This is a genomic window from Micromonospora vinacea, assembly GCF_015751785.1.
GTDB classification, from domain to species: domain Bacteria; phylum Actinomycetota; class Actinomycetes; order Mycobacteriales; family Micromonosporaceae; genus Micromonospora; species Micromonospora vinacea.
Genome location: NZ_JADOTY010000001.1, coordinates 5,299,949 through 5,355,758, shown reverse-complemented (window position 1 = coordinate 5,355,758; position 55,810 = coordinate 5,299,949). Strand labels below are relative to the sequence as shown.

Annotated in this window: 55 protein-coding genes, 1 pseudogene and 1 riboswitch (2 of these 57 cut by a window edge); of the genes and pseudogenes, 23 read left to right on the top strand and 33 right to left on the bottom strand. The window is 72.4% G+C overall.

Features of this window, described 5'->3' with window-relative positions:
• The 7 genes from IW249_RS25200 to IW249_RS25170 all read right to left on the bottom strand — a co-directional run.
• Window positions 1–1,465 carry the 5' portion of an asparagine synthetase B family protein gene (locus IW249_RS25200; RefSeq protein ID WP_196923022.1) on the bottom strand. Its footprint begins 125 nt before the window's first position, so only the first 1,465 of its 1,590 coding nucleotides appear in the window; it begins with the start codon at window positions 1,463–1,465; its stop codon lies beyond the left edge, outside the window.
• A gap of 4 nt (window positions 1,466–1,469) precedes the next feature.
• The gene (locus IW249_RS25195; RefSeq protein ID WP_196923021.1) at window positions 1,470–2,438 is read right to left on the bottom strand and encodes a DUF5715 family protein; all 969 of its coding nucleotides are present in this window, start codon (window positions 2,436–2,438) and stop codon (window positions 1,470–1,472) included.
• A 124-nt stretch (window positions 2,439–2,562) separates the two neighbouring features.
• Window positions 2,563–3,360 carry an isocitrate lyase/PEP mutase family protein gene (locus tag IW249_RS25190; protein WP_196923020.1) on the bottom strand — a complete coding sequence of 266 codons (798 nt, stop codon included), beginning with the start codon at window positions 3,358–3,360 and terminating at the stop codon, window positions 2,563–2,565.
• Window positions 3,357–4,391 carry a cytochrome P450 gene (locus IW249_RS25185; RefSeq protein ID WP_307788700.1) on the bottom strand — a complete coding sequence of 345 codons (1,035 nt, stop codon included), beginning with the start codon at window positions 4,389–4,391 and terminating at the stop codon, window positions 3,357–3,359. Before IW249_RS25185 ends, IW249_RS25190 begins: the two co-directional genes overlap by 4 nt.
• A 340-nt stretch (window positions 4,392–4,731) precedes the next feature.
• Window positions 4,732–5,475, bottom strand: coding sequence for an ArsR/SmtB family transcription factor (locus tag IW249_RS25180; protein WP_196923018.1), 744 nt, complete (start codon window positions 5,473–5,475; stop codon window positions 4,732–4,734).
• Between the two features lie 71 nt (window positions 5,476–5,546).
• Complete coding sequence (locus IW249_RS25175) at window positions 5,547–5,849, bottom strand: hypothetical protein (protein ID WP_196923017.1); 303 nt, start codon at window positions 5,847–5,849, stop codon at window positions 5,547–5,549.
• Window positions 5,850–5,870: 21 nt separating this feature from the next.
• Entirely contained in the window at window positions 5,871–6,605 is a 735-nt protein-coding gene (locus IW249_RS25170; RefSeq protein ID WP_196923016.1) for an SDR family oxidoreductase, read from the bottom strand.
• 262 nt (window positions 6,606–6,867) lie between these two features.
• Between IW249_RS25170 and IW249_RS25165 the strand changes: the two genes are divergently transcribed.
• Window positions 6,868–7,692 (top strand): helix-turn-helix domain-containing protein, encoded by an 825-nt coding sequence (locus tag IW249_RS25165; RefSeq protein WP_196923015.1) that lies wholly within the window; start codon window positions 6,868–6,870, stop codon window positions 7,690–7,692.
• 109 nt (window positions 7,693–7,801) lie between these two features.
• Window positions 7,802–8,497 (top strand): UCP032817 domain-containing protein, encoded by a 696-nt coding sequence (locus IW249_RS25160; RefSeq protein WP_504871056.1) that lies wholly within the window; start codon window positions 7,802–7,804, stop codon window positions 8,495–8,497.
• Window positions 8,498–8,521: 24 nt separating this feature from the next.
• Here IW249_RS25160 and IW249_RS25155 read toward each other — a convergent pair whose 3' ends face one another.
• The 3 genes from IW249_RS25155 to IW249_RS25145 are packed head-to-tail and all read right to left on the bottom strand — an operon-like array spanning window position 8,522 to window position 10,833.
• The gene (locus IW249_RS25155) at window positions 8,522–9,040 is read right to left on the bottom strand and encodes a 2'-5' RNA ligase family protein (protein WP_196923013.1); all 519 of its coding nucleotides are present in this window, start codon (window positions 9,038–9,040) and stop codon (window positions 8,522–8,524) included.
• 36 nt (window positions 9,041–9,076) lie between these two features.
• Window positions 9,077–9,682, bottom strand: a complete 606-nt coding sequence (locus IW249_RS25150; RefSeq protein WP_196923012.1) for a response regulator transcription factor — start codon at window positions 9,680–9,682, stop codon at window positions 9,077–9,079.
• Window positions 9,679–10,833 carry a sensor histidine kinase gene (locus IW249_RS25145; RefSeq protein ID WP_196923011.1) on the bottom strand — a complete coding sequence of 385 codons (1,155 nt, stop codon included), beginning with the start codon at window positions 10,831–10,833 and terminating at the stop codon, window positions 9,679–9,681. Before IW249_RS25145 ends, IW249_RS25150 begins: the two co-directional genes overlap by 4 nt.
• A gap of 132 nt (window positions 10,834–10,965) precedes the next feature.
• Here IW249_RS25145 and IW249_RS25140 point away from each other — a divergent pair, with 132 nt between their 5' ends.
• Together IW249_RS25140 and IW249_RS25135 are read left to right on the top strand one after the other, a co-directional pair.
• The gene (locus IW249_RS25140) at window positions 10,966–11,892 is read left to right on the top strand and encodes a hypothetical protein (protein ID WP_196923010.1); all 927 of its coding nucleotides are present in this window, start codon (window positions 10,966–10,968) and stop codon (window positions 11,890–11,892) included.
• A 105-nt stretch (window positions 11,893–11,997) separates the two neighbouring features.
• Window positions 11,998–13,731, top strand: coding sequence for a DEAD/DEAH box helicase (locus IW249_RS25135; protein WP_196923009.1), 1,734 nt, complete (start codon window positions 11,998–12,000; stop codon window positions 13,729–13,731).
• A gap of 45 nt (window positions 13,732–13,776) precedes the next feature.
• Here the strand turns inward: IW249_RS25135 and IW249_RS25130 are convergent, their stop codons facing one another.
• The 4 genes from IW249_RS25130 to IW249_RS25115 form a co-directional block, all read right to left on the bottom strand.
• Entirely contained in the window at window positions 13,777–14,181 is a 405-nt protein-coding gene (locus IW249_RS25130; RefSeq protein WP_196923008.1) for a DoxX family protein, read from the bottom strand.
• 130 nt (window positions 14,182–14,311) lie between these two features.
• On the bottom strand, window positions 14,312–16,642 hold the full coding sequence (gene lon, locus IW249_RS25125; RefSeq protein WP_196923007.1) for an endopeptidase La: 2,331 nt from the start codon (window positions 16,640–16,642) through the stop codon (window positions 14,312–14,314).
• Between the two features lie 76 nt (window positions 16,643–16,718).
• Window positions 16,719–17,549: a manganese catalase gene (locus IW249_RS25120; RefSeq protein ID WP_196923006.1), complete on the bottom strand. Its 831-nt coding sequence runs from the start codon at window positions 17,547–17,549 to the stop codon at window positions 16,719–16,721.
• A gap of 83 nt (window positions 17,550–17,632) precedes the next feature.
• Window positions 17,633–18,364 (bottom strand): sensor histidine kinase, encoded by a 732-nt coding sequence (locus IW249_RS25115; RefSeq protein ID WP_196923005.1) that lies wholly within the window; start codon window positions 18,362–18,364, stop codon window positions 17,633–17,635.
• A 98-nt stretch (window positions 18,365–18,462) separates the two neighbouring features.
• Here IW249_RS25115 and IW249_RS25110 point away from each other — a divergent pair, with 98 nt between their 5' ends.
• Window positions 18,463–19,068, top strand: a complete 606-nt coding sequence (locus IW249_RS25110; RefSeq protein WP_307788699.1) for a response regulator — start codon at window positions 18,463–18,465, stop codon at window positions 19,066–19,068.
• Between the two features lie 147 nt (window positions 19,069–19,215).
• The gene (locus IW249_RS25105; protein WP_088989485.1) at window positions 19,216–19,563 is read left to right on the top strand and encodes a histone-like nucleoid-structuring protein Lsr2; all 348 of its coding nucleotides are present in this window, start codon (window positions 19,216–19,218) and stop codon (window positions 19,561–19,563) included.
• Between the two features lie 128 nt (window positions 19,564–19,691).
• On the opposite strand, the gene IW249_RS25100 is transcribed toward IW249_RS25105, so the two are convergent.
• Window positions 19,692–20,966: a hypothetical protein gene (locus IW249_RS25100; RefSeq protein WP_196923003.1), complete on the bottom strand. Its 1,275-nt coding sequence runs from the start codon at window positions 20,964–20,966 to the stop codon at window positions 19,692–19,694.
• Window positions 20,967–21,262: 296 nt separating this feature from the next.
• Window positions 21,263–22,138 carry a PDDEXK family nuclease gene (locus IW249_RS25095; RefSeq protein WP_196923002.1) on the bottom strand — a complete coding sequence of 292 codons (876 nt, stop codon included), beginning with the start codon at window positions 22,136–22,138 and terminating at the stop codon, window positions 21,263–21,265.
• 164 nt (window positions 22,139–22,302) lie between these two features.
• Between IW249_RS25095 and IW249_RS25090 the strand changes: the two genes are divergently transcribed.
• The 5 genes from IW249_RS25090 to IW249_RS25070 are packed head-to-tail and all read left to right on the top strand — an operon-like array spanning window position 22,303 to window position 24,734.
• Window positions 22,303–22,494 carry a hypothetical protein gene (locus IW249_RS25090; RefSeq protein WP_196923001.1) on the top strand — a complete coding sequence of 64 codons (192 nt, stop codon included), beginning with the start codon at window positions 22,303–22,305 and terminating at the stop codon, window positions 22,492–22,494.
• Window positions 22,491–22,871 carry an Asp23/Gls24 family envelope stress response protein gene (locus tag IW249_RS25085; RefSeq protein ID WP_196923000.1) on the top strand — a complete coding sequence of 127 codons (381 nt, stop codon included), beginning with the start codon at window positions 22,491–22,493 and terminating at the stop codon, window positions 22,869–22,871. The genes IW249_RS25090 and IW249_RS25085 overlap by 4 nt, the downstream gene beginning before the upstream one ends.
• Before the next feature lies 1 nt (window position 22,872).
• A complete protein-coding gene (locus IW249_RS25080; RefSeq protein ID WP_196922999.1) occupies window positions 22,873–23,394 on the top strand; it encodes a DUF6286 domain-containing protein in 522 nt (173 codons plus the stop codon).
• A complete protein-coding gene (locus tag IW249_RS25075; protein WP_196922998.1) occupies window positions 23,391–23,951 on the top strand; it encodes a hypothetical protein in 561 nt (186 codons plus the stop codon). Before IW249_RS25080 ends, IW249_RS25075 begins: the two co-directional genes overlap by 4 nt.
• A gap of 57 nt (window positions 23,952–24,008) precedes the next feature.
• Window positions 24,009–24,734 (top strand): helical backbone metal receptor, encoded by a 726-nt coding sequence (locus tag IW249_RS25070; RefSeq protein ID WP_196924950.1) that lies wholly within the window; start codon window positions 24,009–24,011, stop codon window positions 24,732–24,734.
• A gap of 61 nt (window positions 24,735–24,795) precedes the next feature.
• Here the strand turns inward: IW249_RS25070 and IW249_RS25065 are convergent, their stop codons facing one another.
• Both IW249_RS25065 and IW249_RS25060 read right to left on the bottom strand, forming a co-directional pair.
• Complete coding sequence (locus tag IW249_RS25065; protein WP_196922997.1) at window positions 24,796–25,752, bottom strand: TerC/Alx family metal homeostasis membrane protein; 957 nt, start codon at window positions 25,750–25,752, stop codon at window positions 24,796–24,798.
• Window positions 25,753–25,918: 166 nt separating this feature from the next.
• Window positions 25,919–26,608: a CBS domain-containing protein gene (locus tag IW249_RS25060; RefSeq protein ID WP_196922996.1), complete on the bottom strand. Its 690-nt coding sequence runs from the start codon at window positions 26,606–26,608 to the stop codon at window positions 25,919–25,921.
• A gap of 189 nt (window positions 26,609–26,797) precedes the next feature.
• Here IW249_RS25060 and IW249_RS25055 point away from each other — a divergent pair, with 189 nt between their 5' ends.
• Window positions 26,798–27,355 (top strand): DoxX family membrane protein, encoded by a 558-nt coding sequence (locus tag IW249_RS25055; protein ID WP_196922995.1) that lies wholly within the window; start codon window positions 26,798–26,800, stop codon window positions 27,353–27,355.
• A 217-nt stretch (window positions 27,356–27,572) separates the two neighbouring features.
• Window positions 27,573–27,965, top strand: coding sequence for an FKBP-type peptidyl-prolyl cis-trans isomerase (locus IW249_RS25050; RefSeq protein WP_196922994.1), 393 nt, complete (start codon window positions 27,573–27,575; stop codon window positions 27,963–27,965).
• Window positions 27,966–28,046: 81 nt separating this feature from the next.
• Here the strand turns inward: IW249_RS25050 and IW249_RS25045 are convergent, their stop codons facing one another.
• Window positions 28,047–28,433 (bottom strand): STAS domain-containing protein, encoded by a 387-nt coding sequence (locus tag IW249_RS25045; RefSeq protein WP_196922993.1) that lies wholly within the window; start codon window positions 28,431–28,433, stop codon window positions 28,047–28,049.
• 183 nt (window positions 28,434–28,616) lie between these two features.
• Between IW249_RS25045 and IW249_RS25040 the strand changes: the two genes are divergently transcribed.
• Window positions 28,617–29,633: an SMP-30/gluconolactonase/LRE family protein gene (locus IW249_RS25040; protein ID WP_196922992.1), complete on the top strand. Its 1,017-nt coding sequence runs from the start codon at window positions 28,617–28,619 to the stop codon at window positions 29,631–29,633.
• Between the two features lie 119 nt (window positions 29,634–29,752).
• On the opposite strand, the gene IW249_RS25035 is transcribed toward IW249_RS25040, so the two are convergent.
• Complete coding sequence (locus IW249_RS25035; RefSeq protein ID WP_196922991.1) at window positions 29,753–31,021, bottom strand: L,D-transpeptidase; 1,269 nt, start codon at window positions 31,019–31,021, stop codon at window positions 29,753–29,755.
• 801 nt (window positions 31,022–31,822) lie between these two features.
• Here IW249_RS25035 and IW249_RS25030 point away from each other — a divergent pair.
• Window positions 31,823–32,788 (top strand): sugar phosphate isomerase/epimerase family protein, encoded by a 966-nt coding sequence (locus IW249_RS25030; protein WP_196922990.1) that lies wholly within the window; start codon window positions 31,823–31,825, stop codon window positions 32,786–32,788.
• Between the two features lie 23 nt (window positions 32,789–32,811).
• Complete coding sequence (locus IW249_RS25025; protein WP_196922989.1) at window positions 32,812–34,911, top strand: PQQ-dependent sugar dehydrogenase; 2,100 nt, start codon at window positions 32,812–32,814, stop codon at window positions 34,909–34,911.
• Between the two features lie 102 nt (window positions 34,912–35,013).
• On the opposite strand, the gene IW249_RS25020 is transcribed toward IW249_RS25025, so the two are convergent.
• From IW249_RS25020 to pdhA, 4 genes are all read right to left on the bottom strand, one after another.
• A complete protein-coding gene (locus tag IW249_RS25020) occupies window positions 35,014–36,693 on the bottom strand; it encodes a right-handed parallel beta-helix repeat-containing protein (RefSeq protein WP_196924949.1) in 1,680 nt (559 codons plus the stop codon).
• Window positions 36,694–36,907: 214 nt separating this feature from the next.
• Window positions 36,908–38,269 (bottom strand): dihydrolipoamide acetyltransferase family protein, encoded by a 1,362-nt coding sequence (locus tag IW249_RS25015; RefSeq protein ID WP_372432998.1) that lies wholly within the window; start codon window positions 38,267–38,269, stop codon window positions 36,908–36,910.
• Entirely contained in the window at window positions 38,266–39,270 is a 1,005-nt protein-coding gene (locus IW249_RS25010; RefSeq protein ID WP_196924947.1) for an alpha-ketoacid dehydrogenase subunit beta, read from the bottom strand. The genes IW249_RS25015 and IW249_RS25010 overlap by 4 nt, the downstream gene beginning before the upstream one ends.
• Window positions 39,267–40,433 (bottom strand): pyruvate dehydrogenase (acetyl-transferring) E1 component subunit alpha, encoded by a 1,167-nt coding sequence (pdhA, locus tag IW249_RS25005; RefSeq protein WP_372432997.1) that lies wholly within the window; start codon window positions 40,431–40,433, stop codon window positions 39,267–39,269. Before pdhA ends, IW249_RS25010 begins: the two co-directional genes overlap by 4 nt.
• A gap of 105 nt (window positions 40,434–40,538) precedes the next feature.
• On the opposite strand from pdhA, the gene IW249_RS25000 reads away from it, so the two are divergent.
• Window positions 40,539–41,045, top strand: coding sequence for an Lrp/AsnC family transcriptional regulator (locus tag IW249_RS25000; protein WP_196922988.1), 507 nt, complete (start codon window positions 40,539–40,541; stop codon window positions 41,043–41,045).
• Between the two features lie 9 nt (window positions 41,046–41,054).
• Here IW249_RS25000 and IW249_RS24995 read toward each other — a convergent pair whose 3' ends face one another.
• Entirely contained in the window at window positions 41,055–42,026 is a 972-nt protein-coding gene (locus tag IW249_RS24995; RefSeq protein WP_196922987.1) for a DNA polymerase domain-containing protein, read from the bottom strand.
• Between the two features lie 99 nt (window positions 42,027–42,125).
• Entirely contained in the window at window positions 42,126–42,452 is a 327-nt protein-coding gene (locus IW249_RS24990) for a hypothetical protein (protein WP_196922986.1), read from the bottom strand.
• Window positions 42,453–42,575: 123 nt separating this feature from the next.
• On the opposite strand from IW249_RS24990, the gene IW249_RS24985 reads away from it, so the two are divergent.
• The 3 genes from IW249_RS24985 (at window position 42,576) to IW249_RS24975 (ending at window position 44,740) form a co-directional block, all read left to right on the top strand.
• Window positions 42,576–43,307, top strand: a complete 732-nt coding sequence (locus tag IW249_RS24985; protein ID WP_196922985.1) for a histidine phosphatase family protein — start codon at window positions 42,576–42,578, stop codon at window positions 43,305–43,307.
• A complete protein-coding gene (locus IW249_RS24980) occupies window positions 43,291–44,160 on the top strand; it encodes an NAD(P)H-hydrate dehydratase (protein WP_196922984.1) in 870 nt (289 codons plus the stop codon). Before IW249_RS24985 ends, IW249_RS24980 begins: the two co-directional genes overlap by 17 nt.
• 79 nt (window positions 44,161–44,239) lie before the next feature.
• Window positions 44,240–44,740, top strand: a complete 501-nt coding sequence (locus tag IW249_RS24975; protein ID WP_091397687.1) for a hemerythrin domain-containing protein — start codon at window positions 44,240–44,242, stop codon at window positions 44,738–44,740.
• A 60-nt stretch (window positions 44,741–44,800) separates the two neighbouring features.
• Here the strand turns inward: IW249_RS24975 and IW249_RS24970 are convergent, their stop codons facing one another.
• Window positions 44,801–45,607 carry an SDR family NAD(P)-dependent oxidoreductase gene (locus IW249_RS24970; protein WP_196922983.1) on the bottom strand — a complete coding sequence of 269 codons (807 nt, stop codon included), beginning with the start codon at window positions 45,605–45,607 and terminating at the stop codon, window positions 44,801–44,803.
• Between the two features lie 149 nt (window positions 45,608–45,756).
• A riboswitch (ZMP/ZTP riboswitch) is annotated at window positions 45,757–45,846 on the top strand.
• Between the two features lie 19 nt (window positions 45,847–45,865).
• Between IW249_RS24970 and IW249_RS24965 the strand changes: the two genes are divergently transcribed.
• On the top strand, window positions 45,866–47,302 hold the full coding sequence (locus IW249_RS24965) for a glycine hydroxymethyltransferase (RefSeq protein ID WP_196922982.1): 1,437 nt from the start codon (window positions 45,866–45,868) through the stop codon (window positions 47,300–47,302).
• 101 nt (window positions 47,303–47,403) lie between these two features.
• Here IW249_RS24965 and IW249_RS24960 read toward each other — a convergent pair whose 3' ends face one another.
• The 6 genes and pseudogenes from IW249_RS24960 to IW249_RS24935 all read right to left on the bottom strand — a co-directional run bounded on the left by IW249_RS24960 (window position 47,404) and on the right by IW249_RS24935 (window position 53,767).
• Window positions 47,404–47,664: a hypothetical protein gene (locus IW249_RS24960; RefSeq protein WP_091397680.1), complete on the bottom strand. Its 261-nt coding sequence runs from the start codon at window positions 47,662–47,664 to the stop codon at window positions 47,404–47,406.
• Window positions 47,665–47,731: 67 nt separating this feature from the next.
• Window positions 47,732–49,075: an aminotransferase-like domain-containing protein gene (locus tag IW249_RS24955; protein ID WP_196922981.1), complete on the bottom strand. Its 1,344-nt coding sequence runs from the start codon at window positions 49,073–49,075 to the stop codon at window positions 47,732–47,734.
• Between the two features lie 3 nt (window positions 49,076–49,078).
• Window positions 49,079–50,182 (bottom strand): alpha-hydroxy acid oxidase, encoded by a 1,104-nt coding sequence (locus IW249_RS24950; RefSeq protein ID WP_196922980.1) that lies wholly within the window; start codon window positions 50,180–50,182, stop codon window positions 49,079–49,081.
• A 106-nt stretch (window positions 50,183–50,288) separates the two neighbouring features.
• Window positions 50,289–51,203 (bottom strand): annotated as a pseudogene (gene lipP1, locus IW249_RS24945) (LipP1 family hormone-sensitive lipase); the annotation flags it as partial.
• 7 nt (window positions 51,204–51,210) lie between these two features.
• Window positions 51,211–52,422, bottom strand: a complete 1,212-nt coding sequence (locus IW249_RS24940; RefSeq protein WP_196922978.1) for a cytochrome P450 — start codon at window positions 52,420–52,422, stop codon at window positions 51,211–51,213.
• A gap of 67 nt (window positions 52,423–52,489) precedes the next feature.
• Window positions 52,490–53,767 (bottom strand): SGNH/GDSL hydrolase family protein, encoded by a 1,278-nt coding sequence (locus IW249_RS24935; RefSeq protein WP_196924945.1) that lies wholly within the window; start codon window positions 53,765–53,767, stop codon window positions 52,490–52,492.
• Between the two features lie 314 nt (window positions 53,768–54,081).
• Here IW249_RS24935 and IW249_RS24930 point away from each other — a divergent pair, with 314 nt between their 5' ends.
• Together IW249_RS24930 and IW249_RS24925 are read left to right on the top strand one after the other, a co-directional pair.
• A complete protein-coding gene (locus IW249_RS24930; protein WP_196922977.1) occupies window positions 54,082–55,641 on the top strand; it encodes an AMP-binding protein in 1,560 nt (519 codons plus the stop codon).
• On the top strand, window positions 55,638–55,810 hold the 5' end (the start) of the coding sequence (locus tag IW249_RS24925; RefSeq protein ID WP_196922976.1) for an MFS transporter. It continues 1,051 nt past the right edge of the window; 173 of the gene's 1,224 nt are visible here — the first part of the coding sequence; the start codon lies at window positions 55,638–55,640; its stop codon lies off the right edge, out of view. Before IW249_RS24930 ends, IW249_RS24925 begins: the two co-directional genes overlap by 4 nt.

Below are 55,810 nucleotides of genomic sequence, written 5' to 3'. Positions count from 1 at the left end.
CGATGGCCCGGTCCAGGTCGTTGCCGCAGCGGCTGAGGACTGTGTCGAAGTCCCGTCGGACCGGCTCCTGCAGGTCGTAGCCGAACGAGCGGTGCAGCCGGGCGAAGAGCGGCTTGTACAGCCGCACCCGCTCGTGCAACCCCGACGAGTACGACATCGGGTTCTTCGGACGGCGGAGGATGTAGTCGGGCAGCACGTCGGCGAACGCCCGCCGGACGATCCACTTCTCCTGCCCGTGGCGCAGCTTCAGGTCCACCGGCAGCCGCATCGCCAGCTCCACGACGCTGAGGTCGAGGAACGGCACCCGGGCCTCCACCCCGTGTGCCATGGCGGCCCGGTCGACGCGCTGCAACTCGGTGCGGCACAGGTTGCGGATCCGGTGCAGGAACAGCCTGCGGGCCGCCGCCGGGCCGACCTGGTGGTACATCGGGTACCCGCCGAACAGCTCGTCGGAGCCGTCGCCGGTCAACACCACCTTGACGCCCAGGTCGCGGAGCCGCCGGAAGATCGGCACCGAGACGACCGCGTTGATGATGTCGCCGTACTCGGTCAGCTCGGAGATCCGGATGGCCTCGCGGACGTCGGCGAGCCGGATGTCGCGCGGACGCAGCTCGACCACCACGTGCGGCACGTCGAGGTCGGCGGCGAGCCGCCGGGCGTACGCCACGTCGGGGCTGTCCGCGACGCCGACGGTCACCGCCACGCAGTCCGGGTGGATGTCGCGCACCTGCCGCAGGGTCAACGAGCTGTCCAGCCCACCGGAGAGCACCACCCCGACGGTCAGGTCGGTCTCCACCCGCATCCGGATCGCGTCGCTGAGCGCGGCGCGGACCAGCAGCGCGGCCTCGTCCGGGTCGTCGATGACCGGCAGACCGTCGCCGATGGTGAGCAGGTCGACGTACGGGCTCAGCCGTACGTGCCCGTCCGCCTCCGCCCAGCCGTGGTGCCCGGGCGGCACCTCGGCGATCGGGGCGCCGTGCCCGACGAGCGCCTTGACCTCGGAGGCGAGATGCAGGCAACCGGGCCGACGGGACCAGTACAGCGGCTTGACCCCGAGTGGGTCGCGGGCCAGGTAGGCCCGGCCGGTGGCCCGTTCGACGACGGCGAAGGCGTACTCACCGCGGAGCCGGGTCACCGCTGCCTCGCCCCACTGCTGGAACGCGGCGAGCAGCACCTCGGTGTCGCCCTCGGTGCGGAAGGCCTGCCCCAGGCGGGTCAGCTGCGCCCGCAACTCCCGGTAGTTGAAGATCTCGCCGTTGAAGCAGAGCAGCCACCGCTCGTCTGTCGACGTCCACGGCTGCACCGACCGGTCCCGGTCCACCACGCGCAGCCGGCGGGTGCCGGCGAGCAGCCCGCTCTCGGAGCGGGTCTCGGTGACCTCACCGCGCGGGGCCAGGGCGGCGAGCATCCGCCGGAAGGTCGCCGGGTCGGCCTCCGGGCCGATGCTCAACGCGATGCCGCACACCGGCTCAGACCCCCATCTCGGCCTCGTACGCCCGGCGTAGGCGGCGCCGGGCGGTGGGCGCGAGACACAGGTGCCAGGCCTGCCCCTCGTCGATCACGTTCAGCTCACCGGCCTCCTGCCGGCTCAGCAGCAGCTCCGCGAGAGCCTCGCGCGCGCCGAACCGCTCGAACCAGGCCAGCTCGACGTCGGCCGAGTAGCCGAGGCAGTGCCCGCTGGGCAGCATCGCCGCGTAGCCCAGGCGGCGCAGCCGGTACTGGTGCTCGGCGCTGCGGACCAGGCTGGTCACCCACAGCGGCGGGGTGGCCGGCGGCGCGACGGCGGTGAACTCCCGTCCGATGTCGTTGAGCAGCGCCACCACCTCGCGCCGGGCACGGCGGAACAGCAGCCCTGCGGTGCGCGGGGTGGCGTCGGGGCGCAGTCGGCGACGCAGCCCGCGCGCGGCCCGGCCCAGCATGGTGGCGGGCTGCTCCTGGTAGCGGAAGCGCAGCAGGTCGCGGCGGCGCAGCCACTCCAGGTCGACCAGTTCGGCGCTGCCGTTGACCTGGTCGTCGGTGACGAAGGTCGGGGCGTCCTGCCACCACAGCACGTCGATGCGGGAGAGCAGGTAGATCCGGACCAGCGCGCTGAGGTCAGCCGCCGAGGTGCGGTCGTTCGGCTGGTAGCGGGCCATCTCCAGCAGCAGCGTCTCGCGCGCGCCGATCAGCCCCTGCGGGGTGGCGTCGAGGACTGCGGCGAGCGCCGGCTCCCGCAGCCGCTCGTCGATGAGCACCTGCCGGGCCCGGGTGCTCGCCGCGTCAGCCAGGGCGCCGACCTCGACCAGCAGGTCGGCGACGGCAGCCCGGTAGGCGGCCAGGTCGGGCGCGGGAGCGGGAACCCGGCGGGGGGTCGCGCCGGAGGGTCGACGGCGGGCCGGAGCGGTGGGTGACGGAGGCGAACCGGGCTGCTGTCCCGGGCTACGACTGGGCACTCGCATGACGGGTCCCTCTCTCCGGTCACGGCACTGGGTGGTTCGCCCTGAAACACACCGTAATCATCGGGACCGGAACGGACCGAACAATCCTCCTATCTCCCCCCTAACGGAGCGCCGGCAGCCGCCGTCAGTCGCCGTCCGTCGGCACCAGGGTCTGCACCTCGGCGTACGACGGCAGTCCCGCCGGCGTGGTGGGCTCACCGTCGCGGACGGCGTCGGCGGCGGCGAGCGCGGCACCCAGCGCGGCCCGGAACAGCAGCGAGCCGGTGCTGACCCGGGCCACCCCTGCGGCGCCGAACTCGGCCAGCCCCGGACCGCCCGGCTGGTACAGCGCGTTCACCGGAGCGTCGATCCGTTCGGTGAGGACGCGCAGGGTGGCCAGGTCGACAGTCCCGGGCACGAAGATCCCGTCGGCACCGGCCACCCGGTAGGCACGAGCGCGAGCGAGGGTCTGCGGCAGCGGGTCGTCCACCCCGAGCCACCAGGTGTCGGTGCGGGCGTTGACGAACAGCTCCGGCACCGCCGCCTTCACGGCCGCGACTGTGGCAGCGGTGGCCTCGGTGTCGGCGAGGGTGCCATCGGCGCGCCCGTCCTCCAGGTTGATCCCGACCACGCCGAGCCCGGCCAACTCCGCCACGTACCCGGCGACCTCCGCCGGGTCGTCGCTGAACCCGGCCTCCACGTCCACGCTGAGCAGCACCGGCAGCCGAGCCAGCCGACGGGCCAGTGCGAGGGTCTCCGCCGCGGTGGCCGCCGCGCCGTCGGGGAGGCCGGCGGTCGCGGCGACCCCGAGGCTGGTGGTGCCGATGGCCGGATGCCCGCGCGCGGCGAGCGCCGCCGCCGAGGCGTGGTCCCAGGCGTTGGGCAACAGCAGGGGGCGGCCGGGGCGGTGCAGGGCGTGGAACGCGGCACGACTGTCGTTCATCGGACGCTCACCTCCAGAGTTGTCGGCACCCGCAGGGTCGGGTGCGGCTCGTGGTGCAACGGTTTCGGGCCGCGACGGCAGCGTTCCCCCAGTACGCCGAACACCCCGGTGGCCAGGGCCAGGGCGTGCCGGTCGCCGGGGCAACCCCGCTCCCCGGCCCCGAAGGTCACCAGCCCCGCACCGGGCCGACCGGGCTGGAACGTCCCGGGGTCGGTGAACGCGTGCGGGTCGCGGTTGGCCGCGTCGAAGCGCAGCAGCACAGGGCTGCCCGCCGGCAGTTCCTGCCCGCCCAGTCGTACCCCGTCGACAGTGACCCGTCGGGTGGCCCGGACCGGCGGGTCGAGGCGCAGCACCTCGGCCAGCAGGTCGGCGGTCGCTGCCGTGACCGACGCCGACGGGGCGGCCGGGGGCAGCAGGTGATGGGCGGCGGCACCGATCAGGCCGGCGGTCGCGTCGCACGCCTGGACCAGCAGACCGATCAGGTTCGCCCGTACCGTCGGCGGACCGTCCGGGGCGAGCGCCAGCAGCGCCGCCACCGCCCGGTCGGCCTGCGCGGTCAGCGCCGGGTCCACCCCCGGGTGGTACGCCGCCGCGACGACAGCGACCGCCGTCCCGGCGGCTGCCGGATCAGCGAAACCGAGGCGATGGGCCAACACCCGCAGTGGCACCGGTCGGGCCAGTTCCCGCATCACGTCGACGCGGTCGCCGGCGCGGTCGAGAGCGGCAACGGTCAGCCGGGCCGCGTCGTGTCGTAGGTCGTCCGGGTTCAGCGGGGCCAGCGCCGCCACGACGACCGCCCGACGCTCGGCGTGCCGCGGCGGTGCGCTGAATCGGCTGACGGTGGCGCGCAGCCAGGCGAGGGTGCCGGGCGGACCGGTGTCGACCGCCGGCACCTGGAACGCCGGGTCGGTCAGCGCCGCTCGCACGTCGGCGTGCCGGGTCACCGTCCAACCGCGCTCCGGTTCGAACGAGGGCGGTGCACACGTCGGTGTTCCCGGGGCGGGCGCGATGATGGGCCAGGTGTCGGTCACCGCCCGACCGTAGGGCGCGAACCGTTCGCCCCACACCGAACAATGCCCCACTGACCCCACCCCACCCCAACCCCCCCGCCCCGTCGATCATGGAGTTGTGGCGGGTGACAAAACGCGCGTGAAGTGCCAAATCAGGCACCACAACTCCATGATCGACGTGCCGAGCTGACCCTGCTCCGCGATCTCGCCGACGGCAATTGCAAGATCGGCGTGGTCCTCTTGCTCGACGCACGTTGATCTACACAAGCCCCCGTTATCCAGTAGGGGTCGACCCGCCGGCCATAGCCCTGACTCAACGGCGTTGTCCAGGAACTGGTGCCCCGCCGGCTGCCGCTGCGAGTCAGGCTCGGCCGCTGCTGGGTGCCGGGGAAGGTGCGGGGGCGAGGGTGCCGTCGGGGACATCCAGGGTTTCGGCGAGGGCGACGCGGCCGGTGGGGGTGAGACGGATGGTGCGGCCGGTGCCCTGGCTGATCCAGCCCAGATCGGTGAACCGGCGGCAGAGCGCCGCGCCGAGCGCTCCGGCCAGGTGCGGACGGCGCTCGGTCCAGTCCAGGCAGTCCCGGACCACCGGGCGTCGACCGGTGCGCAGCAGGTGCACTGGTACGCCCAGTTCAGTCGCCCACGCCCACCCGTCCGCCGTCAACGCCAACCCACTGGACCGGTCCAACCGTCCGCCGGCCAGCAGCGCGTCATACATCAGCACGCCAAGTCGCCCGGCCAGGTGGTCGTAGCAGGTCCGGGCGTACGCCAGGGCGGCGGTGGCGGTCGCCGCCCGCAGCGACCCGGTCGGTGGGGGCGCGGCCGGGGCGTGCCCGGCCAGGTCCTCGATCAGCTGGGCCACCGACGGCCCGGCCAGCCGCAGGTAGCGGTGCCGGCCCTGCCGTTCCTCGACCAGCAGTCCACCCCGGACCAGGCGGGTGAGGTGGTCGCTGGCCGTCGACGGGGCGACACCGGCACGGCGGGCGAGCTCGCCGGCGGTCCACGCCCGCCCGTCGAGCAGCGCGACACAGATGCCGGCCCGGGTGCCGTCGGCCAGCAAAGCGGCCAGCTCGGCCATCCCCCGCCCCTCGGTGCCTGCGGTCATCGCCTCATCATGCCCGGCGGTGGCGGCGCATCCACAGTGCGGGTGTTGGCTCGAACCGACGGCCGCGACGATCAGGTGACCTCGTGCAGCACCGGGACGATCCGGAAGTCGACGGTGGCGTGGTCGATGGTCGCGTGCACCGGCGAGTCGGCCATCTTGGTCATGATCCCTGACGCGCTGCGCCGGCCGTCCGCGACCGAGTCCCAGGCGACGATGTCGGTGATCGTGCCATCATCGGCCTCGGTGATGCGGCGCCAGCGGAAGCCGGGCTGGCGTCGTAGGTAGTCGTCGATGTCCCTGTTGGCTCTGACGAAGTCGGCGCCGGTGAGGCCGGGGACGAGCCGGAATGTCGTCATCTCAAGCGCTTCACTCATGATCGTTCTCCTCGTACGTGTTCAGCCCTGCGCGGTGGACCGCATGATGATCTCGTTGACATCGACGGTGTCGGGCTGCGCGATCGCGTGGGCGATGGCGTCGGCCACCGCGGAGGCGGGCATGCCGAGTTCGTCGGCCGCCGCCCGAGCGGCGGCCTGGATCTGCGGGTCACCGCCGCGCTGGGTGAGTTCGGAGTGGGTGTAACCCGGGCTGACCAGGGTCACCCGGACGTCCCGGCTCTCCTGGCGCAGGCCTTCGGTGAGCGCGCGGATGGCGTACTTGGTGGCGCAGTACACCGCCGCGGTGGGGTCGACACGGTAGGCAGCGGAGGAACCGATGTTGATGATGTGGCCCTTGCCGCGGGCCCGCATGAGCGGCAGGGCCGCAGCGACGCCGTGCAGCGTGCCGCGCAGGTTCACGTCGATCATCTGGTCCCACTCGTCAATCCGCAGGGAGTCGAGCGTGGACAGCGCCATCACCCCGGCGTTGTTGATCAGAACGTCGATGCGCCCGTGCCGGTCGTGCGCGCCCTCGACGAAGCCGAGCACGCTGCTCCTGCTGGTCACGTCGAGTTCCTGGTAGTCGGCCGTGCCGCCGTCCCGGCGCAGTTCGTCGACGAGCGCGGCGAGCCGATCGACCCGTCGGGCGCCAAGCACGACGTGGTGGCCGTCGGCGGCCAACCTGCGGGCAGTCGCCGCACCGATGCCGCTACTCGCGCCGGTGATGAGAATGATCTTTGAGTGTGGGCTGGTCACTGCTGCTCCTGGTCTCGGTTGGTGGCTGCGTCGAGGTAGTGCGCGTCAACCATCCTGCGAGGGCCGGGAGCCGGGAAGGGCGGCCTTTCCTAGGTGCACCGCACCCAGGAACGCCTTGGACCTGCACTGCTCCGTGCGCCCCGGCCATCACGCCGGCCCAGCACTGTGTCGACGTCGCTGTCCGGTTCCGCCGTCGACCGGGTGCCGGCGATGCCCGCCGTCGCGTTAGCGAGGCGGGGACTGGAGCTTTAGGCTGGTGGGCATGGTCGCCACCAGCAACGGGCTCGGCGACTACCTCCGAGCCCGGCGTGCCCGTGTCGACCCCAGGGACGTTGGACTGCGCGGGGGCGGCGACCGCCGGGTGTCCGGGTTGCGCCGTGAGGAGATCGCGGTGCTGGCCGGCGTGAGCGTCGACTACTACGCCCGCCTCGAACAGGGCCGGGAGCGCAACCCTTCGGCGCAGGTGCTCGACGCGATCGGACGGGCCCTGCGCCTCGACCTGGATGCGCGCGGCCACCTCTTCCGGCTCGCCGGGCTGAACCCCAGCATGGGTCCGACGAGCTTTCGAGATTCGGTTCACCCCGAGTTGCTGCGGCTGTTGGACGCGTTCCCCACCTCCGCCGCGTATGTACTCAACCCCGCGTTCGACGTGCTGGCCACCAACAGTGTGGCGGCGGCGCTGCTGTCGCCCTTCGTGGGCACGGTCAACATGGTCCGGGTGCTGTTCCGACATCCGCAGGCGCGCACCGTCTTTCCGGACTGGCCGACTCTGACGGAGAACGTCGTACACGCTCTGCGCCTCAACGCCGGCCTCTTTCCGAACGACCCGGAGATCCAGTCGCTCGTGGCCGACCTGGTGCGGGACTCGCCAGAGTTCCGGGCACTCTGGGCGGACCAGAGCGTGCGCGGTCTGACCAGGATGTTCAAGGTGGTGCAGCACCCGGCCGCCGGACGGATCGAGTTGACCTACCAGACGTTCGACGTCCGTGACGCGCCCGGACAGCAGCTCCTGGTCGGCACCCCGGAGCCGGGGAGCCGCAGCGCCGACGCCCTCGCCGCACTGGCTGCCACGTACAGCCCTGCCTGACAGGCGTCGGTGAGATGCTTGCCTGCTGCCCTACTCTGAAGGAGCCGCGGCGCCACTTCGGCAAGTCGGGGCCTTAGCGCCTGCATCCCGGGCGGATAGAAGTAACCGGATGATCTGGACGAAGTTCAGAAGCGACCGCACCCCTCGCCGACTCCGTGCCGTGTCCGAACTGCGGTTTCCTGCCAGCGGGCGTCACCATCTCAGAAACCGCTATCCCCATCTCAGCGACGACGACCTCGTTCTCGTCGAAACCGCGACCCGGCAGTGGTTCCGGATCATCGCCCGCCAGCCCAGCGCGAAGCTGTCCATGCCCTCGGTGGTCGTGGACGACCTGTGGCAGGAGCTGACCCTCCACGCGCGGGACTACGCCACCTTCTGCGACGCCGCGTTCGGGGGCTCTACCCACCACCGACCGACGTTCGCGGCGAGCGGCGACTCGACCACCGCCAATCGCGGACCTCTGCTGCTCGCCACGCTGGGCCACGGCCGGCGGGACGAGGCTTGTGGCCCAACCGGGCTTCCCCTGTTGTTCCGGGTGGACCAGGAACTGCACATCCACGATGGCAACCGCTACCTGGCCGATTGCGGAGGCCGTGGCGAATGCTTCCCGGTCTCCGGCCGGGTCTGCCTGCAACACCTCGCCGGGCCGGGCAAGCGGCCCAAACCACCCGGCATCCGCGGCGACCTGCCCTTCGTCGACGGCCGCCACGGCTACGCCGGTGGTGCGGGCGGCGGTGGCGGTGGCGAGTTCAGCGGCGGGAGCGACGGCGGCGGAGGCGGCGACGGCGGTGGGGGCAGCAACTGAGGTGCGCGACGACGCGGAATGACCTCAGCCGCGCCCGGCCAGCGGCGTCACCGTCCGGTCCGTGCCGTCGTAGCTACGGGCGGCGTCGAAGTCGCCAGTCGGGCGCTGCCCGCCGGCGACGGCACGGGCCAGCCGCAGGTCCGCGTTGCGGAACCGCAGGGCCAGGCTCAGGTGCGGCACCCATGCGTCGGGCGCATGCCACGGGCGGTGTCCGTCGGCCTCGGCGAGAACGTCCCAGACGGCGGCGTGCAGTCCGGTCAGCGCCGCGGTGGGTCGGACGAGCCAGACCAGTGGGGCGCTGCCGTCGAGGACGACGACCCGGTCGAGCGTCACCGGCACCGGGAGCGCGGCGTCGAACAGCTCGGCCAGGCGGTGCTCGACCCCCGACGGGAACTCGTCGACGGCGGCGAGGGTGAGGTGCGGCCGGTTGGTCGGATGGATGTTGCGGGCCAGGCTGGGCAACCCGGCGGCGGCCAGACGGCCCCAGACCGCCCGGACCGCGACCTCCAGGCCGGGCGAGCAGACCAGTTCCACCGTACGCACCCCGACACGCTACCGGGGAAGCCGCTGCTGACGCCGTCAGAGCCAGCCGTTGTCCCGGGCGGTGCGCACCGCCTCGGCCCGGTCGGAGGCGCCGAGCTTCTGGACGGCGGCCGAGAGATGGTTACGAACGGTGCCGGTGGACAGGTGCACCCGGCGAGCGATCACCGCGACCGGGGCACCGACCTCGGCCAGCCGTAGTGTCTCCAGTTCCCGGGGGGTCAGCGGGCACGGGGGCAGGGTCAACGCGTCGGCGGCCAGCGACGGGTCGACGTAGCGACCGCCACCGTGCACCCGGCGGATCACGTCGGCGAGCGCCCAACCCGGCGAGCCCTTGGGCAGAAACCCTCGGGCGCCCGCGGTCAGCGCCTGGCGCAGGTGCCCGGGGCGCCCGTGCCCGGTCAGCACGACCACCGCGCACTCGGGTCGAGCCCGGGCCAGCTCGGCGGCCACCGCGATGCCGTCCAGGCCGGGCATCTCCAGGTCCACCACTGCCACGTCCGGGCGGTGCGACAGTGCCGCCGTGACGGCTGTCGGCCCATCGGCGGCGTGCGCCACCACCTCGATGTCCGGTTCCAGGTCGAGCAGCGCGGCGACGGCGACCCGGATCAGATCCTCGTCGTCGGCGAGCAGGACGCGGATCACGACGGCGCCGGCACTGTGGCTTCGAGGGTGAAGATCGCGTCCTCCTGGCGTACCCGTAGTTCGCCCCCGACAGCCGCGAGCCGGTCGGCCAGTCCACGCAGGCCGTGGCTGTGCGCGTCCGGGCCACTGCCGTCGGCGCCGTCGTTGGCCACCGTCATCCTGGCCACGTCATCCTCCCGATCGATGCGGATCCGGCACCAGTCGGCCCGGCTGTGCCGCAGCACGTTGGTGCTCGCCTCGCGCAGCACCGCCGACAGCTCGATGGCGGCGGGCTGCGGCAGGTCCGCCGGTGGCGGCACCACCGTGCACCGCACCCCGCAGGAGCGCAGCACCCCCACCACCGCGGTGAGCTGTTCGTCGAGGTCGACGGCCCGGTAGCCGTGCACGGTCTCCCGTACCTCGCTCAGCGCCGAAGCGGCCAGGCGTTGCACCTCGGCGGCTTCCCGCCCGGCCCGGTCCGGGTCGACCGGGGCGAGCCGGGCGGCGAGTTCGGCCTTCAACGCGATCACCGTGAGGCGGTGCCCCAGCACGTCGTGCACGTCGCGGGCAAACCGCAGCCGCTCCTCGGCGGCGGCCAGCCGGGCCTGGGCCGCCTGGCCCTGCCGGGCCTCCACGAGCAGATCCCAGAACCAGACCTGGAACCCGTTGACGGCGGCGACGCCCACGCCGATCCCACCGGTCACGGCGAGGTGGCGCGCAACGGAGCCGCCGGTCCACCAGGCCACCGCGACCGACACCGCCAGGACGCCGACCGCCACCGCCAGCGCGGCCCGCCACCGCACCAGCAGCGGCGTCATGCCGATCAGCGCCGCGCCGAGCCAGGCCCACGTCGGCCACCTGCCGGCCGCCACCGGACCCACCAGCGGAACGGTCAGCACCGCCACCGCGACCAGGCTCAGCTCGGCCCGACGCCGCCAGCGCGGGTCGAGCCACGGCGTCACCGCCGCGTACAGGACGACGGTCTGGGCGATCACGAAGGCGAGGATGCCGACAGTGCCGAGCACCACCCGCCCCGGGTCGGGCTCGCGGGTCAGGCCGACCGCCGGTAGCAGGACGCTCGCCCAGACACCGGTGGCCAGCGACACCAGCGTCGCCGCCCGGGCGCGGCGCAGCCGGCGGTCCGCCCGGGGAGTCACCGCCTCGCTCGCCACGCACCGATCCTAGGGCCGTCCCCGGCGTGGTCCACCCCTGCGAACTGTCACGGTTGGACCGTGCGGTCCGCACGGTTTTCCGGTGACGATCGGGTCTGCCGGCCGCACCGGGTGCACCGGCAGGGTCGAGGCATGGAAAACACCCGGACGTACGCGGACAGCGCCACCGCCGTACCGTCACCCGCGCCCCTGCCCACCGCCGACCCGGCGCCCTCGGCCCCGACACCGACCACCGCCGTCCCGACCACCGCGACCCCGACCAGCAGCAGGCGGCGGCTGCTGTGGCACCTGGGCGAGATGGCAGTGGCGATGGTTGCCGGGATGCTGCTGCTCGGGCCGTTGTGGGAGCTGGCCGGCACCGCGCTGGGCATCGGCGACACCCTGGCCCGGCCGGACGTCGCCGCACTGGTGATGGCCACGAACATGACAGTCGGGATGACTGTGGGAATGCGCTACCGGGCGCACCACTGGGACGCGGTCGGCGAGATGGCCGCCGCGATGTACGTCCCGTTCCTTCTGCTGCTGGTGCCGTTCTGGGCCGGCCTGATCGACGCCGACGCGCTGCTGCTCGGCGGTCACCTGCTGATGATTCCCGCGATGGTGCTGGTGGCGGTCCGACACCGGCACGAGGCGTTGGCGCCGGTACGCCGACACCGGGTCGTGGTGGCGCTCGCCCACCGCTGGCCGGCCGGGTTGGCGCTGCTGATGACCGTGGACATGTGGGTCGACCCGAGCGTGCTCAGCCCGTGGACGATGCTGGTGCTGCCCGGCGGCTACCTGGTGATCGGCATGGCCCGCCGCACGCTGGGCGGGCGCGGCGTGCTCGCCACCCAACTCGCCGGTCTGGCCGTCTGGGTCACCCTGACGCTGGTCGCGGTGATGGCCGGCGGGCGGACCGCCGACTGGCTGGTGGCGTTCGGGTGGTTGGCGCACGCCGGCTGGGACCTGGCGCACCACCGCGGCCGGGTGGTGCCGCGCGGCTACGCCGAGTTCTGCGTGGTGCTCGACGTGGCCCTCGCCGCGGTGATGGTACTGGCCATCCTGACCACCGACGCCTGATCGAGGCCGCCACCGGGATCTCGGAACAGGCGCAGCACGGGCTCGCTGACAGCTCTTGTGGCGGTCGCCGCAACGGCCCGGACGGCGTGATGAAAGGCTTGGCACATGAGTTCCGCACCTGCACAGCACGACGCACCGATTGACGCCACCCCCGACGGCACCGACGAGGTGAGCGCCTTCACCGAGCTCGGGCTGCGCGCCGAGCTGCTGGGCGCGCTCGCCGCCCTCGGGTACGAGGAGCCGACCCCCATCCAGCGGGAGGCTATCCCACCGCTGCTGGAGGGTCGCGACCTGCTGGGTCAGGCGGCCACCGGCACCGGCAAGACGGCCGCGTTCGCGCTGCCGCTGCTGAACCTCATGGCGGCCCATCGTCAGGGCGGCGACCCGGTGGCGCTGGTGCTGGTGCCGACCCGGGAGCTGGCGGTGCAGGTCTCCGAGGCGTTCCACCGCTACGGCAAGGATCTCGGCGCGCGGGTGCTGCCGATCTACGGTGGGCAGCCGATCGGGCGGCAGCTGCGGGCACTGGACAGCGGCGTCGACGTGGTGGTGGCCACCCCGGGGCGGGCCCTCGATCACATCGCCCGGGGCACCCTGCGCCTCGGTGGGTTGGCCACGGTGGTGCTCGACGAGGCCGACGAAATGCTCGACATGGGCTTCGCCGAGGACATCGAGGCGATCCTGGAGCACGCCCCGGCGCAGCGTCAGACGGTGCTCTTCTCGGCCACCATGCCGTCGCGCATCGACGGGATGGCCCGCCAGCACCTGCGGGAGCCGGTGCGGATCGAGATCGGCCGGGAGCAGCCGGTCGCCGGTGAGGCGCCCCGGGTGCGGCAGAGCGCGTACATCGTCACCCGGGCGCACAAGCCGGCCGCCCTGGGTCGGGTGTTGGACGTGGAGTCCCCGACCGCGGCGATCGTGTTCTGCCGCAGCCGGGAGGAGGTCGACCGGTTGACCGAGACGATGAACGGTCGGGGCTACCGCTCCGAGGCGCTGCACGGTGGCATGAGCCAGGAGCAGCGCGACCGGGTCATGGGCCGGCTGCGGGCGGGCACTGCCGACCTGCTGGTGGCCACCGACGTGGCGGCCCGGGGGCTGGACGTCGAGCAGCTGACCCACGTCGTCAACTACGACGTGCCGTCCGCCCCGGAGTCGTACGTGCACCGGATCGGTCGGGTGGGTCGGGCTGGCCGCGAGGGCGTGGCGATCACCCTCGCCGAGCCGCGTGAGCACCGGATGCTCAAGACCATCGAGCGGGTGACCGGCCAGCGGATCACCATCGACAAGATCCCCACCGTGGCCGACATGCGTACCCGACGGCTGGAGCTGACCCAGGCGGCCCTGCGCGAGAGCCTGCTGGAGGACGACCTCGACCCGTTCCGGGTGATCGTGGAGACGCTGACCGACGAGTTCGACCTGATGGAGGTCGCGCTCGCCGCCGTGAAGCTGGCCCACGAGGTGACGTCGCCGGGCTCCGACGACGAGGAGGAGATCCCGCAGGTTCCGGTGCGCGGGCCGCGCGAGGGTCGACCGGAGACCGGTGGCCGGGGCGGCGACCGGCGGGGCGGCGGCCGGCCACGCTCCGGCGGTGGCAACACCGTCCAGGTCTTCGTCGGTTTGGGCCGACGCGCCGGGGTGCGCCCGCAGGATCTGGTCGGCGCGATCACCGGGGAGACCGGCATCCGCGGCCGGGACATCGGCTCGATCGAGATCGCCGACCGGTTCTCCCTGGTGGAGGTGCCGCAGGGGGTGGCCGACGAGGTCATCTCCGGGTTGCGGCAGAGCACGATCAAGGGCCGCAAGGCCACCGTCCGCCGGGACCGCGGCGGCGACGAGCGCTGAGCCCGCCGTCGGCGACCGCCGGGGTACGGCGGTCGCCGACGCGGGTCAGAGGGCGTACGGGCCGAAGCGGCCCCAGGCCACCACTGCGGCGAGGACGAGCAGCACCGCGCAGGCGACCGCGCCCTGGATCTCGGTGCGACGCCCCTCCTGGGTGGTCTGCTGTTTGCGATCACGCAGGTGCACCAGGATGCCGCCGATCATGACGATGACCAGCCCGACGGCGGCGAGCGGGGTGAGCACTGTGCCGATGCCGGTGAGCGCGGGCAGCACGAGCCCGGCGGCGGCCAGCAACTCGACAGAGCCGAGCGCCTTGACCTGTGACGGCGGGACCGGGTCCACCCATCGCATCACGTCGCGCAGCTTCTCCTTGGGCTGGCTGAGCTTGGCCAGCCCGACGCCGGCGAAGATGGCGGCGAGCAGGATCTGAATGATCCAGAGCACCACGTTCACGGGGGTTCCTCCAGGGGGGCGCCTCGCGGCGGTGAGGTGGTTGACGGGGCAGACGAGACAGTAGACCTCCCCCACGTACCGACAGGGCCCCCGCCGTCTTGCGACGGCGGGGGCCCGAATGGTTGGAGCGTCAGACGGTGAAGAGCGCCGGACCGTCCAGCGTCGTCACGTCGGCCGGGCGCAGCGCCAGGGCGAGCACGTCGGCCACGTCGGCCAGGGTGTGCACGGTCAGCGCCTCGCGCACCTCGGTCGGCAGGTCGTCCAGGTCGGGCTCGTTGCGCGCCGGGATGATCACCTCGGTGAGACCGGCCCGGTGCGCGGCGAGCAGCTTCTGCTTCACCCCACCGATCGGCAGCACCCGACCGGAGAGCGTCACCTCACCGGTCATCCCGAACTCGGGGCGGACCGGACGACCGGTGACCAGCGACGCCAGGGCGGTGACCATGGTGATGCCGGCGCTCGGGCCGTCCTTGGGCACCGCGCCCGCCGGGAAGTGGACGTGGATCCGGCGTCCCGCCAGGGCGTTCGGGTCGATGCCGAACCGCCGCCCGTTGGAGCGCAGGTAGGAGAGCGCGATCTGCGCCGACTCCTTCATCACGTCACCGAGCTGGCCGGTCAGGGTCAGCCCCGGCTCGCCCTCCATGCTGGTCGCCTCGATGAAGAGCACGTCCCCACCGGCGCCCGTGACGGCCAGGCCGGTGGCCACGCCGGGCACGGCCGTGCGCTCGGCCGATTCCGGGGTGAACTTCGGCCGACCCAGGTAGCCGGCGAGGTTGTCGGCGCCGACGCGTACCGGCGTCGGGTCCGTCGCCAGCGTCACCGCCACCTTGCGCAGGATCTTGGCCAGGGCACGCTCGAGCTGCCGGACACCGGCCTCCCGGGTGTACTCCCCCGCGATCAGCGCGAGAGCCTCGTCGGCGACGCCGACCTCGTCGACGGTCAGCCCGGCCCGCTCCCGCTGCCGGGGCAGCAGGTGGTCGCGGGCGATGGCGACCTTCTCGTCCTCGGTGTACCCGTCCAGGGTGACCAGTTCCATCCGGTCCAGCAGGGGGCCGGGGATGGACTCCACCACGTTGGCGGTGGCCAGGAAGAGCACGTCGGACAGGTCGAGGTCGACCTCCAGGTAGTGATCCCGGAAGGTGTGGTTCTGTGCCGGGTCGAGCACCTCCAGCAGGGCGGCGGCCGGGTCACCGGCGTAGCCGGCGGCCAGCTTGTCCACCTCGTCGAGGAGCACGACCGGGTTCATCGAACCGGCCTCGCGCAGCGCGCGGACGATCCGACCGGGCAGCGCCCCCACGTAGGTACGCCGGTGCCCGCGGATCTCCGCCTCGTCGCGGACGCCGCCGAGCGAGACCCGGACGAAGTTACGCCCGAGCGCCCGCGCCACGGACTCGCCGAGGCTGGTCTTGCCCACTCCGGGAGGGCCGGCGAGGGCGAGGACCGCGCCGGAGCCGCGACCGCCGACCACACCGAGGTTGCGCTCGGCCCGCCGGTTGCGCACCGCCAGGTACTCCAGGATGCGGTCCTTCACGTCGGACAGGCCGGCGTGGTCGGCGTCGAGCACCGCCCGGGCCGCGGCCAGGTCGGTGTTGTCCTCGGTACGCGTGCCCCACGGCATCTCGAGCACGGTGTCCAGCCAGGTACGGATCCAGCCCGCCTCCGGGGAGGCGTCGCTGGCCCGCTCCAACTTGCCGACCTCGCGCATGGCCGCCTCGCGTACCTTCTCCGGCAGCTCGGCGGACTCGACCCGGGACCGGTAGTCGGCGGAGCCGTCCGGCTCGTCCTCGCCCAGTTCCTTGCGGATCGCGGCGAGCTGCTGGCGGAGCAGGAACTCGCGCTGGGACTTCTCCAGCCCCTCGCGGACGTCGCTGTTGATCTGCTCGGTGACCTCCTGCTCGGCCAGGTAGTCCTTCACCCAGCCGACCAGCAGTTCCAGCCGGGCGGTGACGTCCGGCGCGGCGAGCAGTTCGGTCTTCTGCTCCAGCGTCAGCCAGGGCGCGTAGCCGGCCGAGTCGGCCAGCTCGGAGAGATCGGTCATCCGCTCCACCGCGTCGATGACCTGCCAGGCGCCCCGCTGTTGAAGCACTGAGGTCACCAGGGCGCGGTACTCGCGGGCGAGTTCCCGGGCCCGACCGGCGTAGGCGGGTTCGTCGAGTTCGGTCGCCTCGACCCAGAGGGCGGCGCCGGGGCCGGGCACGCCGGAGCCGATCCGGGCGCGGGACAGGCCACGGATGACGGCGGCGGGCTCACCCTCGGGCAGCCGGCCGACTTTTTCGATGGTGGCGACCACACCGACCGGCCCGTACTCGCCGTCGATGCGCGGCACGGCCAGCAGCTTGCGGTCGCCGGTCGCCCGCGCCGCGTCGATCGCGGCCTGGGTGGTGGGGTCGAGGGTCACCGGGATGACCATGCCGGGCAGCAGCACGGCGTCGGTCAGGGGAAGTACCGGAAGAGTTGCCATCGAACACCTGCTATCGCGTTGAGTTGAGCGTGTCTCACTCAAGTAACAAAGCGTTCCCCTTGTTCCGGCCTGTGACCTAGACCACTGGGTTGGTGCCGTAGAGGCGCGGGTCACCCGGGGGCAACACCGGTTCCGGCGCGTTCGCCCGCGGGTTGTCGTCGTACCGGAACTCGCCCTTGCCGTCGGGTGAGGGCCCGGAGGCCCAGCGCCCCTGGGCGGCGTCGGTGCCCGAGGAGAAACCCAGGTAGGTGTAGCTGTACTCCTCGGTGAACTCGCCCGAGTCCGGGAACGCCTCCGGCACCGGCATCTCCTCCAGCCCGTCCTCCTTGAGCTGCTCGATCGCCGCCAGCCACATGTTCTGGTGCATCGTGTCGCGGGCCAGCAGGAAGCGCAGCATCTGCTTGACGCCCGGGTCGTCGGTCATGTGGAACAACCGGGCCACCTGGAGCCGACCCTGCGCCTCGGCGGTGACGTTGAGCTGGAAGTCGGCCAACAGGTTGCCGCTGGCGGTGATGAACGCGCCGTTCCAGGGCACCCCGTTGGAGTCGGTGGGCAGGGCCCCACCCCCGCCGTGGATGAAGTGCGCCGGGTTCTCACCGGCGTAGGTCGCGGCGCCTCCGGGGTCCTCCGCGATCCCCTCGGTCAGCGACAGCGGCGCGCTGTCCAACAGCCGGGTGATCATCGTGACGATCATCTCGACGTGGCCCATCTCCTCCGTGCCGACGTCGAGCAGCAGGTCCTTGTACTTGCCGGGCAGCCGGCAGTTCCACCCCTGGAAGAGATACTGGTTGGCGACGGTCATCTCGCCCCACTTGCCGCCCAGCACCTCCTGCAACCGGCGGGCGAACGCCGCGTCCGGGCCGTCCGGCTTGGCCTCGAACTGCAGATCCTTGACGTGGCTGAACATCCAACCTCCTCGGTACCAGAAACAGGTAGCGAGGCCGTTCCCGCCCCGGTGACCCGAGCGGGCCAACCGATGTCCCGGCCGGGTCAGCGCAGCGGGCGGGCCATCGGCAGCAGCACCTCCAGCGCCACGCCGCGCGGCCGTAGCCGGTGCGCCCGCAACGCTCCCCCGTCCGTCGCGACGAGCTGCCGGGCGATCCACAGGCCCAGCCCGGACATCCCGACCGCCGGCGCCGGACGCCGCAGCGCCACCAGCAACGCGTCGTCGACCCGACCCTCGTCGGTGACCAGGATGCTCAGGCCGGGGCCGCGCACTGTGGCATAGAGCCCGACCTGTCCGTCCGGTGGCCCGTGCCGCAACGCGTTCTGCACCAGGTTGACCAGGACCTGTCGAGTGCGTCCGGCCGGCACCGGCCAGGAGGCCGCCCGCCGGGTGGCCCGCGCCCGCCGTCGGCCGGCCGGCACCAGCGCGGCGGCCTCCCGCAGAATGCCCGCCAACGCGACGGCCGGCTCCGGCTGCGGGGCCAGCGTCAGGACGCCGGTGCTGGCGGTCGCGTCGCGCAGCAGGCTCTGCAGGTGGGCGGCCTGGTCGCGGGCCAGCTCACTGATCGCCCGCCGGTCGTCGCTGGTCAGCTCGCGGCGCTCGTCGGCCAGCGCGCGGGTCAGCGAGGTCAGGGTGCTGATCGGCGTCCGGAACTCGTGGCACAACACGCGCAGCAGCAACTCCGAATCGGCCGCCGGGGGGCGACTCACGTCGGGTGTCGGCTCGATGGGGCGCAACCCTCGCAGCAGGTCCCGCAAACCGTGCCGTACGCGCATCCACCCGACTCCTCTCGTATGGTGCGAACCCGCATGATCGGTACCCGCTGGGGAACGGCGCAGACATGCCGGGAGCCTCCACCTTGCGACTCGTCGTCGTGGACGATCACCCACTCTTCGTCCGCGGCCTGGAGTTGCTGCTTCCGATCACCACCAACGGCCGCGTCGAGGTGGTCGCCTCGACCGGTGACGCCGCCGCGGCGGCGGCGCTGGTCAGCAACTGCTGCCCCGACCTGGCCCTTGTCGACCTGCACATGCCGCCGCCCGGCGGCGTCCGGGCGGTGGCCGCGATCCGACGGACCACCCCACGGGTACGGGTGGTCGCGATGTCCGGTTCCACCGACCCCGGGCCGGCGGTGGACGCGCTGCGGGCCGGCGCCGAGGGGTTCCTGCCCAAGACCAGCGAACCGGAGGAGTTGCTGCCACCGCTGCTGGCCATCCTCGACGGCTGGGCGGTGCTGCCGGCCGAACTCCTGCGCACCATGCTGCGGCCCACCCGCTTCGCGCCCGTCGATCTGGATGGCGAGGAACGGCGGCTGCTGCGGGCGATCGCCACCGGCCGCAGCACCGTCGACATCGCCGAAGAACTGCACGTCTCGGAACGGACGGTGAAACGGATGACCGCCGCGTTGCTGCGCAAGTTGCGGGTCTCGAACCGGGCCGAGGCGGCCGCCGTCGCCGGTCACAGCGGCATCCTCGGGTAATGAAGCTTCGTCACCGGACCGATTCACGGTTTTGCTGGGTAACGGAATCGCGACGCGCCGAATGAATGGAAGGCATATTGTTGCGGATTACCGGGGTGATAGGTCAGACTTTGGACACATCCCGCCGCACACAGGGAGTAATCGGCAATGGCGAGAAAAGTAATCACGGTCCTGACCGACGACCTCGACGGTGGGAAGGCCGACCGGACGGTTGAGTTCAGTCTCGACGGCGTGGCCTACACGATCGATGTCTCCGACGAGAATGCCGGCGTCCTGCGCAAGGCGCTCGATCCGTACATCAATGCGGGTCGGCGGATCGGGCGCGGTCCGGTGGAGAGTGCCCGTTCGGTCCGACGGCCGGGGCGACCCGCCGGCGCGGGAATGGATCGGGAGCAGAACCGGGCCATCCGGGAATGGGCCGTCAAGAACGGCTACAAGATTTCCGAGCGGGGTCGGATCCCGGTCGAGGTCGTCGAGGCGTACAAGAGCCGCTGACCCGAGTCGACGACGGGGCCCCACCGGAAACGGCGGGGCCCCGTCCTCTGTCCGGGCACCTGTTGCGAGCGGCGGCCGGCCACCCCGGGTCGTCGCCCCGGGTGGCCGGCCGCCGTTGGTACGTCAGCTCAGTTGACGTCGATGCGCACCGAGTCGAAGGCGGGGGTCTGGTTGGCCCGCTCCATCATCGGCAGGCGGTGCGAGCCGTCACCGGCCCAGACGGAGCACTGGGCGGTACCCGACTCCGGCAGGCCCGGAATCTGGATCGTCACCTCGTCGGGCTGGGCGCCACCGCGGCCGTCCTCGGTCGCGACGAAGAACGCCGGCACCTCCTGCGGCTCCGGCGGAGCGGTCAGGCTGTCCAGCATGCGGCAGGCGGTGTGGAAGTGACCGCGGACCAGGCCCTGGTCGTTGAGCAGCGAGCTCTCCACGTAGTAGCCACCCTGACCGGCGGCCAGGAAGCGGTCCCGGACCAGGTTGCGGGTGCTGACCCGCAGGGTGAAGGGCTGGTTCTGGCCGACCTGGTCGGGGAACTGGGTGATCAGCAGCGACGGGTTGTTGGCCGCCGCGCCGACCTCACCGAACTCGGTGCTCACGCAGCGGTTGCCGTTCTGGAAACCGTCGTGCGGCTGCAGCCGACTCTCGTCGCAGTCGTTGGCGAGCACGCCGAGCCCGGCGCCGGGCTCGGTGCCACCACCGTTGTTCCCACCGCCGTTGTTCCCACCGCCGTTGTTGCCGCCACCGGGGGTGGTGGTGGGCGTGCTGCCGCCGCCGTTGTTGCCGCCACCGGGGGTGGTGGGCTGCACCTGGCACTCGGCGAGCTGCGCGAGGCCCTGCGGCCGGGGTCCGGCCCGGTCGATGGCGGTCGTGATCCGGTCCAGCACGGCGCGGCGCTTGCCGGCCAACGGCTGGAGGATCGCGTTGCGGATGAACGCCTCACCCTTGTTGCCCTCGGCGGCGAGCCGGCGGTCCGCCTCGGCGATCTGGGTCTGCAACTGGGCGAGGTTGCGGTCCACCTCGGCCCGCGCCCGGTCCGGCACCTGCGGCAGCTTGGCCGCCACGTCCGGACAGGCGATGGCCGTGCCGGTGCCCACGGTGCCGTCCTTGCCGTCCTCGCACTCGGGGACCGACTGCTGTCCGTCACCCCAGTGATTACGCACCCACCGACCGTTCTGCCACGTCCGGCTGGTCGAACCGCCACCGGTCGGCGCGGTCGCGCCCGGGCTCGGCTCCACGCACTGCCCGGAAGCCGGACGTGGCTTATTTGTCCGCCGGTCCTGGGCCGACGAAATCTGAGTCACGGCGACAACTCCGCCGAAGACCGCGAGCGTGCCGACAACTGCCAGCAGACGCTTGCTCCGCGCGTTGCCGGAAGGCCGGCGCGCCCGAGTGGACCTGCGCATCGAATTGCTCTCCTTCTCGATCCGGTAGTGGATTTCTGCCCTCGGCGGACCGACGGATGTGAGGTGGCACGCCCCGGCGGTGACCCGCCGTGACCTACCCGGTAATGCGTCGATGGCCGACGATGCCCTTTCCGCACCGTCTCCCGCGCCCGGTGGAACGCGGATGGGGAGATCCTGTTCATTCGCGCAGGAGTACGGGGCGGCGGCCGGGAAGGTTCAACAGACGCACAGGAAATTGCCGCGACCCGACACGGAGCCGGTGCGGAGCAGGGATCAGCAGGTGAAACGGGCGCCGGTCAGTCGGCGCAGAGGTGGTCGAAGGCGAACCCGCCGACCAGTTCGTGGCGGCGCTGGCTCAGCGCGGCGATCTGCGCGGTCCACTCGGCGCGCGGCAGCAGATCCGCTACCGCGTTCTCCCGCAGTCGCTCCCCCACGGCGACGGTGGCGAGATCCTCGGCCAGCCGGGCCGCGTCGATGCCGCAGGAGAAACGGTGCTCGGTCACCGACACCTGCTCGATGAGGCAGGCGTCGGGGCGTACCTGCATCCAACTCCACCCCTGCGCGGGCCCGTCCACCCAGCGGACGTGCAGCCCTCGCACGATCGGGTCGGCCACCTCCCCGGCCACGTACGCCTCGACCGCCGCCGCGCGGGTCAGCGCGCCGAGGTCGTTGACCGGCCCGGTACGCCCGTCCGGCAGCCGGCCCAGGATGTCCCGGAAGCCCACCAGTGCTGGTTCTGCCCCGGTGGCGGTGGCCCCGCCCGCGGCGTAGGCGCGCGCGTCGATCACGTACTCGACCAGGCGGCGGCCGTGCTCGGCGGCCCGCAACGTCGGCGAACCGATCCGCAGCACGGGCAGACCGGCGGCGGCGCTGACCGCGTCCGTGAGTCGCTCCACCCGCTGCTCCGCCGAGGCGGCGGGCGGCACCGGGCCGATCTGTACGGCGACGACCGGACGGCCGGCGTCGGCGGTGTAGACCACGAAGTCGAAGCTGGCGCGGCTGGCCGAGGTCCACTGGCTGCCGGTCACGCCGGGTGGGCGGCCCTGGAGCAGATCAGTGAGCCGGCGCGCCGACAGGACGCGGTGGCCGGCGCGGCTCAGCAGCGTGTCGCGCCCCGCCTCGGCGGGCAACGCCCGCAGCCAACCGCGGTCGCCACTCCCGGTGCTCGTCATCTGCCTGATCCATCCGCCGGTCGGTCGAGCCAGCCCGAGTCTAGGTGGTCGATCATGGGCCACCGACTTGCGGTGTGACCGGGATCACAGCAGCGCCGACGTTCCAGGGATGGCCGCCAGGTGTATCCAGGCACCGCCGGCACCCGATCGGCCCGGAGGTGACCATGTCGCGACAGCAGTTCGGCTTCCTCGCCGGGTTCCTCGCCGTGGCGGTCTGGGCGCTCGCCGGCGTCGGTGTGACCGCCCTCGCCGTGCTCGCCGGCCTGCTCGGCTGGCTGGTCGTCCGGGTGCTCGACGGCGACCTCGCGGTGACCGGTCTCGGCGACCGCCGCGCCGACGCTCGGCGACGCCGATGACCACCCGCCCGTCCACCGGGACGAACCCCAGCACCGGGCTGGCCGCCGGGACGACCGGTGCGGAACGCCGCGGGGGCGACGCGGCGGACGTCGCACAGATCGCGGTGCAGGCGGCCAGCCTCGTACCGGGCGTGTCCGTCGTCCGCCCGGCGGCGGTCCGCCTGGACGACCGGTCCGTCGGACTCGACCTGCATCTGATCACCTGGTACGGGCACAGCGTGCCGACGATCGCCGAAACGGTCCGGGCGGTGGTCGCCGAACGGGTGACCACCCAGACCGGGCTCAGCGTGGCGGTGGTGACCGTCACCGTGGACGACCTGCTCGTCCCCGGCGTCGACGGGCCAGGAGCCGGCGCCGCCGCACCGGAGGACGGCTGAGATGCGCGCCGCCAACCGGGTTGCCTCGTTGCTGCTGGCCACCGCTCTGCTTCTTGGCGGAGCGGCGGTGGCCGTCCAGGCGCTGCTGCTCACAGCGCACCGCCCGACGCCGCTGGACACCACCGGCTGGTTCGACGCGCTGAGCGGCACCCGGTGGGACGACCCCACCGTCCAGGCCGTGGCCGGCGGAGCGCTCCTGCTGGGCCTGGTCATCCTCGTGGCCCAGTTGCGCCGCTGGACACCGGTCCGCCTGCGCGCCGACGACCGGGACGGCTGGTACCTGCACCGGCGCTGTGTGGAGCGGCGGCTCGCCAATGCCGCCAGCGCCGTGCCGGGCGTCCGCCGTGCCCGGGTCCGGGTCCGACGGCGCGGCGGCCAGTGGCGTCCGCGGGTCCGCGCGACCGGCGACCCGGCGGCCCGGGCGGAGATCGAGTTCGCCGTGCACCAGGAGTGGCACCGCCTGACCGCACCCCGTCCCGCCCGGATCGACGTGCGGCTGTTGCCTCGGCGGCGGCCGGCGTGACAAACGCCGGGCACCGACTGTTGTGGACGATCATCGCGCTGCTGCTGGTGGCCGGCGGCGGGGCGGCGTTGGCGGCCAGCCTCGGCGCGCTGCCCGGCGCTGACCCGACGGCGGTGCTGCTCAGCGCCGACCTGGTCGACCGGTGGCGGATGGCCGCGCCGTGGAGCACCCTGGCCACGGCCGCCGCCGGAGCGCTGTTCGCACTGCCCGGGCAACGCCTGCTGGCCCGGGAGCTGCGGGGCCCGGACGGCGTGCTGCGCGGCACCCTGAGCCACCCCGGACGCCGTCCGGGCCGGACCCGCCTGGCCACCGACGTGCTCGCCGACGCGCTGGTACGCGACCTGACCGGCAACCCCGGGGTACGCCGGGCCCGGGTGGTGCTCACCGGCCCGCCACCGCACCCCGACGTGTGGATCCGGGTGGACCTCACCGCCGACGCGCCGGCCGCCGGCGTACGCGAGCACGTTCGCGCCGCGGTCCGCCGATTCGCGGCGACGACCGACTGCCAGCCCGCACACCTGGACGTGACCGCCCGCATCGAGCCCGGCCACCTGTGACCCGACACCGACCCGAGGGGGATGATCGGGACGGGCGGCGAACGGAGGTACGTGGTGCTGCGGGTGGTGTCGCTGGTGCCGTCACTGACCGAGGCGGTGGCGCTGACCCTGCCGGGTGTGCTGGTCGGTGCCACCGACTGGTGCAGCCACCCGGTCGGGCTCGACGTGGCCCGGGTCGGCGGCAGCAAGTACCCCGATCTGGAGCGGGTGCGCGCGCTGCGGCCGGATCTGGTGCTGCTGAACGTGGAGGAGAACCGCCGGGCCGACGCGGAAGCGCTGCGGGCGGCCGGCGTACCGGTGCGGGTCACCTATCCACGGACCGTTCCCGGCGCGTTGACCGAGCTGGGCGAGCTGCTGACCGAACTGGGTGCGCCGGCGGAGCCGGCCTGGCTACGGGCCGCCCGACGGGCCTGGGCCACGCCGCCCCGGCTGGCGTCGACCCGCCGCGCGGTGGTGCCGGTCTGGCGACGACCCTGGGTGGTGCTCGGCGGCGACACGTTCGCCGGTGACGTGCTGCGCCGCCTCGGCGTGGTGAACACCTACGACGAGCACCCCGAACGCTATCCCCGCCCGACCCTCACCGAGCTGCGCGAGCGGGAGCCCGACCTGGTGGTACTGCCCGACGAGCCGTACCTGTTCACCGCCGACGACGGGCCGGAGGCGTTCCCCGGCGTACCGTGCGCCCTGCTCTCCGGACGGCACCTCACCTGGTACGGCCCGTCGCTGGCCGAGGCGCCCGCGCTGCTCGCCGACCAGCTGTCCCGGCCGGTGCTGGTCGGCTGACCCCGACCGCCGCCCGAGGTCGGGACGCGCGCGGTGCGGCGGCTCAGCACGGGTCGGCGGCTCAGCTGGCGGGGCGGCGGCGGGCGGCCAGGATGCTGGCGCCGATGGAGACCACCAGGGTCAACACCACCACGGCCAGGGTCAACCAGACCGGCAGCTTGCCCACCGGCGTCTCGGCGAGAATCAGCTTCAGCCCGGCGAAGGCCAGCAGCAGCGCGAGCCCGTACCGCAGGTAGCCGAAGTGTCGCAGCAGTCCGGCGAGGCAGAAGTAGAGGCTGCGCAGCCCCAGGACGGCGAACGCGGTGGCCGTCCAGACCAGGAAGGTGTTGGTGGTGATGGCGAGGATCGCCGCCACCGAGTCGATGGCGAAGACCACGTCGGTGGCCTCGATGGCGACGAGCGCCACCAGCAGCAACGTCGCCACCCGCCGGCCTGCCACCCGGGCGGTGAACCGGTCGCCGTGGTACCGGGCGTCGGTCGGCACCAACCGCCGGAACAGCCGGACCACGACGTTGCGTTCCGGATCGACGTCCGGCTTCCCGCGGACGGCCAGCCGCCAACCGGTCCAGATCAGGAACGCGCCCAGCACGAACCCGGCCCAGGTGAGCCGGTCCAGCAGCTCGGCACCGGCGAAGATGAACAGCAGCCGGAAGACGAGCGCGCCCACGACACCCCAGAACAGCACCTTGTGCTGGTAGCCCGGCGGCACCTGGAAGTAGCCGAAGAGCAGCGCGAAGACGAACACGTTGTCCACCGAGAGTGCCTTCTCCAGCAGGTAGCCGGAGAAGTACGCGATGGCCGGGTCACCACCGAGGGCCCACCAGACGACAAACCCGAACAGCAGGCCCGCACCGATCCAGACGGCGCTCCACAGCAGCGCCTCGCGGAGCTCGATGACGTGGTTGTCCCGGTGCAGGAGCACGTCCACGGCGAGCAGCACCGCGATCACCGCGCCGACCGCCGCCCAGGCCCACAGTGGGACCGCGACCGTCGCCTCAGCCACCGACGCCCTCCGCATCGACCACCGCGCACCGCCCGTCAACCAGGCCGGCCGGCCCTTTTCGAGCCTAGGTGAACGCCCGACCCGGCATTGGGCGGTCCACCGAAGTCGGGTCGGGCCCCACTGAGGCGATCCGGCGGTTCCCAGCGGCAACGGCTGAGGCTCCGGCGGGCGCAGCTTCCGCTCAGGCGACCGGCATCACCTGGCCGGGGTCGGAGACCGTGTCGTCGGCGTCGTAGGCGATCGCGTTGGTCACCCGCACGACGCCACTGACCTGCCCCGCGAGCCGACCGGCGAGGTCGACGGCGGAGCGGCGGTCCAGCCGGCCGGCCAGGGTCACGTCACCGTGGCGGACCTCGACCGTGACCAGTCCGTCCCGCACGGCGAGCACCCGGCGAAGCACCTCCTGCACCACGTCCTCGCGAATCTCGGCGTCCGACCGCAGGTGCACCCGCAGCAGGTCGGCACGACTGACGATGCCAACCAGTCGGCCCAGGTCGTCCAGTACGGGCAGCCGCTTGACCTGCTCGCGGTCCATCAGCCGGGCAGCCGCGGACAGCGTCGCCTCCGGATCCGTGGTGACGGCCGGCGCGGTCATCAGGTCGCCGGCCAGCAGGGCCGCGCTCTTGCCCCGGGCACCGCGCCGACGGCGGCTCTCGAAGACCCGTCGCAGTGCCGGCTCACCGGCGCGCTCGACCCGGTGCAGCAGATCGGCCTCGGACACCACCCCCAGCACCCGACGGAAGTCGTCGATCACCGGCACCGCGCTGACTCCGCGGCGCAACAGCACGTCGACGACCTCCCGGTACGGGGTCTCGGCCACCACGGTCTCGACCTCCCGGGTCATCACGTCACCCACCTGCCAGGTTCTCATCACGGCCTCCCTCTCGTGGTCCATCTCGGACGCTACGACCGAGAGCCGACGCTCGTCAGGGCCGCCGGACCGGACCCGAGGGGGGCGAAGGTCCCGACCAGGTGCGGTCTGTCGGCCCTGCCGCCGAGGACGCCGTGGGCGTCCACTGGAGATGCCACCGGGAAGCGCGGTGCGAAGCTGAGAAGGGACGTGGAGACCATGACCGCGACGATCGAGCGGGTCACCGCCGAGAACACCGCTCCGACAGCCGGCACCACTCACCGGCGGGCCGTCCGGTACATCCTGGCCGGCACCCGGCTGGCGCTCGGCTGGATCTTCCTCTGGGCCTTCATCGACAAGATGTTCGGCCTCGGGATGGCCACCGAGTCGAAGAACGCCTGGATCAACGGGGGCAGCCCCACCAAGGGATTCCTGACCTTCGGCGTGACCGGCCCGTTCAAGGACCTCTACGCCGGGATCGCCGGTGCCGCCTGGGCGGACTGGCTCTTCATGGTCGGCCTGGCCGGGATCGGTGTCGCGCTGCTGCTCGGCATCGGCATGCGGGTCGCCGCCGTGGCCGGTGGACTGCTGCTGGTCATGATGTGGACCGCCGTCCTGCCTCCGGAGAACAACCCCTTCATGGACGACCACCTGATCTACGCGGCGGTGCTGGCGGTCCTGGCGCTGGTCAACGCCGGCGACACCTGGGGCCTCGGCCGGCTGTGGGCGAGGCTGCCGATCGTGCGGCGGACGCCCTGGCTCCGGTGAACACCGCACACCCCCTCGGCGGGCGTCACCAGCACTGGTGACGCCCGCCGCGTCGTCGTCCCGCCCGCGCCCGGAGCGCCACCGGGCCCGGGCGGTGGGACGACCGGCGGAGAAGGGCCCCGGAGCAGGTTGCGGGTCCGCCGCACATCGGTGAGGGGTGATCCGGCAGGATCGACGATGACCGGACACATCACCCAACACGGCAGGAGATCCCCGCATGACCCAGGCAGCAGGCGCCCGTTCGGGCAAGCCCGAGGTTGGTCCGATCGAGGGCGCACCGCCGGCCGACCTCGTGATCGAGGACATCACCGTGGGCGACGGTCCGCAGGCCGAGCCGGGCCAGTTGGTCAGCGTGCACTACGTCGGCGTGTCGCACTCCACCGGCGGCGAGTTCGACTCGTCCTGGAACCGGGGCGAGGCGTTCGACTTTCCGCTCGGCGGCGGTCAGGTCATCGCCGGCTGGGACCAGGGCGTCGCCGGCATGCGGGTCGGCGGTCGCCGCCGCCTGATCATCCCGCCGCACCTGGGGTACGGCGACCGGGGCGCCGGTGGCGTCATCAAGCCGGGCGAGACGCTGGTCTTCGTCGTCGACCTGCTCGGCGTGAGCTGACCGATTGTGTCGGGGTCGGCGGCCCACGCCGGCGGCCCCGCTCTCGGCTCAAAGGGCGGAGTCCCACCCCGTCGACCGGGGTCAGGCGGCCAGTTGCAGATCGGTGGTCGCGACCACCGGGCGACGCGCCGCCTCGATCGGCGAGGTCAACTCCAGAATCGGCATCACGCGGTGCAGCCCGCTGACGCGTAGCACCCGCGCCACCACCGGGCTCGGGTCGACCACCACCAACTCGCCACCGCAGGCCCGCACGCGCAGATGCGCGGCGAGGAGCGTGCGAACGCCAGCGGCGGAGAGCAGCCGCAGCCCGGACATGTCCAGTTGAAGCACCGGGCGGGCCGGCGCGGACCACAGCGCGGACCGGAACGCGGCCACCGTGGCGATGTCGACCTCGCCGGCCACCCGCACGAGGACCATCCGGTCACCCACGCTGACCTGCACGTCGAGCCGGTCGCTGTGCTCTTCCATGCCCAGAAATCTAGCCGCCACCACCGACACTTTCGCCCCTCCGCGGAGTGATTCCGGGTACGCCCAGGGGCATACCCCGAGGCGCTCCACCTCCCTCTCGGGGTGGAGTCAGGGGGCCCGGGCGGCGCGCCGCGCGGGCGCGGAACCCGGGGGTCGACCCAGAGCGGGGTGGAGAATAGGCCGATGCTGATCCCCCGGCCCCGTCCACCCCGGCTGATCCGCCCCGTCCGCGAGCCGGCGACCAGCCCTCCGGCGCTCGCCGGGGCCTGGGCCCCCACCGACCGCCGGCTCGACCAGGCCGAGTTGCTGCCCCTCCCCGCCGGCGCCGTCGGCCCCGAGGACGTGCTGGTCGACGACGCCGGGCGGGTGATCAGTGGCGACGAGGACGGTCGGCTCTGGTGGTGGCCGGTCGATGCGCCGGCCGGCACCCCACCCCGGCTGCTGGCCGAGACCGGGGGCCGTCCGCTCGGCATCGAGCTGGACCCGTCCGGCGAGGCCCTGGTGGTCTGCGACGCGTACCGCGGGTTGCTGCGGGTCACGCCGGACGGCGCGGTACGCGAACTGACCGGAACGGCACCCCCGGTGCACCTGGCCAACAACGCGACGGTGGGCCGCGACGGCACCATCTACTTCACCGACAGCTCCGACCGGTTTCCGGTCTCGCACTGGAAGCGGGACCTGCTGGAGCACCGCCCCAACGGTCGGGTGCTGGCCCACCACCCGGGCAGCGGCCGCACCGAGGTGGTGACCGACGGGCTGTACTTCCCCAACGGGATCGCGCTGACCCCTGACGAGTCGGCGCTGATGCTCGTGGAGACCAGCACCCACCGCCTGCTGCGGGTCGAACTGAGCGGCGGTGTGCGGGTCCTCGCCGACCTGCCCGCGTACCCGGACAATCTCGCCTCGGTGGGTGACGGGACGTACTGGATCGCGCTGCCCAGCCCCCGGGTGCCGATCGCCGAGCGGCTGCTGCCCCATCCTCGGCTGCGCCAGATCGCCGCCCTGCTGCCCGACGCGATGCAGCCGCAGCCGCGCCGGTACGGGCTGGTCGCCCTGGTCGACGGCACGGGCGCGGTCCGCCGGACGCTGCACGGTCCGAGCGGGCACTACTCGATGATCACCGGGGTACGCCAGCACGGCGACCAGCTCTGGCTCGGCAGCCTGACCGGTTCCGGGGTGGCCCGCGTACCCCTGGGGTGATGGCCGCAGCCACGGGCGGCGACAGGGCCGGTCCGGCCCGCGTACCCCTGGTGTGACGTGCGGCGACAGGGCCGGTCCGCCGTGTGGCGGGCCGGCCCTGTCCTGCCGTGAGGGGTGTGTCAGCGACCGCTGACCGAGGGCGCCGGTGCGGGCGATCCGCCGGCCACCGCGCCCGGGTGCGCCGGAGCGACCGGTGCGGGCTTCAGCCCGGGCGGCACCGGCAGGGCGCTGCCCCGGGCGAACTCGTCCCAGCTCACGTTCCACGCGGTCCAGCCGTTGCCCGGCTGCAACTCCACCTCGGTGCCCTTGACGGTGACCAGGTCACCGACCTGCGTCACTCCCATCAACCAGTCGGCGGCCGTGGCGGACACGTTCGCGCAACCGTGCGAGACGTTGGTGTTGCCCTGGTCCCCCTCGGACCAGGGGGCGGAGTGGATGAACTCGCCGCCCCAGGTGTAGCGCTGGGCGTCGTCGACGTCGACCACGTAACCGCCGTCCGGCTCACCCCGGGTGTCGAAGGTGACCCGCTCGTGCTTCTCCATGATCACCATCTTGCCGCTGGAACTCGGCGTGCTCGGCTTACCCAGGCTGACCGGGATCCGGCGGACCTGCTTGCCGTCGCGCAGCACCGTCATCTGCTTGGTGGCGTTGTCGATCTCCAGCGAGACCTGTCGTCCAATCTTGGAGGTCGCGGTCCGCTCGGCGTCGCCGACCCGGTCCTTTCCGATCGGCAGACCCTCCAGACCGGCCCGGAGGCTGATGGTGGTACCCGGCTTCCAGAAATCGGGTGCCCGGTAATAGACCTGACTTCCATCCTCAAGCCAGGACCAGGTGCCCGGCTGCGGTGGGTTGGTCTTTACGAACAACCGGCGCTGGACATCCGCTCTGGCCTCTTTTGGAATTCCCGGGTCGAACGCCACCGTTACCGGCATCGCCGTGCCGTACGTCCGATTACCGTTGAAATAGAGGGTGCTGGTGATCTGCGGTTTGGTCGACTTGGCCATCGTCGTGAACGTGGTGGTGCGGGTGGTGGTGGCACCGGAGTCACCGGTCGCTGTCACCTCGGCGGTGTAGGTCCGTCGTGGTTGCAGCGGAGCGCTCGGCACCCAGCCGGAGCCGTCCTCGCGCGGCTCGGCGTTGACCTGCTTGCCCTTGTCGTCGGTGAGGCGTACGCCGGTGACCCGCCCGCCCTTGACCACGGTGCCCACCTCGGCGCTGACCGGGACGTCCCGGGCCTTGTCCCCCGGTGTCACGGCGAGTTCCGGTGGGGCGGCGTGTTTCTTGGCCGGGCCGGTGGCCGACCCCCGGTCGGCGGTACACGCACCCAGGACGAGTGGTGCCGCTGCGATGGTTACCGCCAACAGCGTCAATCGCCGCCTAGACGTCATGTTTCAGTCCCCCCGTTTTCGACTTCCCTCCGCCATATTCTTGCCCGCCTGAGGAGGCTATTCGCGGCATTCGGCAATAATCGGTGGCGCATTTACCGGCGCATTTTCCGACAATGTTCCAATTGGCGGAACAGGGGTTCAACCGACCCGTGTCATGCGCTTTGCTCCGCTTGAGCGACGCGACGTCGACTGTCCGAATGGCGGGTGGTGGCATCTGGGGGCGCGCTCGGTGCGCACCGGGCAGAGGACATCGGTCGCGTGGGGAGGTCATCGACTCGACTTCAAGGAAGTCGCGGTATCCCAGTCGCCCTAACGCCGCGACTTCCATGAACCCGAGTGGATCATGCGCCTGGGTGGACAGGCCGGGCGAGGGCGGGCCGGCCGGGCGAGTGCGGGCACGGACGAACCAGGCCGGGCGGGTCCGGGCGAGTCCGAACCAGGCCGGGCGGATCGCGCGGCGGGTGGGCAAGGGAAGGAGAAGGTCACGCCCGGTGGCGCACCTCGTGGGCAGACTTTTGTCATCTGAAGCGAAACTTCTGCCGAACGCGACGAAGCTTTGCCTTCGTCCGGGGGCAAGGGTAAGGTCTCGATCTAGATAGAGGGTTGCCCATTCGTCGATCAACTTGCCGCCACCTCTGCCGGGTCGCCGCGTTCCGTTCCCGATGGGTCCGGGCCGCACCCGCGCGCCGTCCCTCACCGTCCAGCCGGAGCCCGCCTCCGGCCGGTTCGGCGCGCCCGGCGGACGGCAGTCAGGTCGACCGCCGCCGACGGCGTACCAGCCGTCAGGAAGGGACCACCACCATGGATCAACAACTCAACCGACCGGGGCCGACACCGGCGTCCGAGCCGGTCAGTCGGCGTGGAGTGCTGCGCGCCGCGACCGTTTCCGCGGCTGCCGTCGGCGCCGCCGGCCTGCTCGCCGGCCCGGCCGCCGCCGCGCCCGCCGCCTCCACCGGGCAGGCCGCTGGCCGGCGTCGCGTGCCGGTGGACCGGATCAGCATTCAGCTCTACACGCTGCGCGACCAGCTCGCCGCTGACCTGCCCGGCACCCTGGACGCGCTGCGCCGGATCGGCTACCGGCGGGTGGAGCACGCCGGTTTCGTGGGGCGCACCGCCGCTGAGTTCCGGGCCGCGCTCGACGAGGCCGGGCTGCGGTCCACCTCCGGGCATGTGGGCATTCCGCAGCCGTTCGACGCGGCCACCTGGGAGCAGGCTCTCGCCGACGCCAACGTGGTCGGCTGCAAGAAGATCGTCCACCCGTACTTCGGTCGGGACGCGAGCGGTCAGCCGATCCGGGACCCCGCCGTCTACCGGGCCCTGGCCCGGGACCTGAACCGCGCCGGTCGGCTCGCCGAACGCGCGGGGCTGAACTTCGGCTACCACAACCACCAGCTCGAGTTCGTGCCGCTGACCGGCGGCTCGACCGGCTTCGACATCCTCAGTTCGCAGACCGATCCCCGACTGGTCCACTTCGAGCTCGACCTCTACTGGACCTGGCGGGGTGCCCACGACCCGGTTGACGTGATCCGGGCCAACCGCGGCCGGATCCGCCAGGTGCACGTCAAGGACCTCGACGTCGAGGGTGGCTTCGCCGACCTCGGCGACGGCGTCATCGACTTCGGCCGCATCTTCGCCCACGAGCGGGAGGCCGGCATCGAGGAGTACATCGTGGAGCGTGACGACGCGGGCACCCCGCCGCGCTCCCCCGCCGACGCCCTGGACACCGCTCGCGTCGGCTTCGACTATCTCGCCTCACTTCGGTACTGAAACCACCCCGGGGGACTCACCTGATGAAATGGACCGCATTCGCGTCCGCCCTGCTGCTGGTGACGGCCGGTCTGGCCGTACCACCGTCGGCAGCGGCCGCAGCGCCGGCCGCGCCGCCGGACAGCAGCTTCCAGAAAGTGACACTGAACGACTTCCCGGGCGAGCCGATGAGCCTCGCCGTCCTGCCCGACCTGCGGGTGCTGCACACCTCCCGCACCGGTGAGGTGCGCATCCACGACCCGCGCACCGGGCTGAACACCATCGCCGCCGACATCCCGGTGTACGAGCACGACGAGGAGGGGTTGCAGGGGGTCGCCATCGACCCGAACTTCGCCCAGAACAAGTGGGTGTACCTCTACTATTCGCCGCCGATGGACACTCCGGTGGACGACCCGGCGACCCCCGGCGTCAACGAGGGGGACGCGCCGGAGACCGGCACCGAGGCGGACTGGCAGCGGTTCAAGGGCGCGCTGCGGCTGTCCCGGTTCAAGCTGGACGGGACGAAGCTGAACCTCGCCAGCGAGCAGCAGATCATCGACGTGCCGACCGACCGAGGTATCTGCTGCCACGTCGGCGGCCAGATCGACTTCGACAGCAAGGGCAACCTGTACCTGTCGACCGGTGACGACACCAACCCGTTCGCCTCCGACGGTTACATCCCGATCGACGAGCGGGCCGACCGCCACCCGGCGTACGACGCCCAGCGCACCTCGGCCAACACCAACGACCTGCGCGGCAAGCTGCTGCGGATCAAGGTGAAGGCCGGTGGTGGTTACACGGTGCCGGCCGGCAACCTGTTCAAGCCGGGCACGGCGCAGACCCGCCCGGAGATCTACGCGATGGGGCTGCGCAACGCGTTCCGGTTCGCCGTCGACAGGCGTACCGACGACGTGTACGTGGGCGACTACTCGCCGGACGCCTCCAGCCCGAACCCGGAGCGCGGCCCGGCCGGTCACGGCCGGTGGATGCTCGTCGACAAGCCGGCGAACTACGGCTGGCCGTACTGCGTGACGCCGACGATCGCCTACCGCGACTACGACTTCGCCACCGGCGAGTCCGGCGCCAAGTTCAACTGCAAGCGCCCTGTCAACGACTCACCGCACAACACCGGCAAGCGCGTGCTGCCGCCGGTCGAGCAGCCGGAGGTCTGGTACGCGGCCGCTCCCTCGGCCGAGTTCCCGCAGCTGGGCACCGGCGGCATCTCTCCGATGGGCGGCCCGGCCTACGACTACGACGGGACCAGCACGTCGCGCACTCGCTGGCCGGCCTACTACGACGGGGTCCCGCTGTTCTACGAGTGGTCCCGCGACTACATCAAGGAGTTCCGCCTCGACGAGGACGGCGACGTGACGGACATCCGTCCGGTGGCGCCGTCGCTGGTGGTGGACAACCCGATGGACATGGAGTTCGGCCCGGACGGCGCGCTCTACGTGCTGGAGTACGGCGACGGCTACTTCGCCGAGAACCCGGACGCGCAGCTGTCCCGGATCGACTTCGTCCGGGGCAACCGGACGCCGATCCCGAAGATCAGTGGCACCCCGACCGTCGGGCAGGCTCCGCTGACCGTGGCGTTCTCCAGCGCCGGCACGACCGACCCGGACGGTGACAAGCTGAGCTACGCGTGGGACTTCAACGCGGACGGCTCGGTGGACAGCACCGCTCCGAACGCGAGCTGGACGTTCCCGGAGAACGGCTCGTACACGCCGACGCTGAAGGTGACCGACCGCACCGGCCGGTCCGCCTCGGCAACCCTGCCGCTGGTGGTCGGGCCGACCGCACCGGTCGTCGAGTTCGTCACCCCGGAGGCCGGGCAGCCGTTCCAGTTCGGGCAGACGGTCGCGTACGAGGTGAAGGTCACCGACGACCTGCCGGTGGACTGCTCCCGGGTGAAGGTCACCTACGTGCTCGGGCACGATGAGCACGGGCACCCGCTCTCCACCTCGACGGGTTGCTCCGGGACCATCCCCACCTTCCTGGACGGTGGGCACAGCGGTGCGGACAACCTGACCGCGGTGTTCGTCGCGGAGTACACCGACGCCCCGACCGACCCGGGCGTACCGCCGCAGTCCGCTTCGGCGACGGTGGTGCTGGACCCGACCCCGGTGGCGGGTCTGGCCGGCTGACCAGCTCAAACCGACACAGTGGCGGCGGCCGGATCACTCCGGCCGCCGCCGCACGTCGTTCAGGTCTCACCGGTCTCGCCGGGGACACCGACGGGTGGCCGGTCAGCTCCAGTCGCTGTCCACGTGGTTGTCCCGCCACCGTCCGCCCACCGGCGGGGTGTCCAGTCGCATCCCCTCGTCGGCGTTGCCGGCCAGGTCGTTGTCCTCGACCCGGCAGTCCACGCAGCTGCCCCGCTCGGTGATCCACAGCCCGTGCGTCTGGGTCGGGTTGTCGTGGTTGTCCCAGACCCGGTTGCCCCGGATGGTGGCCGAGTCGAACGGCGCGTCGATGGTGATGCCAGCCCGCAGCTTCGGTGCGGCGGCCAGTTCGTATCCGCATCCCGGCGGTGGCACGTCCCCGCTCCACGCGGTGAACGCGTCCGGGCGGACCGGGGCGAGGGTGAGTTCGTCGCCGGTGTTGGAGGCCACCATGGCCACGGCCTTCCCGACCCGCAGGACCTTGCCCCGGTGCCCGTCGTGCGGCCAGTCGGCCGACCGATCCACCAGGCACCGCTCGCTGTAGTGGACGGCGTCGCCGGTGCCGCCGGTGCCCTCGCCGTACTGGCGTCCGTTGTTGCGGATCCGGTTGTTCAGCAGCACCGCGTCGGTCATCTGGTGGTCGATCCGGATCGCGTCGAGGCCGTTGCCCCAGAATTCGTTGCTCTCGATCACCACGTCCCGCACCGAGCCCCGGTAGCCGCGCCCGAGGTCGTGCGAGTGGTAGCCGTGCCGGCCGTTACCGCTGATCCGGTTGCCCCGGACGGTGTACGGGCCGGGGCTGTTGCCGATGCTGACCCCGTCGCACATGTTGCCGTCGATGACGCAGTCGGTGAGCAGCCCACCCCGGCCGGCCACTGACGAGGTGCCCTGGGCCGACACGTCGAACCCGGTCTCCAGGTTCCCGGTCATCGTGCAGGCGGAGACGATCAGGCCGTCGGCACCCCAGTCGGAGATGCCGAAGCGGTTGCCCTGACTGTGGCAGCCGATGATCCGGTAGCCGCGCGGCGGCGGCCAGTAGTCCTTCTGCAGTTCCAGGAAGATGCCGTTGGTGCCGTTGGCCAGGGCGGTGGAGTTGGTGATGGTCAGCCGCTCCACCGTGCCCCAGCCGCCGATGCCGATCCCGATGCCGGCGCCGCCCATCTGTTCGCCGTTGTCCAGCCGGCCGCAGCCGACCACCACAACGCCGTCGATCAGGGAGTCCTGGAGGAAGTCGCAGCCCAGCCCGGTGGCGGCGGTGTGGTGGATGTAGAGGTTGCGGAAGATGCCCCGCACCATGTACTGGATGCCGAGGCCCTTGGCCAGGTAGTTGTACTCGGCCATGGCGACGCCGGAGCCGTCGATCTGGAAGTCGGCGAAGGTGCAGTCGGCGATGTGCCGGTCCCGGTCGGCGCCGTGCTGCACCGTGGTCCAGAAGGCCAGCGGGGTGGGGTCGGCCCGGTTGCCCTCGTTGCTGAGCATGAAGCGGGTCGCCGCCGGACCGGCCCCGATCAGCGACACACCGCTGCGCCACACCGTGCCCGCGTCCCGGATCGAGTAGATGCCCGGTGGGCAGTAGATGACCCGGGCCCGCCCGTCGGACGCGTACCCGGCGCCGAGACGGTCCACCAGGGCGGCAAGAGCCGGCTGGTCGTTGGTCGAGCCGTCACCGGTCAGCCCGTACTCCAGCGCGTCGCAGTACAGCGGAGCGCCGGCCGAGGCGGGCCGTCGTACCCGGACCGAGTTCAGGAGCAGCTCGTTCGCCACGGCCACAGGTGGGCTCCCTTCGACGCGTTCGTGCGTTCCGGCGGGGCCGACTTCCCGGTGAAGCCGCCGGGAAACCCGGCCCGAGCACACCGCCGGGACACTCCGGCCCGAGCACCACCGCCGGGACACCCGGCCCGAGCACCACCGCCGGGAGACCGCCGGACGTGCGTCGGCCCCGGCGCCGCACGGGCAGCGCCGGGGCCGGGGGTACGCGTCAGACGGCGGCGATCAGCAGCGCCGGGCGCTCCACGCAGTCGGCGACGTGCCGCAGGAAGCCGCCGGCCACCCCGCCGTCGCAGACCCGGTGGTCGAAGGTGAGGCTGAGCTGGGTCACCTTCCGGACGGCGAGTTGCCCGTCGACCACCCACGGCTTGTCCACGATCCGCCCGACCCCGAGCAGGGCCGCCTCGGGGTGGTTGATGATCGGTGTGGAGCCGTCGACGCCGAACACCCCGTAGTTGTTCAGCGTGAAGGTGCCGCCGGTCAGCCGGGCCGGGGGCAGGCTGCCGGCTCGCGCGGCGGCGGTGGTCGCCGCCAGTTCGGCGGCCAGCTCGGCGGTGGTGAGTCGCTGGGCGTCGCGCAGCACCGGCACCAGCAGCCCCCGGTCGGTCTGCGCGGCGATGCCGAGGTGCACACCGGCGGACTGGACGATGCGCTGCGCCTCGGTGTCGACCCGGGCGTTGAGCTGCGGGAACCGGCGCAGCCCGCTGAGGCAGATCCGGGCCAGCAGGGCCAGGATGCTCACCGGCGCGTCGGGGGTCGCCGCGTTGATCGCGGCGCGGGTCTCCAGCAGCCCGGTGGCGTCCACGTCGACCCAGATGGTCACCTCGGGGATCTCCCGCCGGCTGCGGGAGAGCTTGTCGGCGATCACCTTGCGGAGGCCGGTGAGCGGGACGATGACGTCGCCGTCGCCGGCCGGGGCCGACGCGACCTGCGGGTCCGGCACGGCGGCGAGCCGGGCGGCGGGCGCGGTCAGCGCTGCCTCCACGTCGGCGCGGCGGATCACGCCCCCGGGTCCGGTGCCCCGCACCGTGTCGAGGTCGACGCCGTGCTCGCGGGCGAGCCGACGCACGATCGGCGAGATGACCAGGGCGGCAGTATGCGGTGCCGGGTCGCCGGACGCGGCGGGCGCGGCGGGCGCGGCATCGGCAGCCGCACCGGTCGGGCCGGCGTCGGCCGGTTCGGGGGCCACCGCCAGGCGGGGCCGACGCCGGCGCCGGGTGGCGCCGCCGTGGCCGGTGCCGTACCCGATCAGCACGTTGCCGGAGCCGGCCCGTTCCTCCTCGCGGTAGGTGGCGTGCCCGGCGGGCTCGTCGCCCCCGTCCAATGGCGCGATGGTGATCAACGGCTGGCCGACCGGGCGTACCTCACCGGCCGCGCCGTGCAGGGTGACGACCCGGCCGGCGTACGGGCAGGGCACGTCGACGACGGCCTTGGCGGTCTCCACCTCGACCACGCTCTGGTCGACGGTGACCACGTCACCCACGGCGACGCGCCACTCGACGATCTCGGCCTCGCTCAGCCCCTCGCCCAGGTCGGGCAGGAGGAAGACCTGCGTCCGTTCGACGGTGGTCATGCCGCCGCCCAACGCGCGTCCGGCTGGTCGTCCCACTGCAGGCGGGCCACCGCGTCGAGCACCCGGTCCACGCCGGGCAGGTGGGTGTGCTCCAGCATCGGCGCCGGGTAGGGGATGTCCAGCCCGGCGACCCGCAGCACCGGGGCGTGCAGCGCGTGGAAGCAGCGCTCCTGCACCCGGGCGGCGATCTCCGCGCCGACGCCCGCGAAGCCGGGCGCCTCCTGGATCACCACGCACCGGCCGGTACGCCGGACCGAGGCGGTGATGGTGGCGTCGTCGAACGGCACGATCGTGCGTACGTCGACGACCTCCAGGTCCCACCCCTCCTCCCGGGCGGCCTCGGCGGCCTCCAGCGCGACAGGCACCGCCGGCCCGTACGCCACCAGTGTGGCGTCGCGTCCGGGCCGCCGCACGACGGCCCGCCCGAACGGCTCGGTGCGGGTCGGCAGGGACGCCTCGTCGCTGGCGAAGTAGAGCTTCTTGGGCTCCATGAAGACCACCGGGTCGGGGTCCTCGATCGCCTCGCGCAGCAGGGAGTACGCGTCGTCGACGGTCGCCGGGGTGACCACCTTCAGCCCTGGGGTGTGCGCGTAGTACGCCTCGGACGAGTCGCAGTGGTGCTCGACTCCACCGATCCCGCCCGCGTACGGAACGCGGATGACGATGGGCACGGTCAGCGCGCCCCGGGTGCGGTTACGCAGCTTCGCCACGTGCGAGGCGATCTGCTCGAACGCCGGGTACGCGAACGCGTCGAACTGCATCTCGACCACCGGGCGCAGGCCGGACATGGCCATGCCGACGGCGAAGCCGACGATGCCGGCCTCGGCGAGGGGGGTGTCGAAGCAGCGGTTCTCGCCGAAGCGGGCCTGGAGGCCGTCGGTGATCCGGAAGACGCCACCGAGCGCGCCGACGTCCTCACCGAAGACGACGACCCGGTCGTCGGCGGCGAGCGCGTCCGCGAGCGCCGCGTTGAGCGCCTTCGCCATGGTGGTGGCCATCAGGCGTCACCCTCCTCGGCGTGGGCGGCGGCCAGCTCGGCGCGGACCTGCTCACGCTGTTCGATCAGCTGCGGCGTGGGTTCGGCGTAGACGTGGTCGAAGAGGCTCAGCGGGTCGACAGCGGGCTGCTCGTTCATCCGGGTGCGCAGGTCCGCGGCGTACGCCTCGGCCTGCTCGGCGATCTCGGCGACCGCCGCGTCGTCGAGCACGCCGCGGGCGCGCAGGTAGGTCTCCAGCCGGGCGACCGGGTCCCGGTCCCGCCAGGCGTCGACCTCGGCGCCGTCGCGGTAGCGAGTGGCGTCGTCGGCGTTGGTGTGCGGCTCCATCCGGTAGGTGTGCGCCTCGACCAGGAACGGCCCCTTGCCGGCTCGGGCGTAGGCGACCGCGCGGGTGAGCACGGCGAGCACCGCGACCGGGTCGTTGCCGTCGACCTGTTCGCTGGGTACGCCGTAGCCGATGCCCTTGTAGGCCAGCGACGGCGCGGCGGTCTGCCGCGACAGCGGGACGCTGATCGCGTACTTGTTGTTCTGCACGAAGTAGACCACCGGCGCCTTGAACACGGCGGCGAAGTTGACCCCCTCGTGGAAGTCGCCCTCGCTGGTGGCGCCGTCGCCGATGAAGGCCAGTGCCACAGTGTCGCGGCCCTGGTACGCCTCGCCGTGCGCCAGCCCGGCGGCGTGCACGCACTGGGTGGCGAGGGGGGTGCACTGCGGTGCGGTGCGCACCTCGGTCGGGTCGTAGCCGCAGTGCCAGTCGCCGCGCAGCAGGGTGAGCACCTCGACCGGGTCGATGCCCCGGGCAACCAGCGCCATCGACTCGCGGTACGTGGGGAAGACCCAGTCGGTGTCGCGGACCGCGAGCACCGCGCCGACCTGGCAGGCCTCCTGGCCTCGCGAGGACGGGTAGACGGCGAGCCGGCCCTGCTTGGTCAGGGCGGTCGCCTGGGTGTCGAAGCGCCGGCCGAGCACCATCCGGCGGTACAGCTCGCGCAGCACCTCGGCGGGTGGTTCGGGGTAGTCGGCGCGGGCGGGCAGCGGCGTGCCGTTCTCGGCGAGCAGGCGGACCGGCTCGGCGTCCGGTAGCAACGAGCGCGCCGGGTCGGGCGGGGTGACCGTTCGACGGGTGCGCGGGGATGCCCTGCGGACCGCCTGGGGAGTGGTCGTCACGGCGGAACCTCCTGGGACGTGTGGTGAGCCTATGCTTCCGCTTGTGGATGATTGACTCAAGATCGACACGGAAGGCGGGACGGTTGGCATGCGGAGGGCCCAGCAGTGAGCCAGGAGACCGCCGACGAAGCGAGCCGGGGCGCGGGATCGGGACGATCGGCCCGAGCGTTGGACGAGGTCGACCGGCGGATCCTCGACGAGCTGGTCCGCGACGGTAGGACGTCGGTGCGGACCCTGGCCGAACGCATCCACATCTCCCGCACCAACGCGTACGCGCGGGTGGAGCGGCTGCTGCGCGACGGGGTGATCACCGGGTTCCGGGCCCAGGTGGCGCCCGAGGCGGCCGGATTGGGCACGTCGGCGTACATCGCCCTGACCATCGAGCAGAACACCTGGCGGGAGGTGTCGGCCGAGCTGGCCCAGGTGCGCTACATCGAGCACGCCGCGTTGCTCGGCGGTGACCACGACGTGCTCGCGCTGGTGCGGGCGCCGGACAACGCCGCGCTGCGCGACGTGGTGCTGGGCCGGGTGCAGGGCATTCCCGGGGTGCTGTCCACCCGCACCTGGCTGGTCTTCGAGGAGTTCGACGGTGCTGGCAGCCCCTGGGCGTGAGCGCCGGGCTCAGCGCTCCGGCGGGGCCTCCAGCCCGTCGCGGTCGGCCAACTCCAGCAGCGGTTCCAGCGAGTGCCGGTCACCGTCCAGGCCGGCGTGCGGGTCGCCGCGCTCGGCGAACCGGGCCGGCATGCTGAGCACATCGAAGTCCTCGGGGCGGACCTGGTCCAGCTCCGACCAGTCCAGCGGCGCGGAGACCAGCGCGGCCGGCGTCGGCCGGATCGAGTACGCCGACGTCACCGTGTGGTCCCGGGCCATCTGGTTGTAGTCGACGAAGACCGGCCGGTCCCGTTGCTCGCGCCACCAGGTGGTGGTGACCAGGTCCGGCAGCCGGCGCTGCATCTCCCGGCCCAGCGCGAGCACCGCCCGACGGCAGTCACCGAAGCTCCACCGCGGCTCGATCGACAGGTAGACGTGCAGGCCCCGCCCACCGGTGGTCTTCGGGTAGGCGGTCATGCCCAGCTCGGCGAGGAACGCCCGCACCTCGTGCGCCACCGGTACCACCTGCTCGAAGCCGACGCCGGGCATCGGGTCCAGGTCGATGCGCAGCTGATCGGGGCGTTCCACGTCGGCGGCGGTGACCGGCCACGGGTGGAACCGCAGAGTGCCCAGGTTGGCGGCCCAGATCACCACTGCCAACTCGCTCGGCGCGACCTCGTCGGCGGTACGGCCACTGGGGAAGGTGATGTGCGCGGTGCGCACCCACTCGGGCGCGCCCGCCGGCAGCCGCTTCTGGTAGAACGCGTCGCCCCGGTTGGTCTGCCGGGTGGCGATCGTCGCGCCCTCGAAGACACCGCGGGGCCAGCGCTCCAGCATGGTCGGCCGATCCCGCAGCGCCCGCAGGATGCCGTCGCCCACCGCCAGGAAGTAGCGGACCACGTCCAGCTTGGTCAGCCCACGCTCCGGGAAGTACGGCTTGTCGGGGCTGGAGACGCGGACCAGCCGCTCCCCCACCTGGATCTCCTCCGCCGCCGTCGCCACGCCCTGAGGGTACGACGCACAAGCGCGCCGTACGGCCACCGAACGGACACTGGCGCGGCGCCGGGGAGCTGTCTTCCGCGGCAGCGATGATGCGCTCGGTCAGGTGAGCAGCAGCACGCCGACCACGATCAGTGGCAACCCGACGAAGAGGAAGATGCCGACCCCGGTGAGCACCCGCCCGCCGCCAGCAGTCTCGCGCTCCCCTGCGGCGCCGAAGATGGCGCGCGGGCCCAGCATGCCGATCCGACTCATCGTCAGGTCACCCGTCACACCGAGGAGCCCGCCCACCACAACCAACCCGATGCCCAGCCGAGCGGTGTAGTCACCGCCAGCGACCGCCACCCAGATCATTGCCGCGACCGCGACCAGCGCCCCGACCACCACTAACAACAGGAGCGCTTCCCGCAGACCTCGCAAGACAGTCATTGTCGACCCCCCGTCGGCTGTCCGGGCACATTGTTTCGCATCACCAGGTCGCGGCGCTGCCCCGAAACCGACAGCGGAGACCGGACACGGTTACCGTCGGCGGCGCCCGGGTAGGGGGGCCGCATGGCGGAACTGGCAACCCTCTGGATCGTCCGGCACGGCGAGAGCACCGCGAACGTCGCGGCGACGCACGCCGAGGCGTCGGGCGCGGAGCTGATCGACCTCCCCCACCGCGACGCGGACGTGCCGCTCTCCGCGACCGGCGAGGACCAGGCTCGGGCGACCGGCCGTTGGCTGGCCGAGCTTCCGGACGCGAAGCGCCCGGACGTGGCGGTGGTGTCGCCGTACCTGCGCGCGGTGCAGACCTCCCGGCTGGCGCTGGCCGGCACCGACATTCCGGTGCACCGCGACGAACGGCTGCGCGACCGGGAGCTGGGAATCCTCGACGGGCTGACCGGGCACGGGGTGCGCCGGCGGTACCCGGACGAGGCCGACCGTCGGGAGCGGTTGGGCAAGTTCTACTACCGGCCGCCGGGCGGGGAGTCCTGGACGGACGTGGCGTTGCGGTTGCGGACGTTGCTCGGCGACCTGCGCCGGGACCACGAGGGGTGCCGGGTGCTGCTCTTCGGCCACGACGCGCTGGTCTTCCTGCTTCGCTATCTGGTGGAGGGGTTGACCGAGGACGAGCTGATGGCGCTCACCCGGCAGGACGTGATCGCCAACTGTTCGATCACCGAGTGGTCGGCCGACAGCGAGGACCGACTGGCGCTCACCGCCTTCAACCACGTCGAGCACCTGCGTCAGCAGGGCGCCCAGCCGACCAGGGAGGACGAGATCCATGCCGAGCCGGTCTGAGGTGAAGGTGATCACCCCGGCGTTGCTGCGGGACTGGGCGCTGCCGGTGCCGGCCGGTGGAAAGGAGAGCCGCGGCACCGTGCTGGTGGTCGGCGGTTCCCGCTTCACGCCGGGCGCGGTGCTGCTCGCCGGGGTGGCCGCGTTGCGCGCCGGCGCCGGGGTGCTCCAGTTGGCCGCCGCCGAGTCCACCGCCGCCGCGCTGAGCATCCAGGTGCCCGAGGCGCTGGTGGTCGGGCTGCCGGAGACCGCCGACGGCGCGGTGGCCGCCGACCGGGACGGGCAGCTCGGCGACCTGGTCGCACAGGCCGACGTGGTGACGCTCGGCCCCGGCCTGAAGGCGATCGACGAAACCAACCGCCTGCTGAGCCTGGTCCTGGAGGCGGCCCGTCCGGACACGTCGCTGGTGCTCGACGCGTACGCCCTCGGTGCGCTCAGCCACGCACCGGACCTGCTGGTCGGCTCGGGTCGGCCCGTGGTGCTCACCCCCAACGTCACCGAGGCCGGGCACCTGCTCGGGCGGGACCCGGGCGACGACCTGGACGCCGAGGCTGCCGAGTTGGCCGCCCGGTACGAGGCGGTCGTGTCGCTGTACGGGCACGTGGCCGCACCGGACGGGCGGGGTTGGCGGGAGGAGAGCGGCGACGCCGGGCTGGGCACCTCCGGCAGCGGCGACGTGCTCGCCGGGTTGTTGGCGGGGCTGCTGTCCCGGGGTGCCGACCCGGCGCAGGCAGCCTGCTGGGGCTCGTTCGCGCACTCGGTGAGCGGCCAGCGGCTGATCCCCCGCTACGGCCGGATCGGCTTTCTGGCCCGGGAGTTGCTCGACGAGATCCCCCGCACCCTGGCGATGGTCTGAGACGGTTTCACCTGTTTCCGGATTCGGCGTGGGGGTACCGGAACCGCACCAGCCGAGATTGTTCAGGGAGGTCATACCGGTGTCGACCGATGCCATCGTCCTGCTCAAAGAGGACCACAAGGAGATGCGCCGCCTGTTCAAGGCCTTCCAGGACGCCGAGGAGGGGCCGGCGAGCCAGCGGCAGAAGTTGGTGGACCAGATCCTGGAGGCACTGACCGTGCACACCTATCTGGAGAACGAGGTGATGTACCCGGAGGTCCGCCGACTGCTGCCCGACCTGGAGGACGACATCCTCGAGTCGTACGAGGAACACCACGTCGCCGACGTGCTCTGCGCCGAGTTGGCCAGCATGAACGCCGACGACGAGCGGTTCAACGCCAAGACGACGGTGCTGATCGAGAACGTCACCCACCACGTCGAGGAGGAGGAGCAGGAGTGGTTCCCGAAGGTCCGCGACGCGCTGGGCCGTAAGCAGCTCCAGGAGATCGGCGAGAAGATGATCGCGTTGCGCGCTGACGCGCCGCGTACCCCCACCGCCCCGAAGGCGATCAAGAAGGCGCTCGACGCGGTGACGGCCTGAGGCACCCGCTCACACCGAAGGGCCCGGCATCGTGCCGGGCCCTTCGTCGTGCACCACGGGTCAGCTGCCCGATCCCGGCTCGGCCATCCGGCGGTGCTGCTCGGACTTGAGCTTGTCCGGGATGATCTTGCCGGCGGCGGTCTGCACCTTGTTCATCAGCGAACCGGCGGTGATCGTCTGATCACCCCTCATCATCGCCTCGAAGCCCTGCTCGGCGACCTTCGCCGGGTCGTCCTTCCTGCCCGAGCCCACAGGGGTGTCCTCCATGTCGGCCCGGTCGAAGAACTCCGTGTCGGTCGGCCCGGGCATCAGCGAGGTCACCGTGACGCCGGTGTCCTTCAACTCGTTGCGCAACGCCTCGGCGAAGGACTGCACGAACGACTTCGACGCGTTGTAGACCGCCTGGAACGGCCCGGGCATGGTGGAGGCGATCGACGAGGTGAAGAGGACCCGGCCGGTGCCCCGCTCGACCATCCCGGGCAGCAGCCGCTTCGCCAGGTGCACAGTCGAGCGCACGTTGAGGTCGACGATCTCCAACTCGTCGGCGAGGTCGGTGCCGCCGACGAAGGCGCCACCGGCTCCGCGACCGGCGTTGAGCGCCAGCGCGTCCAGGGGCCGTCCGGTCGCGGTGACCGCGGCCACCAGCTCCGTCACGCCCTGCTCGCGGGCCAGGTCGACGCGGACCGACCAGATCTGCGGGCCGCCGTCGCGGCGCAGCTTCTGTGCCGCCAGCTCGATGCCGTCGTCCTCGGCCGCGATCACCACGTCGAAGCCGTGCTCGACGAACTGCGCCGCCAGCTCGTATCCGATCCCACTGGAGGCCCCCGTCACCAGGGCGAGCGGCCGGTCGGAGGTGGGTGTGGTCATGTTCTCGACTCCTTCTGTGCGAACCCTGGCCGCACCCTTGACGGCGCGGTGGTCACCTACCGTGTGCCCCGCGACGCAACGCCCAATCACGTCGGCGGGGTCGCCTCCCGGAGGGTGGCCCGAACGGCCGGTTCCGGCCCGGTAGGATCGGCCCGGGCCGTTACTGGCGCGTGGGGATGGAGAACCATCGGGGAGCGGCCTCGTCACGTGGACGTTTGCCGAGCGCCTGGGCCTTCCCGCACGTCTGTTGGAGGTCGCATGTCCCGCAACGCCGAATCCACCGCATTCCGGAGTGCCCTTGAGGTGATCCGGGCTGTCGAGCCGCGGGTCGCCGACGCCATCGGCGCCGAGCTGACCGACCAACGGGAGTCACTCAAGCTGATCGCCAGCGAGAACTACGCCTCCCCGGCGACCCTGCTGGCCATGGGCAACTGGTTCAGCGACAAGTACGCCGAGGGCACCGTCGGCCGCCGCTTCTACGCCGGCTGCCAGAACGTCGACACCGTCGAGGCGCTCGCCGCCGAGCACGCCCGGGAGCTGTTCGGCGCCGCGCACGCGTACGTGCAGCCGCACTCGGGCATCGACGCGAACCTGGTCGCGTTCTGGGCGGTGCTGGCCGACCGGGTGGAGTCCCCCGCACTGAAGAAGGCCCAGGTCCGTCAGGTCAACGACCTCACCGAGGCCGACTGGTTCGCGTTGCGCCGCGAGCTGGGCAACCAGCGGATGCTCGGCATGTCGCTGGACGCCGGCGGCCACCTCACCCACGGTTTCCGGCCGAACATCTCCGGCAAGATGTTCGACCAGCGCAGCTACGGCACCGACCCGGCGACCGGCCTGATCGACTACGACCGGGTGGCCGAGGCCGCCCGCGAGTTCAAGCCGCTGATCCTGGTGGGCGGCTACTCCGCGTACCCCCGGAAGGTGAACTTCCGGATCCTGCGGGAGATCGCCGACTCGGTCGGCGCCACCTTCATGGTCGACATGGCGCACTTCGCGGGCCTTGTGGCCGGCAAGGTGTTCACCGGCGACTTCGACCCGGTGCCGCACGCGCACATCGTCACGACCACCACGCACAAGTCGCTGCGCGGTCCGCGCGGCGGCATGGTGCTCTGCCAGCCGGAGCTGGCCGACCAGGTGGACCGGGGCTGCCCGATGGTGCTCGGCGGTCCGCTGCCGCACGTGATGGCCGCCAAGGCTGTCGCGCTCGCCGAGGCCCGCCGGCCCGACTTCGCCGACTACGCCCAGCGGATCGTCGACAACGCGCAGGCGCTCGCCGAAGGGCTGCTGAGCCGGGGCGCGAAGCTCGTCACCGGCGGCACCGACAACCACCTGGTGCTGATCGACGTGTCCGGCTACGGGCTCACCGGCCGGCAGGCCGAGCAGGCCCTCCTCGACTCGGGCATCGTCACCAACCGCAACTCGGTCCCGCAGGACCCGAACGGGGCCTGGTACACGTCCGGCATCCGGATCGGCACCCCGGCGCTGACCACCCGGGGCCTCGGCACCGCCGAGATGGACCAGACCGCCGAGCTGATCCACACCGTGCTGACCCAGACCACCGCCGGCGCCAACGCCGACGGCACCCCGTCGAAGGCGAAGTACACGCTGGACCCGGGCCTGGCCGACAAGGTCGCCCGGCAGGCCACCGACCTGCTCGCCACGTACCCGCTCTACCCCGGCATCGACCTGAGCTAGCCTCCGCTCCCGTCGATCATGGAGTTGTGGTGCCCGATCCGGGCTGGTGCGCGACTTTCGTCCACCACCACAACTCCATGATCGACGCCGGGGTGCGACAGTCAGGCCATGGGGCGCTTCAGGTGGTAGCGGTGGACCTCGGTGCTGCCCTGGACGTTGTTGACGTCCTCGGCCGCGGAGACCAGCTCCCACCCCTCCCGGCCGGCACGGTTGAGATGCGCGATGGCGGTGTCGCCGTAGGCGGTGATGTCCTTGCGTGACCCGTCCGGCGCGTACCAGACGAACGAGACGTGAAAATTGCGGCCCTGTCCCTGATAGCGGCGGACGAGCAGGGCGTACTCCCAGGCAACCATGCGGCTTATTATGACCGTCCACCCAGGACGGCGGCAGGCGGGTCGTCGCGCATTGCCATCCGATGAACGCGGTGTGTCAACCCGCCCGACGGGTCAGCTCGTCGATGATCAGCGCCGCGAGCCGGTCCAGCCCGACGTCGATCTGCTCCGGTGTGACAGCGCTGACCGACAACCGCAACGCGTGCACCGGCGCGGTGTCGTCGTAGAAGTGCGCCATCGGCGTCCACAGCACCCCGTAGTCGCGCGCCGATCGGTCCAGCAACGCGTCGTCGACCGGGAACGGCACTGTCACCACCACGAAGAACCCGCCGGCCGGCACCGTCCACCGCACCGCCGGCTGGTCGGGCCGGGCCGACTGGTCCGGCAGGGCCGGGAAGCGCCGGGTGAGGCCGGCCACCAGGTGGCGCAGGTTCCGTGTGTACGCGGCCCGCTCCCGGGTGTTCGCGGCCACCAGGCTGCACCCGTGCTCCAGCAGCCGGCCGCCGATCACCGCCTGGGCGATCGGCGACGTGTTCACAGTGACCATGCTCTTGATCATGGCGAGCTGGTCGGCGAGCGGGCCGACCCGCCCGTCCGGGCCGACCACCCGCTGGTCGGCGACCACGTACCCGACGCGGGCGCCCGGGAGCACGGTCTTGGCGAACGAGCCGAGGTAGACGACCCGCCGTCCGGTGTCCAACGCCTTGAGGGTGGGTGGGCGCGGCCCGTCGTCGGTGTGGAACAGGCCGTACGGGTTGTCCTCCAGCAGCAGCAGATCCTCCTGCGCGGCCAGGTCCAGCAGCCGTTGCCGGTGGGCGGTGTCGATGCTGACCCCGGAGGGGTTGGCGAAGTCCGGCATCACATAGCAGGCGCGCGGTCGTAGCCCCGCCGCCCGGGCCCGGCGTACCTGGGCGGCCAGGTCGGTCAGATCGACCCCGGCCGACCCACCGGCGACCGGCCACACCGGCAGGTCCACCAGCCGGGCCGCCCCGGTCAGCCCGACGTAGGTAGGGGCGACCGCGAGCAGCACATCCGTCGGCCCGGCCCGCAACGCCCGCAGGACCAGGAACATCGCCTCCTGGCAGCCGACGGTCACCACGATGTCCTCCGGGTCGACGGTGATCCCCTCGTCGACAGCGAGGTTGCGGGCGATCAGGTGGTGCACGATGCCCTTGGTCCGGCCGTACTGCAACAGCAGCCGCCGGGCCTGCTCGGGCCGGTGCCCCAGGTCGTCGACGAGGTGCCGGTGGAAGGTGTCCAGGTGCCGGTGCACCGCCGTGAGGTCGAAGAACTCCTCGTACGGCCGGCCGGCCGCGAGGGACACCGCCGCCGGGTAGCGCTCGGACACCTCGTTGAGGAAGTTCATCGAGGTCAGCGCCGGATCACCCAGCGCGGGGTGCAGGTCGGCGACGCTCAGGTCGACCGGTTCGGTGGCGGCCACCCCTCAGCCCACCCCGAGGGTGCGCAGCTCGCCGGCCGCCACCACGTCGGCGCAGCCGGCCAGTGTGAGCGCGTCGGTCAACTCGGCGACGAGCAGCGCCAACGCGTCCCGGGCCGCCGACTCGCCACCGACTGCGAGGGCCCAGAGCAGCGGCCGGCCGACCAGCACCCCGGCCGCACCCAACGCCAGCGCCCGCAGCACGTCGGTGCCGCCCCGGATGCCGCTGTCCAGCAGCACCTGGCAGCGGTCCCCGACCGCGTCGACGACCTCCGGCAGCATGGTGACGCTCGCCGGGGAGCCGTCCAGTTGCCGCCCGCCGTGGTTGGAGACGACCACCGCGTCCGCGCCGACCCGTACCGCCTCGGTCGCGTCGCGCGGGTCCAGCAGCCCCTTGACCACCAGCGGCAGGTCGACCTGCTCGCGCAGCCACGCCAGGTCCGCCCAGCGCAACGCCGGCGCGAACGACGCGGCGGTGTGCGCGGCGATCGCGGACACCCCGGGGGCGCCGGAGTGCGCCAGCGCGTCGCGACCGTCGGGGAGGTTCGCGGCGACCACCTCGGCCGGCAGCCGGAACGCGTTGCGCAGGTCCCGGGGGCGTCGGCCGAGCACCGGGACGTCCACTGTGACCACCAGCGCCCGGCAGCCGGCCGTGACGACCCGGTCCAGCAGGTCGCGGACGAGCGCCCGGTCGCGCAGCCAGTAGAGCTGGAACCAGACGTCCGCGCCCGCCCCGGTGACCTGTTCGATGGGGGTGCTGCCCAGCGTGCTCGCCAGGTACGGGATCCCGGCCGCGCCGGCGGCCGCCGCCAGGCCCAGCTCCCCGTCCGGGTGCACCAGCCGCTGGTAGGCCATCGGCGCCACCCCGACCGGCATGGCGTACCGGCGGCCGAGCAGGTGGGTGCCGAGGTCGACGGTGTCCACCCCGCGCAGCACCCGGGGCAGCACCGACACCCGGTCCAGGGCGTGACGGTTCGCGGCCAGGGTCACCTCGGAGGCGCTGCCGCCGGCCAGGTAGTCCCACACCTCCGGCGGCAGCACGGCCCGGGCCCGCTCGGCGTAGTCGGCGAGCGACACGGCCGGCGGGCCGACCAGCAGCCGCTCACCCATCGCCCGACCCCGGGCCCGCCAGCGGGGAAGAGGGCGGCGAGTACGTCGTGGGCGGCGGCGCCGGCTCGACCAACTCGCCCGCGTCGCCTGGCCCGGACGGCAGCCCGAAGCGCTCGCGGAGGAACGCCGCCGCGCTCCCCTGTGCCCGCCGCCCGTCGGTGAAGGTTCCCGGCATGGCGAAGAACCCGTGGATCATGCCCGGGTAGTGCTCCAGCCGGGTGGACACACCCGCGTCGCGCAGCCGCTCGGCGTACCGCTGCCCCTCGGCGCGGAGCGGGTCCAGTTCGGCGGTGATCACCAGCGCCGGTGGCAGCCCGGACAGGTCGTCGGCGAGCAGCGGCGAGGCCAGCGGATCCTTGGCGTGCGCCGGGTCGGAGAAGTAGTGCGTCCGGTACCAGGCGACCGAACGGCTGTTGAACAACGCTGGGTCGTCGTCGCCGGCCGGTTCGCCGCTCTGGTCGGTGTTCGGGTAGACCAGCAGTTGCGCGGCGAGCGGTGGCCCGTCCGTACGGCTGAGCAGTGTGACCGCGGCGGCCAGGTTCCCGCCGGCGCTGTCCCCTCCCACCGCCAGCCGGGTCGGGTCCACGCCCAGCTCCTCGGCGTGCCGGGCGATCCACGAGGTGGCGGCGTGGCAGTCGTGCACCGCCGCCGGGAAGGGGTGCTCCGGGGCGAGGCGGTAGCCGACGGTGATCACCTGACAGGGCACGGCGTTGGCGAGCCGCCGGCAGATGCCGTCGGCGGTGTCGATGCTGCCGAGCGTCCAGCCGCCTCCGAAGAAGTACAGCACTGTGGGCAGCGGCCCCGACCCGGCCGGCCGGTACACCCGCAGCGGCAGGTCCCCGGCGGGGCCGGGGATCCGCTCGTCGCGTACCTCGCTCACCGGCTCGACAGCGCCGCTGCCGGCGCGGATCGCGGCCAGGTCCGCGGCGCGCGCCTCGGCGAGGGTCTGCGCGTACAGCGGCGGGGTGCCGGCCGCGGTACGGGCCGCCCGGTACGCCGCCACCTCCGGGTGCACTGCCATGTCGCTCCTATCCACCGGTGCTGACCAGCAACGTGTCGATGCCGCGCAGGAACAGGCTGCCGCTGTACGTCGGCGTCTCGGTGACCGTCAGCGCGGGGAACCTGTGGAACAGCCGGGGCAGCGCGAGGCGACCTTCCAATCGCGACACCGCCGCGCCGAGACAGAAGTGCAGGCCCACCCCGAAGGCGAGTGACGGAGGGCCGGGACGGGTCGGGTCGAAGGTGTCCGGGGCCGGGAAGCGGGCCGGGTCCCGGTTGGCCGCCCCGATCATGATGAGCACGTTGTCGTCGGTGCCGACCGGCACGCCGTGCAGCACGGTGTCCGCCGGCGCGGCGCGGGCCAGGAAGTGCACCGGGCTCGCCAACCGCAACACCTCGTCGACGCAGCCCTGCGCCAGCGTGGCGTCGGTGGGCAGCGCCGCGACCGTCTCCGGGTGGGCCAGCAGCAACGGCAGCCCGTTGCTGAACATGTAGACGGTGGTGACGAAGCTGGCGTTGAACAGCACGATCAGGTTGCTGATCAACTCCTCCTCGGTCAGCTCCACCTCCCCGGAGTCGAGAGCCTCGACCAACCCGCTGAGCAGGTCGTCCCCGGGCACCCGGCGGCGGTGCCCGAGCAGCTCCCGGTAGAAGGCCCGCAACTCCCGCGCGGCGGTGTTGGCCGCTGCCAGCCGCTGCGGGGTCTTCCCCGCCACGTCCAGGAACTCGTCGATCCACTCCACCCGCTCGCGGTACCACGGCAGATCGGCGGCCGGGATGCCGATGAACTCGGCCATCACCAGGGCCGGAATCGGGTACGCGAAGTCGGCCACGAAGTCGACAACGCCCTCCCCGGCGTCCGCCATCCGGTCCAACAGTTCGTCGACCACCCGCAGGATCACCGGTTCCAGCGCGCCGAGCCGGCGCGGCGTGAAGGTGCGGGAGAAGACGTGCCGCATCCGGGTGTGATCGGGCGGGTTGACGAACATCATCGAGGTCTGGAAGGTCCGCAGGATCTCCTGCTCCTCCCAGCCCGGCGGCGGCTGTTTCGTCCACTCCGGATCGCGCAGCAACCCGTCGACGAGGTCGTAGCCGACCGCGACGGCGGCCACCGTGCGGTGCTCGGCGCGCGCCGGCACCGCGCTGATCGGGCCGAGCCGGTGCAGGTCCGCGTACCACGGGTACGGGTCCTGTCTGCCCTGTTCGCTGTACAGGCCGGTGAGTATCTCCTCCACGTCCACTGCCAACTCCTCCCCAGGATGTCGGTGGCCGGGGGCAGCGGGGATCACCCGCCGCCCCCGGCCGATGTCACAGGTCGAGCAGCCGCAGCGGCACGGCGTCGGCCAGCGCCTGGTTGCCGGCGTCGTTCGGGTGGATGTGGTCCCCCGAGTCGTACGCGGGCAGCAGTTGGCTGGGGCGGGCCGGGTCGCGCAGCACCCGGTCGAAGTCGAGCAGCCCGTCGAACTCCCGACTACCGCGCAGGTACGTGTTCACCGCCTGGCGGGTGGCCTCCTTCTGCGGCGTCCACACCCCCGGCGCCCCGTGCCCCTCGTACGGCGTCAGCGTGGCCACCAGGCTGGTCAGCCCGCGCTGCTGGAGCTGTTGGTTGATCTGCCGCAGGGTGCCGATGATCGCCTCGGGTGTGTCGTTCGACATCCAGATGTCGTTGATGCCCAGGTGGGTGACGACGGTACGCACCCCGGTCTGGGGAAAGACGTCCTCGTTGAGCCGGGCCGCCGCGTTCGGGCCGAGCTGGTAGTAGCCGGGGTAGTTGCCGTCGCCGGGCTCGGTGCCCTCGTGGTTGAGCCGGTTGCCGGCCAGGCTCAGGTTGAGCACGCCCGGGGTGCGCCTGTCCGGCCGGTCGGCGAGCAGCCGGTCGGAGAGCAGGTCGGGCCAGCGCCGGTTGGCGTTGACGGTGCTGCCGTTGCCGTCACCGATGGAGTCGCTGAGCACGACCAGCGCGCCGGGGCTGCCCTTGCGCTGCACGTCGACGCCGGAGAGGAAGAACCAGCAGCAGGTGGGACGGGTGGTGAACCCGGCGCCCTCGGCCGCCCCGGTCAGATCCCCCGCGCCGATGAAGTTTGCCTGCTGGGACTGCCCGTGGAACGTGGTCGGGCCGGTCGGGGTCGGGAAGTGCACTGTGACCACCAGGTCGCTGTCGTCCGCGACCGGGAAGGCCAACGGGTCGCTGAGCAGTTCCGCGCCCCGGTTCATGGTCGCCGTGGTGGCTCCGGTGAAGGTCAGCGGGCGCACCGACGCCGCGTCGATGTCGGAGAGGTCGTCGGGGGTCGCGGTGTTCGGCCGGGCGACGGTGGCCCGACCGACTTTCACCGCCTGCTCGCCGTAGAGGTTGCTCAGACGTACCCGCAGCGCGGGGCCGCCCACCGAGACGTGCACGATCATCCGGACGCTCTGGTCGTTGAGGCCGGTGTTGGTCAACCCGACCGAGTTGCCCCGGGTGACCGCTGTGGCCCAACTGCCCGCCCACTCGACGCGGTCGGGTCGACTGGCGGCGGTGCCGGACGGACCGGCGCTGGCGACGACGGCGGGTGCGCCGGCGACCAACAGCGCGGCCGCAGCGGCGATGACAGGCCATCTCTTCGGGGTTGCCGTTGCCATGGAACCTCCATCGTGTGGCAGCCCAGGGCCGTCCGCTGACGGCGCCCGCCTGGACGATGGTCCAGAAACCTAGCCGCCGCCGCTGACGGGCGTCAATCAACCTGATCGACGCGATCAAATGTCCGGCGGGCCGCTCGGATCGCCCGTCGGCACGGTTCCGACCAGCCGTTTCGCGCCTAGGCTTCCAGGCGGCGGCGGTGCGGTCGCCCGAGCGCGCCCACCGTCGCGTCGTCACCGGGAGCGGCCCGGGGACCGCCGATTTCGCGGATGGGGGCTGCCGGATGACTGACGGACCCGGGCACACCACTACCTACGTGCACAGGGTGTTGGACCTCTTCGCCGAATTCGGCGACCGGGAGGCGCTTGTCGGCGCCGATCGGCGACTGACCTACACCGAGGCCGCCGCGCGGGTCCGGGCGATGGCCGCGACGTTGACCCGGCACGGCGTACGGCCCGGGTCGGCGGTGCTGGTGACCGTCGCGAACGCGGTGGAGGGTCCGCTGCTGCAACTGGCCCTGCATCTGCTCGGCTGCCGGACGATGTGGGTCGCCCCGGTGACCGCGCGCCGGGAGGTCGACGAGTTCATCCGGTTGGCCCGCCCGGACGCCCTGGTCTACGACGCACGGGACCCGGCCAGTCTGGGCCCGGAACTGGCCGCCGCGCTGCCCGGCACCCCGGTCTGCTGTCTGGGCGCGGGCGGCGCCGGCCCCGACCTCACCGCCGACACCGACGTGACGGACCTGCCGGCGTCCGTGCCGGCGCCCGAGTCGTTCCTGCAGACCAGCGGCACCACCGGAAGCCCCAAGCTGGTGCACCACCGGGAGAGCTTCTACGCCCAGATCCTCACCCTGGCCGCCGACTTCCGCGCCGCCGGGTTCCCGCTGCTGCGGCACCTGTCGCACTCGCCGATGTGGCTGGCCAGCGGGCAGATCACCACACTGTTCAACCTGTTCACCGGCGGGGTGCTGTTCCTGCGTGACGACTGGGACCCGGTGGCCTTCGTGGACACCGTGCAGCGGGAGCTGATCAACTCGACCTTCGTCACCCCGCCGATGCTCTACGAGGTGTTGGACCACCCGGCGCTGGTCGGCGCGGACTTCTCCGCCATGTTCATGTTCAACGTGGGCGCCGGGCCCGCCGCGCCCGCCCGGCTGCGCCAGGCCATCGGGCGGTTCGGCCCGGTGCTGCGCATCGTGTACGGCCTCAGCGAGGCGGTGGTGATCACCGCGCTGCCCGGGCTGACCGACGATCCGGAGCACCCGGAGCGGCTGCGCTCCTGCGGGCGGCCCTACGGCGACGTCCGCGTCGAGATCCGTGACGACGACGGCACGGTGCTGCCGACCGGCCGCGACGGCGAGGTGTGGGTGCGGACCCGACTGAGCTTCGCCGGCTACCACGGCCAGCCGGAGCTGACCGCGCAGACGCTCGTCGACGGGTGGGTGCGCACTCGCGACATCGGCCACCTCGACGACGACGGCTACCTCTACCTGGTCGACCGGGCGCACGACATGATCGTCACGCATCGCCGGAACTGGGCGATCTTCTGCCGTCCCATCGAGGACGTGCTGGTCGGGCACCCGCAGGTACGGGCCGCCGCCGTGATCGGCGTGCCGGACGAGACGGTCGGCGAGGTGCCGCACGCGTACGTGGTGCTCGGGCCGGGCGCGACGGTCACCGGGGCGGAGCTGATCGACCTGGTGACCGCCGAACTCAACGAGATGTGGGCGCCGGCCACTGTGGAGTTCCTCGACCGGCTGCCGGTGAACCGGTCGATGAAGGTGGACAAGCGGGCGCTGCGGGCGCGGTACGCGGCCCGTCGGGCGGCGGCGGTCGGGGCGTGACCCCCCGCCGGCAACTGGTCGTCCTGGTCAGCGCCGACCTGATCTCCAACCTGGGCACTCGCATCTCGGTGGTGACCATCCCGTGGCTGGTGCTGGTCACCACCGGCAGCCCCACCAAGATGGGCCTGGTCGCGTTCGCCGAGACCCTGCCGTACCTGCTGTCCAGCGC

What these genes read in the sequence shown, in the direction of transcription:
- IW249_RS25180 (WP_196923018.1), bottom strand. Translation starts at nt 5,475, where the DNA reads ATGACCGCAGGCACCGAGGGGCGGGGGATGGCCGAGCTGGCCGCTTTG.
- IW249_RS25135 (WP_196923009.1), top strand. Translation starts at nt 11,998, where the DNA reads ATGAGTTCCGCACCTGCACAGCACGACGCACCGATTGACGCCACCCCC.
- IW249_RS25140 (WP_196923010.1), top strand. Translation starts at nt 10,966, where the DNA reads ATGGAAAACACCCGGACGTACGCGGACAGCGCCACCGCCGTACCGTCA.
- IW249_RS25105 (WP_088989485.1), top strand. Translation starts at nt 19,216, where the DNA reads ATGGCGAGAAAAGTAATCACGGTCCTGACCGACGACCTCGACGGTGGG.
- IW249_RS25050 (WP_196922994.1), top strand. Translation starts at nt 27,573, where the DNA reads ATGACCCAGGCAGCAGGCGCCCGTTCGGGCAAGCCCGAGGTTGGTCCG.
- IW249_RS25045 (WP_196922993.1), bottom strand. Translation starts at nt 28,433, where the DNA reads ATGGAAGAGCACAGCGACCGGCTCGACGTGCAGGTCAGCGTGGGTGAC.
- IW249_RS25060 (WP_196922996.1), bottom strand. Translation starts at nt 26,608, where the DNA reads ATGAGAACCTGGCAGGTGGGTGACGTGATGACCCGGGAGGTCGAGACC.
- IW249_RS25040 (WP_196922992.1), top strand. Translation starts at nt 28,617, where the DNA reads ATGCTGATCCCCCGGCCCCGTCCACCCCGGCTGATCCGCCCCGTCCGC.
- IW249_RS25195 (WP_196923021.1), bottom strand. Translation starts at nt 2,438, where the DNA reads ATGCGAGTGCCCAGTCGTAGCCCGGGACAGCAGCCCGGTTCGCCTCCG.
- IW249_RS25030 (WP_196922990.1), top strand. Translation starts at nt 31,823, where the DNA reads ATGGATCAACAACTCAACCGACCGGGGCCGACACCGGCGTCCGAGCCG.
- IW249_RS24950 (WP_196922980.1), bottom strand. Translation starts at nt 50,182, where the DNA reads ATGGGTGAGCGGCTGCTGGTCGGCCCGCCGGCCGTGTCGCTCGCCGAC.
- IW249_RS24970 (WP_196922983.1), bottom strand. Translation starts at nt 45,607, where the DNA reads ATGACCACACCCACCTCCGACCGGCCGCTCGCCCTGGTGACGGGGGCC.
- IW249_RS25015 (WP_372432998.1), bottom strand. Translation starts at nt 38,269, where the DNA reads ATGACCACCGTCGAACGGACGCAGGTCTTCCTCCTGCCCGACCTGGGC.
- IW249_RS25085 (WP_196923000.1), top strand. Translation starts at nt 22,491, where the DNA reads ATGACCACCCGCCCGTCCACCGGGACGAACCCCAGCACCGGGCTGGCC.
- IW249_RS24985 (WP_196922985.1), top strand. Translation starts at nt 42,576, where the DNA reads ATGGCGGAACTGGCAACCCTCTGGATCGTCCGGCACGGCGAGAGCACC.
- IW249_RS25115 (WP_196923005.1), bottom strand. Translation starts at nt 18,364, where the DNA reads ATGCGCGTACGGCACGGTTTGCGGGACCTGCTGCGAGGGTTGCGCCCC.
- lon (WP_196923007.1), bottom strand. Translation starts at nt 16,642, where the DNA reads ATGGCAACTCTTCCGGTACTTCCCCTGACCGACGCCGTGCTGCTGCCC.
- IW249_RS25100 (WP_196923003.1), bottom strand. Translation starts at nt 20,966, where the DNA reads ATGCGCAGGTCCACTCGGGCGCGCCGGCCTTCCGGCAACGCGCGGAGC.
- IW249_RS25160 (WP_504871056.1), top strand. Translation starts at nt 7,802, where the DNA reads ATGATCTGGACGAAGTTCAGAAGCGACCGCACCCCTCGCCGACTCCGT.
- IW249_RS25065 (WP_196922997.1), bottom strand. Translation starts at nt 25,752, where the DNA reads ATGCGGAGGGCGTCGGTGGCTGAGGCGACGGTCGCGGTCCCACTGTGG.
- IW249_RS25120 (WP_196923006.1), bottom strand. Translation starts at nt 17,549, where the DNA reads ATGTTCAGCCACGTCAAGGATCTGCAGTTCGAGGCCAAGCCGGACGGC.
- IW249_RS24990 (WP_196922986.1), bottom strand. Translation starts at nt 42,452, where the DNA reads ATGACTGTCTTGCGAGGTCTGCGGGAAGCGCTCCTGTTGTTAGTGGTG.
- IW249_RS25190 (WP_196923020.1), bottom strand. Translation starts at nt 3,360, where the DNA reads ATGAACGACAGTCGTGCCGCGTTCCACGCCCTGCACCGCCCCGGCCGC.
- IW249_RS25175 (WP_196923017.1), bottom strand. Translation starts at nt 5,849, where the DNA reads ATGAGTGAAGCGCTTGAGATGACGACATTCCGGCTCGTCCCCGGCCTC.
- IW249_RS24930 (WP_196922977.1), top strand. Translation starts at nt 54,082, where the DNA reads ATGACTGACGGACCCGGGCACACCACTACCTACGTGCACAGGGTGTTG.
- IW249_RS24965 (WP_196922982.1), top strand. Translation starts at nt 45,866, where the DNA reads ATGTCCCGCAACGCCGAATCCACCGCATTCCGGAGTGCCCTTGAGGTG.
- IW249_RS25090 (WP_196923001.1), top strand. Translation starts at nt 22,303, where the DNA reads ATGTCGCGACAGCAGTTCGGCTTCCTCGCCGGGTTCCTCGCCGTGGCG.
- IW249_RS25035 (WP_196922991.1), bottom strand. Translation starts at nt 31,021, where the DNA reads ATGACGTCTAGGCGGCGATTGACGCTGTTGGCGGTAACCATCGCAGCG.
- IW249_RS25025 (WP_196922989.1), top strand. Translation starts at nt 32,812, where the DNA reads ATGAAATGGACCGCATTCGCGTCCGCCCTGCTGCTGGTGACGGCCGGT.
- IW249_RS25080 (WP_196922999.1), top strand. Translation starts at nt 22,873, where the DNA reads ATGCGCGCCGCCAACCGGGTTGCCTCGTTGCTGCTGGCCACCGCTCTG.
- IW249_RS25095 (WP_196923002.1), bottom strand. Translation starts at nt 22,138, where the DNA reads ATGACGAGCACCGGGAGTGGCGACCGCGGTTGGCTGCGGGCGTTGCCC.
- IW249_RS25165 (WP_196923015.1), top strand. Translation starts at nt 6,868, where the DNA reads ATGGTCGCCACCAGCAACGGGCTCGGCGACTACCTCCGAGCCCGGCGT.
- IW249_RS24980 (WP_196922984.1), top strand. Translation starts at nt 43,291, where the DNA reads ATGCCGAGCCGGTCTGAGGTGAAGGTGATCACCCCGGCGTTGCTGCGG.